The following is a 56647-nucleotide window of genomic DNA, read 5'->3' as shown; positions in this document are numbered from 1 at the left end:
GCTTGGTGTAGGTGTCCTGGTCCAGCCCGGCGTCGGTGGCCAGGATCAGGTCGGGTTTCAGGGATGCGATCTTGTCGATCATCAACCCGTCAGTGAGGTTGAGCACCTCGGGGGTGGCGGCACCGAGCCGCTGCGTGGCCCACGGCCAGGTGGCGAAGGGGAAGCCGCCGTACCACTCGGTGACCGCGATCGGGATGACGCCGAGCGCCAGCAGATAGTCGTGTTCGGTGTAGCCGGCGCTGACGATGCGCTGCGGCGGTGCCTTGACCTCGGTCTTACCGAATGCGTGCTTGATGACGACGGCACCGTTGGGCTCCGGTGCGGAGGCTGAGTCGTCCGAGCAGGCGGCCAGCGCGGTCCCCGCGGCGAGGGCGGCACCGGCAGCAAGGAACCCGCGGCGGGTCAGTATCGCGGGCTGCACATATCGAGAGTAGCTGCGATCAGTGTTCGCGGGGGCTTCGCAGTTTCACGACAACCGCGGTGTCCGGGTCATTAAGGTCGTCTTCGACCGTGAGCTGGTGAAGCGAGAGTTGATGAAGTCCTATGACGCGGGGCCGTCCGCCCGTCCCGTTCTTGACGAGACGATCGGCCAGAACTTCGAGCGCACCGCCACCATGTACCCGGAGATCGAGGCCCTCGTTGACGTGGCCGGAGACCGCCGGTGGACTTATCGCGAGCTCGACGAGGAGGTCAATCGCGTTGCGCGCGGGTTGATGTCATTGGGGGTTGTTCGCGGCGATCGGGTCGGAATCTGGGCACCCAACTGCGCGGAATGGGTGTTGACGCAGTACGCCACCGCGAAGATCGGTGCCATCCTGGTCAACATCAACCCCGCCTACCGCATGCATGAGCTTGCGTACGCACTCAATCAGTCCGGGGTCCGGACCCTTATCTCGGCGACGGCCTTCAAATCTTCGGACTATGCGGCGATGGTTGAGCAGGTGCGTCCACAGGTGCCGTCGCTGCGTGAGGTGGTGTTCATCGGTACCGCGGACTGGGTGCAGCTGGTCGGGGGCGCGGAACAGATTCCCGTCGAGCGGTTGCGTGCCGCGATGGCGGAGCTGTCCAACATCGACCCCATCAACATCCAGTACACCTCGGGTACAACGGGTTACCCCAAGGGTGCGACCCTCTCGCATCGCAACATCCTCAACAACGGGTTCTTTGTCACGGATCTGATCAACCTTGCACCCGGTGATCGCCTCTGCGTTCCGGTGCCGTTCTATCACTGTTTCGGGATGGTGATGGGAAACCTGGGATGCACCACGCACGGAGCCACCATGGTTATCCCGGCACCCGGATTCGACCCGGCGGCAACCTTGGAGGCCATCGAGCGCGAGGCTTGCGTCGGTGTCTATGGCGTGCCGACGATGTTCATCGCGATGTTGGAGCACGCCGACTTTCCCCGCCGGGACCTGTCCTCATTGCGCACCGGGATCATGGCCGGATCGGTCTGCCCCATTGAGGTCATGCGCCGCTGCGTCGACGAGATGCATATGACCGAGGTCGCCATCGCCTACGGCATGACCGAAACCTCGCCGGTGTCATGCCAAACGCTCATCGACGACGATATGGAGCGGCGCACCGCAACAGTGGGGCGCCCGCACCCACATGTCGAGGTCAAGATCGTCGACCCCGATACCGGTGCCGTGGTAGATCGCGGCAGCCCCGGCGAGTTGTGCACGCGGGGTTACTCGGTGATGCTCGGTTACTGGAATGAGCCGGACAAGACCCGCGAGGTGCTCGTCGACGGATGGATGCACACCGGCGATCTCGCGGTGATGCGAGAAGACGGCTACTGCACCATCATCGGGCGCATCAAGGACATGGTCATCCGCGGCGGCGAGAATGTGTACCCGCGCGAGATCGAAGAGTTTCTCCTGTTGCATCCCGATATCGAAGACGTCCAGGTGATCGGGGTTCCTGACGAGAAGTACGGTGAGGAACTCTGTGCCTGGATTCGCATGAGAAGCGGGCGGAAGCCTCTCAATGCGGATTCGGTGCGTGCGTATGCGAGTGGCCGTCTCGCGCATTACAAGATTCCCCGCTATATACAGATCGTGGAGAGTTTCCCGATGACCGTGACGGGGAAGGTACGCAAGATTGAGATGCGCGAACGAACCGTTGAGCTACTCGGACTGAGTGAGACGGCGACGTGAGCGAGAGTACGTACACCCGGTTTGTCGAGTACGCGTCGGCACACTACGGCGCACCGAACGGCGACTACTCCGAGGTGTGGCGTTGGTCCGTCGAGGCCATCCCGCAGTTCTGGCGAGCGTTGTGGGAGTTCTATGGCGTCAGCGGCACGGGGCTGCGGGACGGTGATGGCGGCATCCTGCCTGAATCCGTGATGCCTGGAGCGCAATGGTTTCCGGGTGTACAGCTCAACTATGTCGACCAGGTCCTCCGGCATGCCGGCAGGCCGGGGCCGGCCATCGTGGGTGTTGACGAGACGGGGCACCGTACCGAGATCAGCTGGAAAGAGCTTCCACAACGGATCGGCGCGGTGGCCGCTGAACTACGCCGCCTGGGCGTGCGGCGGGGCGATTGCGTCGCCGCCTACCTCCCGGATATCCCCGAAGCGATGATCGCCTTTCTTGCGACCGCCGCCCTTGGGGCGGTGTGGTCGGGTTGCGGCCAGGACTACGCCCCAGAGGGTGCGGCCGCTCGTCTGGGCCAGCTGAATCCCGCGGTGTTGTTCGCCAGTGCGGGATATCAGTACAACGGGCGTTGGGTCGACAAACGCGCCGACATCGAGGAGCTTCGTCGGCTACTCCCGGGCAACCCGCCGGTGATACTCGAGTTGCCCACGGGTGCAGCAGAACCGACCACTGAGCCGGTGCCGTTCGACCATCAACTGTGGGTGCTCTTTAGCTCCGGGACCACGGGTAAGCCCAAGGGTATCGTGCACGGTCACGGCGGGGTGATTCTCGAGCATTTGAAAGTAGTTGGCCTGCATGGTGATATCGGACCGGGCGATGTCTTCTATTGGCAGACGGCGCTGTCCTGGATGATGTGGAACTACCGGCTGGGTGGACTGTTGGTGGGGGCGACCGTCATGTGCTTCAGTGGCCACCCGATGTTCCCGGATGCCGGACGGCTATGGGAACTGATCGAGGCTGAGAAGGTCACCTACTTCGGAACCAGTCCGGGGCATCTGCAGGCCTGTCGCAAGGCTGAGACCACACCGGCGTCCACGCACGATTTGCGTCGGCTGAGAACTGTCGGCAGCAGCGGGTCACCACTGTCACCTGAGCTCTTCCATTGGGCCGGTACATATATTGGCTCGGATGTGGCGGTGTCCTCGTTATCGGGCGGGACCGATGTCTGCACTGCTTTCGCCGGTGGCACCACGGGCGTCCCGCCCCGGCCGGGTGAGCTTTCCGTGCGGTACTTGGGGACGGATCTGCACAGTTGGTCGCGGGAGCGTCGCGCGCTTGTCGACGAGGTCGGTGAGATGGTGATCCTGAGCCCGATGCCGTCCATGCCGGTCGCGTTCTGGCAAGACGAAGACGGGTCACGGTACCGGGCAGCATATTTCGAGCATGAATGGGCCGACGGATTGGCGCCGGGCGTGTGGCGGCATGGCGACTGGGTGACGGTTACCGGTCGCGGCTCGTTGGTGATCCACGGCCGCAGCGACGCCACGCTTAACCGCAACGGCATCAGGATGGGTTCGGCCGATATCTACGAGGTTGTCGAATCCCTGGACGAGATTGCCGAGGCATTCGTGCTGGGGGTAGATGGACCCGACGGTGCCTACTGGATGCCGCTATTCGTCACTCTCGCACCAGGAACCCGTTTCGATGCGGAACTCGCGGGCAAGATCGCGCAGCAGATCCGAAAGCGGCTGTCACCCCGGCATGTTCCCGACGAGGTGATCGAGGCGCCCGGGATACCGCATACCCGCACCGGCAAGAAGCTTGAGGTGCCGATCTGCGGTGTGCTCGCGGGGCGTACCGACGTGTCGCTGGATCCGCGGTCAGTCGATGCTCCCGAGCTCATCGATTGGTACCGTGACCGGGGGCGCGAACACCGCTGGTAGTCCTCGCACCGTCGGTGTCTTATCGACGGCCCACCAACCGTCGCGCCGCCTCCGCGGCAGCGGCCCGGCGATCCGCGACACTGTCGGCACGCGGCTGTTCACCGACAATCCGGTCGATACCAAACCCGCTCGCCGCCATCGAGTAGGCGATATCGATGAGCATCATGAGCAGACTCATGGGGTCCCACGCCGGGTCGATGATCCCGGCCTGCTGCCCCTGGCGGATGGCATCGAGCTTCGCCTGAAAGATGTGGCGCAGCACGTGGTCGCCGAACATCCCGTCGGGGGCTTCCAACTCGATCCAGCGCTGCAATCGTGCGCCCTGCGGGTCGGCGACGATATTGTCGAATAGTCCCGCGACGTAGCCCGGCACGTCCTCGGCGCGCAGCGGAACCTTATACGGCGCGTCATTAATCCATTGAGCCACAACAGCTTCGAAGAGCTGTTCCTTGCTCTCAAAGTAGCTGTACAGTCGCTCCTTGCTCGCCTTCGCGTTGGTGGCAATCCGGTTCAGCCGAGCGCCGGCGAAGCCGTACTCGGTGAACTCGGTCTTGGCCGCGGCCATGATTCTGTCGTGCGTGGCCTGCCCGGCCGCCCGCATGGCGCTCACCAGATCAGCACCGGTTTGATCGCGCTACCGGATCGTGCGTCCGCGACGGCGCGATCGATATCGCGCGCCGCGTAGGTGCTGATAAGCGATTCCATGGGGAAGCGACCCTGCGCGTGCATCTGCAGCAGTTCCGGAATGAACTCCTTTGGGTTGGCGTCCCCTTCGATGCACCCACGAATCGTCTTGCCGCCGAGCATCAGATCGTTGAGGTCGATTGTCCCGGGCGCAGCGCCCAGTCCCACCAGAACCAGTACCCCGCGTTGCCGCAGCAGGCCGAGCGCGGTGGCGATGACGCCGGGGTTGGCGGTCGTGTCGAGTGCATGGGTGGCACCGCGTGCCACCTCGGCCACGTCTTCGGCTGTCGGGTCGAGGGTGTGGGTTGCACCGAGCTCGGCGGCCTTGGCGCGGCGGGAGGCCACCGGGTCTACGGCGATGATCGTCTCGACACCGAGCGCGTGCGCGGCCATCACCGCGGCAAGGCCCACGCCACCTGCGCCGAATACGACCAGGCGTGAGTCCGAGCTGGGTGCAAGAACATTCAGCACCGCACCGGCACCCGTCTGGAATCCGCACCCGAGCGGTGCGGCGACGGCGAGGTCGGTCGACGGGTCTACGACGACGACGTTGTCGTCGGCGGCGAGGGCGTACTGGGCGAAGCTGGATTGGCCGAAAAAGGAACCGAAGAGCGGGGCCCCCTTCTGAGACAACGTCGATGAACCGTCTGCCCGCGTACCCGATAGGTTGAGCCGGGCGGAGCGCGAACAGTACGCACGTTCGCCTGCGGCGCATTGCCGACAGTGCCCGCAGCTGCGGTAACTGAGCACCACCCGATCGCCCGGTTGGATTCCGTCTACCTGGTCGCCAACCGCCTCAACGATGCCAGCGCCTTCGTGACCGAGCACGGCGGGGCCGCGAACCTGGGACTTGAAGGCCAGGTCGGTGTGGCACAGGCCGGTGGCGTGAATTTTGACCAGCACCTCGTCGGGGCGCGGCTCGTCCAGTTCCAGCTCTTCCAGGATGAAGGGAGAATCCGGCGAATGACTCAGGGCTGCAGTGATCTTCACCGGTCGCGTTCGAGGATGAAGTAGAGGTAGCTGCCGCTGGCGCGCTGGCGCTTGCCGTTCATGATGCCCATTAGGGTGTTCTCGTCGACCCGCTTGAAGTGATCGAAGACGGGCTGCCCGTCATACACCATCGTGGCGGTGAGCTCGGAGCGGAACTCGATATCCCATAGTGTCGCGCCACCGAGACTTAACTCGTTGTTGGAGAAGAGGTTTCCATCCTCGCCATAACAGACGATGGGCTCGACATCGTTGATGGATTTGAAGATCTTGCCGTACCAGCGCGCGGCCTCCAACTGACCATTCATCTTGTGCCCGGTGTGGAACTCGTCGCCCTTCCAATTGCCGAGCATCTCCTCGAGACGGACGGTATCGAGGGCCGCCCAGATTTCGTCGAGGTCAGCCGGGCTGACGTCTCGCTGGTCACGAAGTTCGGCGAAGCGGGTGCGGGCCTTCTCGGCGTCCATGATTTCTCCCAAGTCAGTTGGTTCGGGAACGACGCTAATACCGAACCAAATGGTTCGGCAAGGGCGGATTTCACTCAGTTGACCAGCAGCGAGATCCCCAGCGCGATCATCACGAGCGCAATACCGGCGTCCAGCACCCGCCAGGTTCCGGGGCGCTCGAACAACCCGGCGAGATGCCGTGCGCCATAGCCGAGTCCGACAAACCAGATGACGCTCGCGGTCAATGCGCCCGCACCGAACAGCCAGCGCGCGTCCTGGTGTGTATTGGCGATCGACCCGAGGAGCACCACGGTGTCGAGGTAGACATGCGGGTTCAGGAAGGTGATTGCCAACGCGGTGAGAACCGCGGCGCCCAGCCGCGAGGGATTGGACTCCGCGGGGACCAGGGTTCCCGGGCGCAGCGCGCGCCGGGCCGCGATGAGCCCGTAGCCGATGAGAAATGCCGCTCCGCCCATTGTGGCCACGGTGAGCAGGCTCGGGTTCGCGGTGATGAGCCCGCCTAAACCGCCGATCCCGGCGGCGATAAGCAGGAAGTCTCCGGTGATGCAGACCGCGACGACCGGCAGCACATGCTCACTGCGGATCCCTTGGCGGAGCACGAACGCGTTCTGGGCGCCGATGGCGGCGATGAGGGACATTCCAGTGAGGAATCCGAGGAAGAGGACGGTCATCTCTGTGACGTTAGGTCCACTGTAAAATGTAGTACAGCTAATTATTCTTACTCTGGATTAGAATTACTAATGTGAGTCTGGATTCGCAACAGCTGGTGGCCTTCGCCGCCGTCATCGAAGAGGGCAGCTTCGATGCCGCTGCGCGGAGGCTCGTCATCACCCCCTCGGCGGTGAGCCAGCGCGTCAAGGCGTTGGAGCAAGCGGTGGGCCAGGTACTCGTTCGTCGGGAAAGGCCCTGTGTGACAACCGACGCGGGTGCCTCGCTGATGAGGCTGGCGGCTCAGGTCAGCACTCTGGAACGTGAGGCACTGCAGGAGATGGGCGCCGATGGCGCCCCGATACGCGTTGCAGTCGCGGTGAACGCCGATTCGTTCGGGACCTGGATGGGCCCGGTGTTGGCACGGGTTCCCGACGGCGTGCTGATCGATATTCGTATCGAGGACCAGGACCACTCGGCAGAGCTGCTGCGCGCAGGGGTCGTCATGGCGGCGGTGACCACCGAGCCGAAACCCATTGCGGGGTGCCGTTCCGAGGCGCTGGGCGCCATGCGCTACTTCGGGATGGCATCGCCGGCTTATGTGGAGCGGTATCTACCGGGCGGGCTGGTCGAGGCAGGGATAGACCGGGTGCGGCAAGCACCGTTGATCAGGTGGGACCGCCGTGATGCTCTCCAGGATCAGTTCCTGCGCAAGCTGTTTCGCCGGGATGTCACCGTCCCGGAGCACTATGTGCCCACGACGGGCGGAAACACCGAGGCGCTGCGGGTCGGATTGGGCTGGGGAATGATGCCCGAACAGCTGAGCCGCGATGGGCTCGTCGACGTGGCCCCGGGCCGGTATCTCGACGTGCCGCTGTACTGGCAGCATTGGAAATTCGAGTCGGTGACGCTGACCGCGATCACTGCGGCGGTACGCAAGGCGGCGGCCGTTCTGCGAGGTTCTTGAGACAGGGGCGTGCCGGTGTTTGAGAGCTGAGCCGGATTACGGCTGCGCTGGTGCGCGGGGGGATATCTCGATGGCGAACGATGCCTGCTGACGCCGGGTTATCCAAACACCGAATTGGCTCAATGGCCCCAACAGCCAGTACTTGCGGTTGACGATCTTGCGGACCCGCGGGGTGTCTTCGAAGTTAAGGATCCGCGCGGTGCCCGCGACCATTGGAGAGTCAGCGGTGAGCTTCCCGCGAACATCGCACGGCTGCAAGGTCACGTCCGCATTCCGGCGGATGCGTTTGACCTTGTATGCGGAGACCTCTGAGAAGAAGTAGAGCTTGCCCTCGGCGGGGGCAATCCAGACCGGGGCAGAAACTGGGCTGCCGTCCTTGCGATAGCTCGTCAACGACACATAGCTGGCTCGGCCGACCACATCCCAATCCGGTGAATTCGCCGTCACAGCGCGGCCGCCCCGGACTGACGTTTCGGCATGGTGTCGGTCATTGTTGTCTCCCTTGCTCTTAGCGCCGATGCTAGGTGGCATGGCGGGGGAGCGCTCGTCAACGTGGGTTCTCCGAGGCTAACTCTCGTTCACGGGTGGGGCTGAGAGCCCCAGGGCGAGTAGTCGGCGATCAATTCCTCCTGCGCGGGCCGTTGCGCCTCGGGGACGTGGACCAGATTGATCCGTACCCGATACCAGACCGAGCTCGGACCACGCATGCCGTCGAGCAGGATGTCCTGTGGCTCAAGGTATTTCTCGATATCGGGGTACCGGCTGTTCCACAGCACGATCGTGGCCTCGGCTTCCGGACGGGTCTTCGTGCGGGCGATCTCGATCAAGGGCATCGTCGACTGACGCTGCCCATCCCGCGTTGCGCCCTTGGGTGCCTTTTCGGCCGGACCCAGCTCCGTGGCCAACTCAAGCAGCTGATCCAGCGTGCCGGTGGCAGCTTCCCTCTCCAAGTCCATGCCTCGCCACGGGTCGCCGATAGCGGCGAACCTCTCCCGGACCGTGGGCATCGTGAAGGATTCGGGACGGCAGCCCGCGACCTCGTCCCAGCGCAGCGGCGTCGACACCCGGGCGTCCGGAGTCGCACGCACCGAGTAGGCGGAGGCCACCGTGCGATCCTTCGCGTTCTGGTTGAAGTCGACGAACACTCCGTGGCGTTCCTCCTTCCACCACCGGCTGGTCGCCAGCTCCGGGGCGCGGCGCTCCACCTCGCGAGCCACCGTCTCGGCGGCCAGCCGCAGCTCCCGGAACGTCCATCGCGGTGCGACGGGCGCATAGATGTGAAAACCCCGGGAGCCGGATGTCTTGGGCCACGCGGTCAGTCCGTGGTCCTCCAGGACTCCCCGGACCACGAACGCGACATCGAGGATCTGGCTCCACGGCACCCCGGGAACCGGATCGAGGTCGATGCGCAGCTCATCGGGATGTTCCAGATCCTCGGCGCGCACCGGGTGCGGATTGAGATCCACACACCCGAGGTTGACCACCCAGGCCAGGGAGGCCGCGTCGGTGACGACAGCTTCCCTGGCGGAGGTCCCGCGCGCGTAGTGCAGTTCTGCGGAGGCGATCCAGTCCGGCCGCTTCTCGGGTACGCGCTTCTGGAACACGGCCTCCTGCGAGATGCCCTTGACGAATCGCTTCAGGATCATCGGGCGGTCGCGCACCCCACGCAGCGCGCCCTCAGCGACATCCAAGTAGTACTGGACCAGGTCGAGCTTGGTGATCCCCGAATCGGGAAAGACCATCTTGTCGGGGTGCGTGATAGTGACATCACGCCCTGCGACCTGCAGCACCACCTCCGACATGGCGTCATCGTAGGGCTGCAGACCGATTTTCCCGGGGTAGTTGGTGCCGTGCCCTCGACCGACCGGTTGGCCGTGACGCTGAGAGCGAGGTCACATAGGCTGTCGAACATGTCGATCACCGCCGAACGGCCGCTCTTCTCGAAGCTCCAGAATCTCGCGAAGCGCGGGGGTGCTGAGCTGCACTATCTCCGCAAGGTCATCGAGGCCGGGATGCTCAAGCTGGACCCGCCGAATGTGCTCGCCGCGATTGGCCGCGATCTCTACCGGTTCGGCGAGATCGGTGCTGTGCCGTCATTTGCCGCGCACCGTAGCCCCACCCAGACCGCGATAGTCGACGACGAGGGCTCCATCACCTACGCCGAACTGAACGACAGCATCAATGCACTCGCGCACGGGCTGATCCGCCTGGGCATCAAGGGCGGCGACGGGGTCGCGATCCTGGCGCGTAACCATCGCTGGTTCATCATCGCCAACTACGCCGCACACCGCGCCGGCGCCCGCGTCATCCTGCTCAACACCGACTTCTCCGGCCCGCAGACCAAAGAGGTTGCCGACCGTGAGGGCGCCCGCCTGCTCATCTACGACGCGGAGTACACCGATTTCCTGGATGGGTACAGCCCGGAGCTGGGCCGGCTGACGGCGCTGTCCACCAACCCGGAGAACCCTGACCAGGTCGCCTCCGATGACGAGACCGTCGAGTCCGTCATCAAGCGCAACAGCACGACGCCTGCGCCGCGTCCCGCGAAGTACTCGTCCTTGGTGATCCTTACCAGCGGCACCACCGGCACTCCAAAGGGTGCGCCGCGAAAGTTGGCACTCACGCTGGCGCCCGTCGGTGGCATGTTCTCGCATGTTCCGTTCCGCTCGGGCGAGATCACGTCGGTGCCCGCACCCATGTTCCATGCGCTCGGCTATCTGCATCAGAGCCTTGCGCTATCGCTGGGCTGCACCCTCATCCTGCATCGGAAGTTCAAGCCGGAGAACGTGCTTGCCGATATCGAGAAGTATCGAGTAACCGCGATCGTGGTGGTGCCCGTGATGTTGAACAGGCTGCTCAACGCCCTCGACGAGGCCGAGACCAAGCCCGACTTGTCCTCTCTGCGTATCGCTTTCGTATCGGGCTCGCAGCTGGGCGGCGAACTTGCCAGCCGTGCCCTGGACACCCTGGGACCGGTGATCTACAACCTGTACGGTTCCACCGAGGTGGCGTTCGCCACCATCGCGCGCCCGCAGGACCTCGCCATCAACCCGGCCACGGTGGGGCCCGTGGTCAAGGGCGCCACCGTGAAGATTCTTGACGACGACGGAAAGCCGGTTCCGCAGGGAACTATCGGCCGCATCTTCGTTGGCAATGCCATCCCCTTTGAGGGATACACGGGCGGTGGCCATAAGCAGATCATCGACGGGCTCATGTCCAGCGGTGACGTCGGCTACTTCGACGAGCACGGGCTGCTGTATGTCTCCGGGCGCGATGACGAAATGATCGTCTCCGGCGGCGAGAACGTGTTCCCCGCCGAGATCGAGGACCTGATCAGCGGGCACCCGGATGTCGTCGAGGCCACCGCGCTCGGAGTCGACGACCCCGACTGGGGAGCGCGGTTGCGCGCCTTCGTGGTGCGCCACCCGGAGTCGACGGTAGACGCAGATGCCATCCGCGCCTATGTCCGCGACAACCTGGCCCGGTACAAGGTGCCGCGCGATGTCGTCTTCTTGGATATCTTGCCGCGCAACCCTTCCGGGAAAATTCTCAAGCGCCAGCTGCGCGAACTGGAGGTGTAGCAAATGTCTCGGGAACACGACATCGTTCTGTACGGGGCGACGGGTTACGTCGGGAAGTTGACCGCGCTCTACCTGGCCGGACGGGTCGAGGCCACCGGGGCGCGCATCGCGCTGGCCGGTCGAAACACCGAAAAGCTTGCCGCGGTGCGTGATGCGTGTGGTCCCGCGGCACGAGACTGGCCGCTGATCGAGGCCGACACGACGAGGCCCGCGACGTTAGCGGCAATGGCGGCGTCCACCCAGGTGGTCGTCACCACCGTCGGGCCGTACACGAAGTACGGGCTGCCGCTGGTGGCGGCCTGCGCGGAGGCGGGAACCGACTACGCGGACCTCACCGGTGAGGTCAACTTCATCCGGGAGAGCATCGACGTCTACGGCAAGCAGGCTGCCGACACCGGCGCCAGGATCGTGCATTGCTGCGGATTCGATTCCATCCCATCGGATCTGAGCGTGTACGCGCTGTACCGGCAGGCTCAGGAAGACGGCACCGGCGAGCTGCTTGAGACAACTTATGTGCTGAGCAAGTTCCGCGGCGGTATCAGTGGTGGTACGGCTGCATCGATGGTCGAGGTCATGGAGGCAAGCGCCGAAGACCCGGAGGTGCGCCGCAACTCTCAGGACCCGTACTCGCTGAGCCCGGACCGCCCCGCCGAGCCCGAATTGGGGCGCCAGCGTGAATTCCAAACACTCCGTGGCGAATCCATCGCGCCGGAGTTGAAGGGCAAATGGCTGGGTGCCTTCTTCATGGGACCGGTCAATACTCGGATCGTGCGGCGTAGTAACGCGCTACTGGACTGGGGCTATGGCACCCGCATGCGGTACCGGGAGGCAATGAGCCTGGGTAGTTCGGTGGTCGCTCCGGTTGCCGCGGCGGCCGTAACAGGTTTTCTGACGATGGGTTTCGGGTTGGGAACGCGGATGCCGATGCCGAAGTTCATTGCCCAGCGCCTGCTGCCGAAGCCGGGCTCCGGTCCCAGCGAGCGCACCCGGGACAAGGGTCACTACCGCGTCGAGACCTACACCACGACAACCGAGGGTGTGCGGTATCGAGCGGTGATCGCACAGGAAGGCGATCCCGGGTACAAGGCAACCGCGGTACTGCTCGGTGAGAGTGCCTTGACCCTGGCGCTCGATCGCAGCGAATTGCCGGACCGGTTAGGGGTTTTGACGCCTGCGGCCGCTATGGGCGACCCGCTGCTGAAACGGCTCCGCGTGGCGTCGGGTGTGACGGTCGAAGTCGACCGACTCTAAATCGCAGCCTCGCCGGCGCCAACGGCACCGACTCCGGTCCCCATCGCTTCGAGCACGGTGACAATCTCGTTGACCACCTCGCCGGCACGTTCATTGGGCAGCATATGGCCCGAACCGGGATACGTGCGCAGCTCCTTGGTATCAAGCATGGCCGCGATAGTGCGGGAATCACCTGCCGGAGTGAGGAAATCGCGTGCGCCCGCAAGTACCGCGACGGGCTTGCCGCGGTACGTGTACAGACCCTCGGTCAGGTCTTCGTGAAGCACCATGCTCTCGGCGGCGTCTTTGTAGCTTCGCGGGGTGCCCGAGCGGATCTGGTCCCATACCCGGCTCACGTCATAGGGTCGTGGGTCACGCCCGAACACCAGTGTCGAGATGATGGGGCGCATCAGGTAGCCCTGCTTGAGGAACCACCCCTGCGCCACGACACCGAGGACCACCGCCTTGACGACCTCGAATACCGGCGGGACCACTCGGAGTTGGTGTAGCAGCCGCCCTGCCGAGGTGGCGACGAATATCGCACCGGAAACACGTTGCGCCACGAGGTCGGGATGATGCTCTCCGAGACCCATCATCGTCATGCCACCCATCGAGTGACCGACGATCAGGATCTGTCCCGTGGGAATCTCGGTGTTGATGAAGTCGGCGACATCCGTGGACAGTTGGGGAACGTTCACGGTGCCTTCGGGCGCGGGATCCGACTTACCGTGACCGCGATGGTCGATCCCGATGATGCGCAGCTCCGGGTTGCGTTCGTGCAGCGGCCCGGCGACGTCGTCCCAGGCTTCCCGATTCTGAGTCCAGCCGTGTAGGAACAGAACTGTTACTGGGGATGAGCCGCTTGCGCGAAGGCCATCGTGTCCCGCCGCACGATTTGCGGTGTCGGAGAAACCGATCCGGGTGCCATCGGAGGTGCTGAAGAAATCCTCGTGCGCACGCCAGGCGGTTTCGGTAGCGGAGTTACGGGTCACGCGGCAGTCCTAACAGTCGCTCGGCAATGATGTTCAGCTGCACTTCGGAGGTGCCGCCATAGATGGTGGTGGCGCGGCTGGCCAGAAGATAGTCGGCCCACCGTCCGGGTTCCTGCGAGGAATCGCCGATGGCACCGTCCTGTCCGAAGTGATTCACCACGAATTCGGCGTAGCCCTGTCCGGTGCGCATGCCCAGCAGCTTGGAGACAGCGGCCGAAGGCATGGGGTCACCGCCGGCGAGGGTCAGGAGTGTGGAGCGCAGGTTCAGCAGCCTCACCCCGTGTCCTTCGGCGATGAGCTGCCCCGCCCGGTCACGCGCGACCTCGCTGAGCTCGTGCTCACCGACGAACTTCACCAGATCATCCAGGCTCGCCAGGAACGGCAGATCGGAACTGCCGATCGAAACCCGTTCCGCCGTAAGGGTGTTACGGCTGACCTCCCAGCCACGGTCCACCTCGCCGACAACCAGCTCATCGGGCACGAACACATCGTCGATGAAGACCTCGTTGAACAGCGCGCCACCGGTCATCTCGCGCAGCGGCCGTACGGTGACGCCCTCGCTCTTCATGTCTATGAGGAAGTAGGTGATGCCATTGTGTTTAGGGGCGCTTGGGTCCGTCCTGGCCAGGCAGGCGCCCCAGTCGGCGAACTGGGCCACCGAGGTCCAAATCTTCTGGCCGGTGAGACGCCAGCCGCCGTCCACCTTGACCGCCTTGGTGGACAGAGCCGCGAGGTCCGACCCGGCACCGGGCTCGGAAAACAGTTGGCACCAGATCATTTCGCCGCGGAAAGTGGGAGGCAGGAACCGCTCCTTCTGCTCCTCGGTGCCGTACGCGACGATGGATGGCACCAGCCAGGTGGCGATGCCCAACTGGGGCCGGCGCACCTTTCCAGTGAGGAATTCCTGCGAGATGATGACCTGCTCGATGGGCGAGGCGGCCCGTCCCCACGGCACGGGCAGGTACGGCAGCACCCATCCGCCTTCGGCGATGGCCGCGTTGCGCTTGCCGGACGGGATCTCCTTCAGACCGGCGACCTCGGCACGAATCTCTTCGCGTAGGGCCTCGGTTTCCGGTGCCAGGTCGATATCAACCTTGCGCAGTCCGTGCTCGAGGGCCGTGCGAACCACACCCGCCGGTGCGCCGCCGGAACGGCCAAGGGCCGCAATGAGACCCAGTGCCCTGCGGTAGTAGATGTGGGCATCGTGCTCCCAGGTGTAGCCGATACCGCCGTGCACCTGGATGCAGTCCTGAGCGCACTGCTGGGCCGCCGCCGGGGCGAGTGTCGCTGCCACTGACGCCGCGAACTCCACCACCCCGGGTGTTTCGTCGGCGTCATCGAGAGCGCGGGAGGCATCCCACACGGCCGCGGTGGCGCGCTCGGTGAGGGCCGCCATGGTGGCGCACTTGTGCTTGATGCCCTGGAACTGCCCGATGGGTCGGCCGAATTGTTCACGCACCTTTGCGTATTCGGATGCGATATCGGTCGCCCAGCGGGCGACACCGACGGCCTCGGCGGACACAATCGTGGAGATGATGCTGGTGGCGCGAGCGTCGGTGAGGTTGGCCAGTACGCGATCGGCGGGAACCTGCGCCCCGGCCGCCGTCACATGCGCGACCGGTCGCAGCGGATCGACGCTCTGCTGCGGGTCGAGGGTGACGTCATCGGCGCTCAGGACCACCCACACGCGATCGGTGCCGACAGAGACTGGAGCCACCACGTAGGCCGCCGATACCGCCGATGGCACCGAGCGTGCCTGTCCATCGATGGTGAGACCGTCGCCGGAAGGCGTTCCGGTGAACAACGAGCCTGCGGAGAAGGTGGCGATGGATGCGCCCGAGGCCATATCGTTGAGTAGCGGATGGTTGGCATCGTGGGCGCTGATGAGGGCGCTGGCTATCACCGAGGGAACGAACGGTCCGGGTACGGCGCCTCGTCCGAACTCTGCCACCACAATCGCCAACTCGAGCGCGCCAAATCCTTGGCCACCAACAGACTCGGCGAGGTGAACAGACGTAAGACCCTGATCGGCGGCGGCCTTCCAGAACGGGGGCGGCCACGGCAGCGGCGTCTCAAGCGTCTCGTGGAGAAGTTCGGAGGGCACAACACGTTCGACGAACGCATGTGCGGAATCCGCGAGTGCTACATGCTCACTGTTGATGGCGATCGGCATCGAATCGATTCCTTACTCTTTGTCGAACTATTCGGAGCTGGGCTCGCTATGGCCGGCGCGGTCTTCGTAGGCCTTGCGGGCCTCCGAGCCGTGCGCGGCGAGCATGAAGTTCTCGATGCCGAGCTTGCGGGTCAGGAACTTACCGGTACTGCGCGGCAGCACCGACAGGGTCCGGTACATGCCGCCGAACGTCTTGGGCACGAACACGGGAAAGGTGCCCTTGCGAACAGCCTTGACGACGGCATTAGCAATATCTTCCGGCTCAACGGTTTTCAGCAGCCAATGCTTGTCCAGGCCGGAGATCAGTTCGGTATTGACCATCCCGGGCATCACGCACACCACTGAGATTCCGTCCGGCTCGTACTCGAGGCTCAAGGTCTCGCTGAGGCCGACTACGGCATGTTTGGTTGCACAGTAGGTCGCCAACCCGGGGAAACCTGCCTTGCCCGCTGCCGAGGCGAGGTTGACGATCGCGCCGCCTCCGCGCGGTTTCATCCGTGTGATGGCGAGTTGGCTGCCCCACATGACGCCGCGCACGTTGATATCGAGCTGGCGCTGGATGGAGTCGAGTGACTCCTCGTCGAACGGGGTGATCGGCATGATGCCCGCGTTGTTGACGATCACGTCGACGGGCCCGATAGTGGCTGCGACGGTGTCGAAGAAGGCCTCGAAGCTGCCGTGATCGGTGACGTCGAGCGGAAGGCCGATCGCACCGTTTCCGATCTCGGCAGCGGTGTTCTCACACAGCTTCTTGTCGATATCGCCGATCGCCACCTTTGCGCCTTCGGCGGCGAAAGCCGTGGCTATGGCCCGGCCGATTCCGCGCGCTCCGCCGGTGACGGCGACGACCTTGCCCGCGAGTTGCACGGCTGTTCCCATTCGTCCTCCCACGCCATTGTGGTTTCGTTGTACGAATCTTCTTTACGAATACTGCCTAGTGTAAATCTTAGGGCGCTAGCCTAGCGCACGCGGTCAGCTAGCGGCATCCCCTCATGTATACGCCGGCAGTTGTCGATCGCATGGTTGAGGTAGCGCGTCATGGTGTCGGCGGTGAACCAGGTGACATGCGGCGTGAGCACCACATTGGGCAGTGCCAGCAACGGGTTCTGCGATGAAACAGGTTCTTGTGCAAAGACATCCAACCCGGCTGCGGCAAGTGGGCCGTATTGCAGGGCGTTGACCAGTGCCACCTCGTCGACGATAGCGCCGCGGGAGGTGTTCACCAAGACCGATCCGGGTTTCATCCGGGCGAGGGCCGCGGTGTCGAGCAGACCGGTGGTCTCCGTGGTCAGCGGCAGATGCAGCGAGACGATATCGCTGCTGGTCAGCAGGTCATCCATGCCGCGCCAGCCGGTACTACCGTCGTAGCCGGTGCTGGTGTGCAGCACGTCGGCTCCTATGGCCCGCAGGATCCGTTCCAGGGTCTTGGCGATATTGCCGTAGCCAACCAATCCGACTGTGCAGGAACCGATATCGCGCACGGTGTCGCCGAGCGATTGATCGGTGGGCCAACCCCGCCCGGCCCGGGTTTCCCGGTCCAGCCGCGGCAGCTGCCGCAGCGCCGCCAGCATCAGCAGGAGGGTGCCCTCGGCGACCGATGGGGCGTTGGCCCCGGGCATATTCGCGACGGCAACTCCCTGTGCGGTCGCGGTGTCCAGTGCGATGGTGTTTACCCCGGCGCCGAACTTATGGATCAGCCGCAGCCGTTCACCCTTCGCGATGTCGTCGGCGGACAGTGGACGGAGCACATGCCATAGCACCTCGGAGTGCGGCAGCTCGGCGTAGAAGGCGTCGTCGTCATCCTCGGCGCAGAAATGTACGTCGAGCCAATCGGCATGCGGTGCAAGCTGTTCGCGGACCCTGGGACCGCCCGGAAAATGGGCGAGAACTCTCAGCCCCACCGCTTGCTTGCCCACTCTGTGATGGTATCGGCCTGCTCCTGGCGAGCGCCCGGGTTCTGGAAGTAGTGGTCGGCGTCGATGGAGGCCTGGGACTTGTCGGTCGAGCCCAGGGCGTCGTAGATGCGTTGGGCGTCCGACGGGAAGACTCCGGTATCGCCATCGGCGTTGATGACGAGCGCCGGGACGCTGACATCGGCCAGATGTGGTTCCGCGCGGGTCTGGGCATGAGAAAGGCTCCACATACCGAGCCAGTTCTTCAGCGTGGTGGCGCAACCGATTCCGAATGTCGAGCGGTTGGCCTTCACGGGCACTCCCGCGTAGCACAGGTTGGCCGGGCGCTTCGTGGGCTCCAGCGTGGGATCGACCATGCGCGGGTCGGCCCAGGTGCGGTGCACGGTGAAGGCGCTGTCGCTGAACCCGGCCGCACGCACTCGCTCCAACTCCTCGAGAGCCCAGGCGGTGATCCGGTGATTGCGTGCCACCTGTGCCTCGCGGTAGGCGGCGACGAATTCGGGGGAGTAGGCCGGCCCGTTCTGCTCGTTGAACAGATCGAGTGCCGGGTCGGTGGAGGCCGGATCGCTCTCATCGATCACCGAGGCGTCCATCCAGTCGGTCAGGACATCGGGACGGCCGAGGTGTGCGGCGCTGGCGACATAGCCCGCAGCTGCGGGCAGGCTGTCGAGACCTTCGGCCGGACGCATGCCCGCCAGTGGCGTCACCTTGGGAGCCACCGCTTGCGACTGGTATGCAGACATCAGCGATCCGCCACCCGAATTGCCCAGCAGCAAGACGGTTTCCACACCGGCCTGCTCCTGCAGCCAGCGGACGCCCACGCCGATGTCGACCAGCGCGTGGTCGAGCAGGAAGTGACTTTCGAATCCGCGAAATCGGGTATTCCAGCCCAGGAATCCGTACCCATGGCGGGCCAGGTATTCAGCGATGTAGTGCTCGGAGAAATCGATCTGATAGTGGGTGGCGATGAAGGCAATTTTGGGCTTGGTCCCGGCCGCCCGGTGGTACAGACCCTGGCACGGATGCCCGCCGGCGCCGTTGCGCCCGGCGGTTGGCGAGGGCAACCCGATGAACTCTCGCTCGACGGTCAATTCGGTGGGCATTCAGCAGACCTCCTTGGAATAGATGGCGCGGTAACAGATTCCGGCCAGGGTGTCGATGCAGGCATCGTCGTCGACGTTGGCGGCATTGCCCTGACTGAGCTGGTGGTAGGCGAACTGGTTCATCATCGAGACGATCGCGGTGGCCATGAGGTGCGAATCGTTGCCGGGGCTGTAGCCGTCGCGCTGTGCGCGCTTGATGGTGGTGGTGAGGAAATCGATGGGTTCGGAACATATTTGGCTCCAGAACTCGGCGAATTCGGCATTGATCATGGCCAGCTGCGACACGCTGATCATCTCGGCCAGCTGGTGGCGCCAGGTGAGCCAGTGCGCCGTGGCGATGTCACGTGCGCGCTGTTTATCAGTCTGCGCCCGTGGCTCCGCTACCAGCGAAGACACCCGCTGCTGAGCCTCGGTACGAAATCGCATGGCCCACTGCGCGACCATCGCTTCTTTGGAGTCGTAATAGTTGTAGAACGATGCCGTGGATCGGCCGGCCTCCGAGGCGATATCGGCGACGGTGGCGGCGAGGATTCCCTTGCGGGCAATGACAGTTCGTGCGGCCTCGTCGATGGCGGCCTGCGTTTGACGGCCTCGTGCGGTGGGCTGGACCGGTTGAGTCACGCAGCGCCTCCACTTCATTCGGCGAGCAGACGCTTAGTGCACAGGGATCGCTGGATATGTGTGCATTACGTGTCTGCTCGGCAGGGTATTGACCCGTTTCTGAATCTGATGTTAGATTCAGGTCAGCGTAAAACGCAAGGCGATCATGTGGTCGGATCAAGGAGGCTCCCCATGACGATGATCAAACCCAACAACCCCAACTCCGAATTCGAGTTCGGTGGTTTCAACCATGTGGCGCTTGTGTGTTCGGATATGGCGCGCACCGTGGACTTCTACACCAACGTGCTGGGCATGCCGCTCATCAAGTCGCTCGACCTGCCCATGGGACAGGGGCAGCATTTCTTCTTAGATGCCGGCGGTGGCGACAGTCTGGCCTTCTTCTGGTTCAAAGACGCACCGGATGGAATTCCGGGGATATCGGCCCCCGCAGCCATTCCGGGAATCGGTGACATCGTGAGCGCGGTCAGCTCCATGAACCATATCTCGCTGCACGTTCCTGCCGAGAAGTTCGACGAGTACCGCGTCAAGCTCAAGGCCAAGGGCGTCCGGGTGGGGCCTATCCTCAACCACGACGAGAGCGAGTTCCAGGTCTCGAGGGAGCTGCACCCGGGCGTGTACGTGCGGTCGTTCTACTTCCTCGATCCGGACGGCATCACACTTGAGTTTGCGTGCTGGACAAAGGAGTTCACCGCCGCGGATATAGGTGTTGCGCCGAAGACGGCCGCGGAGCGCACCCCGCGGGAAATCGCTAACGCCTGATCGGTTCCAGGAGTCGGGTGAGTATTTCGGCGAGTTCTTCTGTGCCCAGGTTCAGCTGGCCGGATACCCAGGCGGCCAGCGTCTGCCCGACGCCGCCGACCGCGAAATAGGCTGCAGCGCGCATTGATTCGTCGTTGGCGAGCTGATAAGTCTTGTTCAGGTGTTGGCCGGAGAGGGTCGCGAACAGCTGCTCGGCGGCGCTGCGACGCTGTGCGATAACCGAATTAGCCGAATTGCTGCCGAAGAGTAGGCGGCCTATCCGAGGGTCCTCGGCGATGGCGTGCACGATATTGGCGATACCTGCCGCAGTCTTCCCGCGTAACGGCGCGGCGTCTACGGCCTTTTGTGTTGAGGTGGCGACCTGGCCGATCACACCGTCGTACACCTGCGCAGTCAGTTCGTCGAGGTCGGTGAAATTCTCATAGAAGTACCGCGCCACCACACCTGCCTGCTTGCACACGCCGCGGACCGTCAGGTTCGGTGCGGGACCGGACGTGAGCAGGTCAAGGCTGGCCTCCAAGAGTCGGTTCCGGCGCTCGGCCCGGCGATCTGGAGCCTCCACGCCCCCGTACACCCGCGATGACGTCACCCATACATCTTGACAGCCGGACACACTCTGGACGATATTTGAGAACAAGCGTTCGCAGATATAAGGGGTCAACGATGACGATCGAACGGGCACTGGACATAGGCGAGCAGGCTGTTGGCGATGGCGGACCTGGCTCGCGTACCCGTCGCAACGAGCCGGTGCCACCGGTCGCGCGTCTCTCGCCGTGGTGGTCCTGGCGGCGTCAGCCCACGATGGTCGACAACATGATGGGGTTGGCCCTGTTGGCGGGTCCGGCCAACGTCATCATGCAGTTGGCGCGCCCCGGCGTGGGGTATGGCGTGGTCGACAGCAAGGTCGAGAGCGGCCGTGCCGATCTGCATCCCGTCAAGCGAGCCCGCACCACCTTCACCTATCTGGCGGTCGCGACGATGGGCTCCCCCGAGCAGAAGGCCGCATTCCGGAAGGCGACCAACCGGTCACACGCGCAGGTGCGTTCGGCCCCCGAAGACGCGGTGCAATACAACGCCTTCGACCCCGACCTGCAGAAGTGGGTCGCGATCTGCCTCTATAAGGGATTCGTCGACGTGTACGAGGCATTCGTGGGTCCGATGACGGCTGATATGGCCGAGCGGTGTTTAAAGGATGGCGCCGTCATGGGAACCACGCTGCAGATGCCCCTGGCGATGTGGCCGAAGTCGTGCGAGGAGTACGACACGTATTGGGAGCAGTCGTTGGACCTCGTTCACATCGACGATCACGTGCGCCCGTATCTGTACCGGATCGCGTCGGCGGCAGTCGCGGTGCCGCCTTTCTTGCGTCGGCCAGTGGGTGCCTTCTCGCGACTCATGACGACGGGATTCCTTCCGCAGAAGTTCCGGGACGAGATGCGGCTGCCCTGGAGCCCGTCGCACGAGCGAACCTTCGGGGCCATCATCGCGGTCCTGGCGATGATAAATCGTCTGCTGCCCAACGCGCTGCGGCGTTTCCCGTTCAACGCCCTGATGATCGATCTCAACTGGAGAATTCGCACCGGCCGCGACCTCGTGTGAAACGCTATTGAGCTAACAAGCGTATCCAGTTAGCGCTGCGGCGCGGAACACATCGGACCGCTAACCGTGTGGTTATAGCCGTTACCAGATCTATTTGGAATCCCCGTCTGCTCGCGAGCAAACCTGCCAGTCATGATCGGGCATCCGACGGACGTTCTGGACAGACCGCTGCGTGCTGGCAAACATGTTGCACAGCGGTCAAGATTAAGTCAGCTTTCTCATTGCTGGGGCATGACTCCGTAGCTCCGGTGCGAGCTAAGTATGTACTTGATGAACTTTTTGTTGACATGACAGAGTTTTGTATTTGCCCAGTTCAAAGCGCTTGCTACCGTGATATGACCTTCCTGAAATAAGTACCAGCTGCACATTTACCATTGAGCCTCGTGAGCTCAATCACAATTGCCCCCCTTCGTGGGTGAGATGTTGCCCGGGGGCGATTCTCTGGATACATTTCGTTCCGAACGAAATCTGGTAACGGGCGTTTACCCCTGTGGTGCCGCCACCGGCTCAAGTCGTTTGCGCGATGGTTGTCATTGCAGGGCTGTGCGGAATCTTCCGCACCCGATGCTCCATGACGAGCTGCTTGATTTTGCTGTTGGGATTTGTTCTGAGAGGACACGCTCGTGGTCGCGGTGAACGAAGGCTCGCCTGCGCCTACTCGGCTCAGGGGCCGCGTGGGCAGCGTGCGCCGGCCGCGCCGATCGCAAGCGTCAGTCGGCCACGTCTCGGCGGGGCATCGCGCGGCGCATTGGGGAGACCGTTACACCCGCTGGCTGCTGACCACGGACACCCTGATCGTCGCGATTGCCGGCTGGACCTGGATTGAGCTGCGCAACGCCACCAACCCGATGACTCCCGCCGAGCTGTGGATCAGGATCGGGTTCTTTTGCTACTGGGCACTGTTACTGGGCGTGTACCGCAGCAGGGACCCGTACCTCATGGGCAGCGGTGGCGAGGAATACCAGCGGGTGCTGCGCGCGACATTCCATATGTTCGGCCTGTTCACCATCGTCAGCGTGCTGTTCAAATTCAACGTCTCGCGTTTCGCGATGGGGATGTCCCTCATCGTCGGAATCGTCTTCCTGTTGCTCAACCGGAAGCTCAGTCGCAGTTGGCTTAATCGGCAGCGCGCCCGCGGCAAGCAGATCTTCAAGGTCGTGGTGCTCGGCGGTGACGCCGCAGCGCTCAACCTGGCCGAGAACTTCGGGCGCGACACCGCGCTCGGGTACCGCGTCGTCGGCGTGTGCGTCCCCGGGTATCTCGGCGCGCCGGGCCAGAACATCGAGGTCGTCGACCGGGTGATTCCCATCCTGGGTTCGGAGGACCGCATCGTCGCAGCGGTGATGGAGGCAGGCGCGGATACCGTGGCGGTCACCGCCACCGAACAGCTCGGTCCGGAGAAGATGCGCGAGCTCGCCTGGCGCCTCAGTGAGATCGGGGTCAACCTGCTGGTGTCACCCGGCGTGTTCGACGTCGACCAGCCGCGGGTTAGGGTGCGTCCGGCTGGGTCGATGCCGCTGATTCATCTCGCAGAGCCCCAGTACGAGGGTGCTTCTCGGCTACACAAGGTTCTCTTCGACCGGCTCGGCGCCCTGCTGCTCATCATTGGATTCAGTCCCATTCTGCTGGCCTGCGCCCTTGCGGTGAAGCTGGAGTCGCGCGGACCGGTGTTTTACACGGCCGAGCGCATCGGCGTGCGATCCAACCCCTTCCGCATGATCAAGTTCCGGTCCATGGTGGCCGGCGCGGATCAGATGGTCGCTACGCTGATGACCCAAAATGACGGCGCCGGACCGCTTTTCAAGATGCGTGAGGATCCGCGGGTCACCCTGGTGGGCCGGTTCTTGCGCCGCACCAGCCTCGATGAACTGCCCCAGCTGTTCAATGTGCTGCGCGGTGAGATGAGCCTGGTGGGCCCGCGGCCGCCACTGCGCCGCGAGGTGGAGGAGTACACCGACGTCATCAAGCGTCGCCTGCTGGTCAAGCCCGGTATGACCGGTCTGTGGCAGGTCAGCGGACGGTCGGACCTGCCGTGGGATGAGGCGGTGCGTCTGGATCTGTCGTACGTCGAGAACTGGTCCATGGTGTCCGACGTGTCGATCTTGTGGCGCACATTCCGTGCGGTGGCGCGCAGCGACGGGGCCTACTAGCTCGTCATCGCTGCGCCCATGCATGTCAAGCTGGTTGTCACACTCGGGGAGTACGCTCGCGGCCATGCGCACCGATCGGGACACCTGGGACATCAACACAAGCGTCGGCTCGACCGCCCTATTCGTGGCGGCCAGTCGGGCGCTTGAGGCCACGAAACCTGCTCCTCTGGCGGTCGACCAGTACGCGGAGGTGTTCTGCCGTGCCGCGGGCGGGGAATGGTCCGACCTCGTCGCGGGCGGCGTGCCCGAACATCCGTTGCGTTCCGAGGAATTCGGGCAGTATTTCGTGAGCTTCCAAGGGGCTCGCACACGTTACTTCGACGCGTACTTCGGTAGGGCGATTGCGGCGGGGGTAAAGCAAGTGGTGATCCTGGCCTCGGGGCTGGACTCGCGGGCCTACCGGCTCGACTGGGCTCCGGAGACGACGATCTTCGAGCTCGACCAGCCGCTGGTGCATCAGTTCAAACGCGAGGTGCTCGCGGAGCACGGCGTCGACGCCAAGGCGACCCGTCAGGAGATCTCTGTTGACCTCCGCGAAGACTGGGGTAAAGCGCTACAGGACAAGGGCTTCGATCCATCGGCGCCTTCGGCGTGGATTGTTGAAGGACTGCTGATCTACCTGCCTGCAGACGCTCAGGAACGACTCTTCGAGTCCATCGACGAGCTCGCGGCTCCGGGTAGCTTCGTGGGCATCGAGCAGATGACGACCTACGCTGACGTGGTCTTCGACATGCTGGTGGCGGGTGCCAACGAAAATGGCGACCAGGCGAATTCGGATTTCTTCTCCCTGATCTACAACGAGCAGCGCAGTGAGGCCAGAACCTGGTTCCATTGCCATGGTTGGGATTCGGAACGAACCGAGCTGTTGGACTTCCTTCAGCAGTCCGGACGTGCGCTGCCACCGCCGACCGAGGGCGCCTGGTACATGTTCAACTCGATAAGTCTGGTATCGGCCGTCAAGGGCTAGGTGTTCAGATACCGGCCCAGGAAGTCGGTCATGTGATGCAGGTAGTCGCCCTGATTCACATGCAGTAGGTGATTTCCGGGGAACCAGTGCAGCGCACAGCGATCCCAGTGTTCCCACAGCATTTCGGCTTGCTCCGGGGGCGCTAGGCGATCGCCCAGCCCGGTGATGATCAGACGTCGCTCCTTGGGCACCACCGGCTGATAGGTGAGCGGTGACGAGTAGGACAGCGCTCCGTTGAGCTGGTCCTGATCCAGGTGACCGAGTTTGGTGGCGAGCTTGATCATGGGTTCCGCCGGAATCCAGCTATGCAGCAGTGATTTCACGTCCACCACGGGGACATTGGGAATGGTGACATCGATTCGGGGCTCGACGGTAGAGATCAAGCCGGTGGTATAACCGCCGAGGGACAACCCGGTGAGTCCGATCTTCTCAACTCCGGTGCCGCGCAGGTAGTTCACGAATATCCGGAAGTCGTGCACGGCCTGGCACATTGATTCGGAGAAGCCGGTGAACCCGTGGCTGAAGTATCCGGCCCCGCTGAACGGCGAAAACTTCTCGGCACGCCGTCCATGAAAAGGTAAGGTGTACAACAGAACATCGTATCCATTGCGGAAGAACCAGGGCAACGCGAAGAACACCCCGTTCAGCAGATACGGTGACCCGAAGAACCCATGGATCACGCACAGGGTGGGGCGTGGCCCGTCGTCATGCCGCCAGTGCTGGGCGCGGGCAATACTATTGTGCGGGAAGCGTTTCCAATAGTCGCCCAGGGCGGGGTTGCGCGCCTGGTAGGGGCTCTCGAAATCCAGGTTCTCGACGGTGCCCTTCGCGAATGCTTGTGCCACCGGGCCTGCGGGGCGGGAGAAGACCACAGGCGTGGACTCCGGTGCCGGGAAGGACAGATTGGCATCGCCCATGGCGGCGAGCTCGCCGTAAAACGCCAGATTATCGCGCTCGCGGGCCACGAACTCCCGGTCGAGGACGATGCTCGGGGCCACGACTCCGATGACCGACAGCGCGCCGACGGTGCGTAGGGCGATATCGGTGAGTGCGGAGGCTTCGGTCAGTGCGCGTTCCCGCAGGGTCAAGTCACCGGGGCGGGGCAGCCGGGGACTCGCTGTCGGCGCTGGCCGCGGGGTGATCCGTGGCCGTCCCACAGGTTCCGATAGCTCCGCTGTCATGAGTGTCCCTCCGGCACGGTGCTAGCCACGCTGCTAGCTCATAGCGAATGCTAGGCCACGGCAAAGGATGTCACCACAGATACCGCCATCGGCATGGCGAATCCGGGGAAGCCTGGAGACGATGCCCGGACTTCACACAAGGAGTAGCTGCCGACGGTTCACGGGCAGCACAAATAACGTTTACGTTTCGTCTAGTTTCGACAATAAAACTTGTGTAGTCAACCCCTTGTGTTGGCCCAGTGGCGGGTTCAGAGTGAAGGTATGTCCGAAGCATGGATTGAGGGTTGTCCAGTCCAGCGGATCATGTTCCGCGACGGATTGGTAATCAGCATGGGTGACTACAACGAGGTGGTTGTCGGCGTGCCGATGTGGCTAACGCTGCCCCCGGCAGGGAGGTGGCCACGGGAAATCGTCTGCGTCGATCCGAAGGCAGTCCTGGATGAGGAGCGTCCGCTCTTCAACATCTCGGGTTCTACATGTACCGAGGCCAGGTGGAACGACCAGGGTGACCTGCACATGGAGTTCTCCGACGACCATGTGATCGACGTGCCGCATGACGACTTCGACACGGCGTGGGAGATCTACGGCAAGTACCACGGGTACGTGGCCAGCCTGCCGCGCGGCAAGGTCCGGGTGGTACGCCACGATGTGCCGGAGGAAGCCGGGGCTTAACCGGTTTCTCCCCGATCGAACCCGATGGCGGGTTGGTTCGTGGTTACTGCGTGAGACTTCTCGCGGTGGCATATGCGTCAGCGGTACTCGCGACGGCCGTAGGAGTGAATGCTCCGCCGGGGCCGTCCGTGCGCAGCGCGCGGTTCGACGTCGATCTCACCGCGGCGTCGGTGCAGCCTGCGCCCGGCGCATTGATTACCCAGTTCTTGGCCAACCAGGTGCAGAACTGCTCGCTGATCTGTCCCTTCGTCGTCCAAGGTGCCGTCCAGGTGCCGACGGCGGTGCTGCTGTCGCCGGGGACATTCGTGACCCAGCTGCAGTCCGGACAGCCGCTGTTGCAGGCGCTCGGATTGACGGGCGCGACGGTGAGCGGCGCGGCCAACGATGTGTGGACCGGGCTCATCCGCACCGATCTGGATCAGGTGGTGCCGCGTACACAGTTCGGTACCGAGGTGATCGCGGTGGGGCTCGTGCGGATCGGTGAGGCGGCGCTCACCCAGCCCGGCCAGCTCCCGCAGGTTCTGACGCAGGCGCGCTCAGATCTCTTTGACGCGTTGACCAACCCGCCGGGGCCGGAGTCGGTGCCCGTCGTACACACGCCGTTGGAGGCGGCCGCGGTGCGCGGCACTGAGGTCTTTTGGGCGGTGGCGTTTCATTCGACAGAACAGCTCACGCTCGTCGTGACGCGGGTGCCCAATGCATTTCTCACGACGTTGGGCAGCACGGGAAGTATTGCGACGGCGGTGCAGGCGACGGGGGAGGCGGTGGCGACAACGGTCGCGGAATCGGTCGCGCCGATCCGTGAAGCGCTGACCAAGCCCATCCCGATCACGCCGCGAGCGGCCGCCACGACAACGGAAGCCAAAGAAGCCACCCCGCAGACGAAAACGCCCACAGTGCGGCCCGGCCTAAAGCCGAAGCAGCAGACGATGTTGACGAAGGCGCCGGCCGTGACGTCGAAACCCGAGCCTGGGATGTCCACGACGACCAAACAGCCGAACGTGATGCGCGGGCTGGGCGGGGCAATCAGGAAGGTGCTGGGAGACGTCTCGGGGAAGAAGCCGAGCGTCCCGGATAAACCCGCGAAGAAACCTACGGGCGACTAAACCCCACGTTCGACCAGTTGGCCTCCTAGCGATCTCCAACCGACGGTCCAATCAATTTCCAACGGCGCTGCGCAAGATCGGTTTGTGTCAGCGGCGTGGGCGTCGCTGCGCGCCATGGTGATCCGGGCCGGAGAACCATCGCTCAGTACAGGAAGGGCCGTTATGACCACCTCAGTCGCACGCACCCTGCTCGTATCGGGTATCGCAGCCGGGCTGCTCGCCGGTCTGCCTGGTTGTTCCTTCTCCATCGGTTCGGGAGATGTCAAGAAGTCAGATGTGGTCGGCCAGATCACGGCCAAGATGACCGACGCCGACGGCAACAAGCCCGAAACGGTGACGTGCCCCGACGCGCTGAAAGCAGAAGTGGGGGCGCAGACCAACTGCCAGATGAAGGTCAAGGACAAGCCCTACAACGTCAACGTGACGGTCACCCAGATCAAGGGTGACAGCGTCAATTTCGACATGGTCGAGACCCTCGACAAGGCTGCGGTCGCTTCGGGCATCAGCGACCAGATCACGCAGCAGTTCCATAAGCCCGATTCGGTGACATGCCCCGACAACCTGAAGGGCGCCAAGGGCGCGACGCTGCGGTGCGAGATCAAGGACGACGGGCAGGCCTATGGCGTGACCGTGACGGTCACCGATGTCCAGGGCGGGGACGTTCTCTACGACTTCAAGGTCGACGAGCAGCCTAAATAGTTGTCCGACAAAGTCATTCGATCACCCAGGGAGCATGAGATGCGAATGGTTGGAGTGATGTACAGGACGCTCGCGGTGGTTTCGGCCGTTGCGGTGGCGAGCGCCGGATGCACGAAACCGGTGGCGGAGGTATCTGGAACCACCTCGCCGACGCCGACCGTGCAGATCCACGGTGATGCGTCGACGCCGGTGAATAAGATCGCACTCCAGGCGATCTCGGATCTTCAGCAGTTCTGGGGCGATGAGTTCCCGAAGCTCTATGGTCGCGACTACACACCCGTCAAGGGTGGCTTCTTCGCCGTTGCGCCGTCCTCGGGTGACCTGCCCCCGTGCGCGGCCACGGCCGCGGATATCGCCGGAAACGCTTTCTACTGCCCCAAGGCCGACGATGTCGCATGGGACGCCGAGGGATTGCTTCCCGATCTGCGTAAGCGATTCGGGGATTTCGTCATACCTGTGGTTCTCGCGCACGAATGGGGGCACGCGGTACAGGCGCGCGCCGACTTCGAAGGTGCCACGGTGACCAGGGAGATACAGGCCGACTGCTTCGCCGGGGCCTGGGCGGCGCACGCGAAAGCCGATACCTTCAAGCCCACCGAGAGCGAACTGGATAAGGCATTGGCCGGGTTTCTGTTTTTGCGCGATGAACCCGGCACCGAGAAAGCCGATCCGAGCGCGCACGGGAGCGGATTTGACCGAGTGAATTCGTTCCGCACCGGATTCGATAAAGGGACTCAGGCGTGCAAGGGCTATCGCAACGGTGATCCTGTGGTGGTGGAGGTTCCGTTCCGGAACGTCGCCGATGCGGCCGCCGGAGGGAACGCTCCGTACGAGGACATCATCGTGGGCGTGCCGGCAGACCTCGAGGACTATTGGTCGCAGGTCTACCCGAAACTGACGGGGGAGCAGTGGATTCCGCTGCAGCCGATGCGCGCATTCGATCCGTCGCAGGCGCCTCCATGCGGCAGTGGGTCAACAGCCGGCTACGTACTGTTCTACTGTGTCCCGGAGGATTACGTCGGGTTTGACGCTACCGGGTTCATGCCCCAAATATACAGTCAGGGAGGTGATTTCGCGGTCGCTACACTCGTCGCGACGCAGTACGGGCTGGCCGTGCTCGCTCGGATGAAGCAGGACTCCTCGGACAAGAAGGTGTCGCTGCGCGCGGACTGCCTCGCCGGGGCATGGACTGCCAGCATTCTGTTGGAGGACCGTCCGGGGAGCATGTACCACCTGTCTCCGGGCGACCTGGACAAGGCGGTATCGGCGTTACTCCTCTTCCGCGGCGCCGGAGACGTTGAACGGCAGGGGCAGGGTTCCGATCGTATCGATGCGTACCGCGACGGTGTCTACAACGGCGTCAAGAGCTGTCTGATGCACTGATCGGGCATTAACAGGAGTCACACAGGTAACCCACGGCTGTGATCTTGTGTGAATTCAAGATCAACTTGCCCCACCAACCGCCTGACCTCGGAGTATCGTCTCAGCGCGTGAGAACAGTCGCCGATAGTCAGGGTTGATGGTCGAGTACCTCCTGTCGGGTGGGATCGAAGCCCACGTCGACAGTTGTGTCGCGTCACTCGGGGGGCCGAAACAGCGATGCGTGCTGGCTGCGCTCCTGGCTAACCACGGCACCGTCGTGAGCATCGACAGATTGGTCGACGCTATCTGGGCAGACGATCCACCCGCAAAATCCGTTGCCTCCCTTCGCTCTTACGTTGCAAATCTACGCCGGGTGCTTACCTCGGCCACGGAGCTCGATGGTCCCCGCTTTGAATCGCGGCAGCACGGTTACCAACTCAACTTGTTGGCCGGCGACACCCTGGACCTGCACAGGTTCGAGCAGCTGGTCAACGACGGACGCGGCGCCCTGATCAGGGGTGAGGCGCAGCCGGCAGCGGAAACCCTTGGGACGGCGCTGACGCTGTGGCGGGGAGATCCGTTCGGCGAGTTCACTCACCACGATTTCGCGCAGGCCGACACCCAGCGATATGTGGCGCTGCGCACCACCGCTATCGAGGCGCGGTTCGACGCGGTGTTGCAGGTCGGAGACGGCGGGGCCTGCATTCCCGAGATCGAGGAGGCCCTTGCGGAGGAGCCGTTGCACGAGCGGCTGTGGGGGCACCTCATGCTGGCGCTGTACCGGACGGGACGCACCACTGAGGCAATCCGTGCGTTCGACCGGGCGCGGATCATCCTCGAACAGGAGATCGGAACGCGGCCGGGAGAGGGACTGCAGACCCTCTACCGCCAGATATCCCGCGACGCTCCCGAACTCAAACTGAATCTGGCCGGACGCCGGATGATTACGACGACCGGTCGACGCCCCGGAAAGCGGGAGACACTGGTCGGGCGGGACTCGGAGCTGTCTGCCATTGCCGACGCGGTGGACCGAGCGCGAGCCGGATCGGGAGGGCTGGTTCTGCTCGCCGGGGAAAGCGGTATCGGGAAGACGTCACTGGCGCAGGCTGTTTCGGAGCAGGCCCGTGTCGACGGGTTGGCCACGGCATGGGCCACTCATCCGATGGGGATACGACTGCCGGTGCTATGGACCTGGATCCAGATTCTCCGCCAGCTGGGCCGTGCGCTCGGGCCTTCGGCCCGGGAGGCGGTGGTGCGTGCGGTGCCGGGTGTCGTCGACGCGCTCGTGCCCGAGTGGAACGGCACGGACGCACCGGCTCCACAAGCGCGGGCCGCCGCCACCGGCTTCCCGCTGGTGGAAGGTCTCGTGACGGCAATGAGCGAATTATCCTCTGCCCAAACACTTCTTCTGGTCCTCGACGATGTGCAGCGGGCAGATCCGGCGTCGTGCAACGCGTTGATCCTGTTGCAGGAGCAGCTGCCGTGGCTACCCATCCAGGTAATCGGAAACTGGACCTACTTCGGCAGCGACCGCCCGGTGAACCGGCATTCTTTCGAGCGGGTTGTGCGGACCAGTGCGACCACCACCATCCATCTCGACGGGGTGGACCTCGATGCAACCGTCGACCTCGTCGAAAGCCTCACCGGCTCGGTGCCCTCGACGGTGAACGCGAACCTGATCTGGGAGCACACCGGCGGAAATCCGCTTTACATCACGGAGTTCGTCCGTGTTCTCGATGCCAAGACCCGTTCCCAGAGCACCTTGGTGCCCGACGGCGTGACGGTGCCGGATGCCATCTCGGCCGCGGTCGGCCGACGGCTGTCGGTTCTCGACGGTGCCTGCCGCCACACGCTTTCGGCGGCAGCCGTGGTGGGCCCGGTATTCGATGTGGCGGCCCTGTCCGACATCGTCGATCTGCCGGTGTCGGTAGTGCAGCGGCGTCTGCGCCCCGCCTACGAGACGGGACTGCTCGACGAGATGCCGGGTAACCCCGGCGTGTTCCGCTTCAGCCACGGCCTTGTGCGGGATGCGGTGCTGGCGCATATGCCGGGCACAGATCGCATGGGCGTACACGCCGCCACTGCCCGGAGCCAGTCTGCGGGCATCGTCACCATGGCCTACGAGGAAGCCATCGCCACGGCCGATCATGCCTGGCGCGCCGGGGTTGAGATCAACCCGCACACCGCGTTGGAAATCCACGAGAGTGCGGTGCAGCGCGCGCTGGATCGGTCCGCGTACGAGGATGTCTCCGTTCTCTGTGAACACGCCATAGCTATCTGCCGACGCTTGCCGCCCAAGCCGGAACTACTGGGGCGGCAGGCCACGCTGTGGCTGCACCTCGCCGGGGCGCGTGGTATCCGGGAGGGACATTCCAGCGAGTCGGCCGTGGACGCCGTGCAGCGCGCCTTCGAGCTCGGGGGCGCCAGCAGTGGTCGGAACTTCTACGGAGCCTTCGTGTTACAGATCATGATGCTGTGCGCACGCGGACGCTTGGACGAGGCCCAGGTTATGGCCAAGGGGCTCGATGACGAACACGCGGCGACCGGTGATTCGGATATCGGCGAGGCGAGTCACTTTGTGCGCGTGATGATTCACGGCCTGCGCGGCGAGTTTGAGGATGCGCTGTCCGCAGCCAAGAGCATGTTCGCGATGTTCCCCGCGCCCGTGACTGTCGCCGACCCGATGCACTTCCTGCATCCACGGGCGTACTGCCTCGTCGCGGTCGCCGAGGCCAACCGTGGCGACCGGGAGGCCGCGCGGCGAAACTGCCACCTGAGCCTCGACCTCGCGCGGTCGCGGGGCGATGTGTTCAATGTGCTTGCCGCCAAACTCACTCTGGTCGAGGTGGATGCCATTCTCGGGATCCACGATGGCATCGCGGGCGAGGCCGATGTCGTCTACAACGAGATGACCGCCGCCGGGGCGCATCAGTGGGCCGCATGTGCCCGGTTGGTGAGTCTGTGGGCGCGCACCCTGACCACGGGCGAGGATGTGGTGGCCGAGGCTTTCGAAGCGCTGGATGCCATCTCCTATGACGGCAGCACCGTCATGATGCCGTTCTGGTTGTGCCTGATGGCCGATATTGAGAAGCGGCACAACCGCATCCAGCACGCACGTGACCTCCTCTCCCGCGCGCACTCGATTGCGCGGGCCACCGGCGAGCATGCTTGGGACGATCACATCTCGCGGCGGTTGGCCGTTTAGCTTTCACCCGTGATCGGTAATCGTCAGGGGGTGACGGTGATCGACTTATCGATGGCGCTCATGGCCGTGAACAGGGCCTCGCTCTGTTCCTCGTTGCTGGTGGCGTTCATCTGCAAGATGTACAGCGCGCCGTTGCTTGTTATCAGCACGGTCTCCTGGCCGGAGGCGGCCTTGATCTGGTCCAAGTTGTAGGAACCCGCGATCCGATAGGCGGGATATCCCGATACCTCGGCGGATCCGTCGCCGACGGGCACGAATTCGGGGAGATTCTTCATCTCACCGCCGGCCAATGCCAGCAGCTGCTGGGGGTCGACATTGCCCTCGAGCCGGGACAAGATCGCGATGATGTTGGGCGTGTAGTTGGCACCCTGTGCCTCCGGGCCCGTGTACACGATCGCGCCATAGGCATAGTCCGGTGTGTCAGGCCCGGCACTGACCCAGCCGTCCGGGAACTGGATATCGACCTGCGGTGCACCCGGATCGCCTTGGTGGATAAGTGTTTCGGTGATGCGCTGATCCTTGATGTAGTCGGCGATGGTGTAGTTCGCCGCACCGGCCTTGCTCTGCAGATTGCGCGGTGACAACTTGCTCTTGTCCGGCTGGGCCACCGCGGAGGTAGTAGTGGACGAGGACGAGCTCTTCGATGACGACGACGTCGCCGAGTTGTCCTTGGAACCGCCGCCACACGCGGCGAGCGTGACGGACAGACACAGTGCCGCGAGTGCAAGGGCTACCGGGGGGCGCTCCGTACGCATGGTGTTCTCCTGATCTGACCTGCGGACGCCGCGCGCGTCCAGGGAAAGCCACCATAAGAAGGGGTGATTGGAAATCGGTTGGATCCCGTCTGGGCGCCGTATGCAGGCATTCAATGGATCTCCAACGTGGGCACTTAGCGTCAATGACATGACTGCCTTTGAACCCACCGGATCCGCGGGTATTGAGCCTGTCTCGACAGCCTCCGAGCAGACGTCCGCGCAGACCGAGGACGCGGCCACCGCACAGAAGCCCGCCGGCAAATGGATTCTCGAGGCCATGCGGCCCGGGTTCCTGATTTCGATGGCCGAGGGGCAACCGGTGGGGATCAAGCAGTTCGCTCAGTTCTGCCTGATTTTGATCTATCCGGGCTGGCTCTTCGCGTTGATGATCATGCTGCCCATCTACTGGGCGGGATATGGCGTGCTGTGGGTGCTGTTCTGGCCGGTGCGCGCCTGGGTCAAACACAAAAACCCCGAGGAGTACGAAGCCACCATGAGGAAGTACCGGAAGTAGTGGAGCCGATGACGGGAATCGAACCCGCGTATTCAGCTTGGGAAGCTACCGTCCTCTAGCATCCGCGCTGGTCTGTTAAAGTGTTACGTACCAAGCTAATTGGGACTTGCATAATGCGCGCAGATACACACAAGTGTGCGGTGTGTCGCGGGCGTTTATGCGGGGAAAGTACGGGGTTAACCATGGCCTGTGCGCGCATCGCGAAGAGCGACAACTTCCGCCTCCAGCTTCTGTAGAGCCTCGTACATCGCGACGAAAACAGTCGGACCGGTCGGCTCGTATCGCTGAGCCATATCCCACACCTCTGCCGAAATCGGAAGGTGATCAGGCCGAGGAGCCCCAAACTTGCTCATGCCCGTTACCGTTACCGTTACCGTTACCGGCTGCCGCAGCTGTAGCCGACGGTTTGGACGAAGGTTCGCATCTCGAATGCGATCCCCGAAGTTGGACATCTGAAACCTGTCTGCAGGCCCGGGCCCAGTGGCAGCATTCCTCACATGACCATCGAGGACCTATGGACGAAATGGTGGGCGGCACAGTCTGAAGGCCAACGCGCACAGCTCAAGCGCATAGCGGACCAAGACAGGCCAGATGCCGCCGCGATGCAGACCGTCCTCGACGCCAAGCCACCAATCGGCCTGGTCGGATCCAAGTGGGAAACTGAGCCCGACCTCACCTGGTCGATCTCACCCACGCTGCGGATATTTATCCAGGCGCAGCCGTAAGTGACGAACCCCCAACGGCCTCACCTCCCCGCGCTACCTGGAAGGCGGCGTATACATCATTGAACGGGGTCTGGCGAATGCGTTCCGATGTCCCCGCAGGGCAGGGTGTTTAGTTGTCGAGAGTTGCTCGGAAATCCCAGCGCTGACCGTGAGGTTGTCTGACGTCTACCAGGGCCGATGGAAGAGTGGGGCTCCTGTGGCTAACTCGTTGTCTGGGGTTTTATCGACATGGCAACCATATTTATGTCATGATACGGCGACGTACGCGAGGAGCGTCGACGAAAAGGGGCTGTTGCATTCATGGTCATGAAGGATCGTTGGACGATGCCAGCAGGTTTGCGGCGGGCGTCGGCGGTGGTGGCGATTGTCGCGTTGGCTGTTGGTGGAGCGAAGGTTGTCGATGACCACACCGTCCCCGGTAGTGGATTCTCGGCGGTGGCGACTGTAGCGGCCGACCCAACGGGGCCGCCCGGACCCACCGGCGGTCCCGGCATGGACGGGGGCCAGCAGTTCCAGCCGCCGCAAATGCCCAGCTCCATGCCCGATTATCAGGGGGGCAACAACCAGCCGCCGCTCAATCAGGACAACGGCGTCAGTATTTACAACAGCGGCGCTCCGCAAGCCGGACAACAAGCTCCAGGCCAGCAGGGTGGGCAGCAGCCTCAGCAGGGGCAGCAGCCTCAGCAGGGGCAGCAGCCGCAGCATGGAAGTCAGATCCCTGACTACCAGACCGCTACTCCCTACACGCAGGGCCCCGGTCAAGCGAACCCTAATTACCAAGCGCCGCAACAGGGCAGCCAGCCTCAGCAGGGGCAGCAGCCGCAACAGCAGCAGCCGAACCAGCAGCAACCGCAGAACAAGCAGGACGATACGACCCAGCAGTTGGACCAAAAGAAGCAACAATGCCAGGCCGCTGCCGTCAAGTTGGCTACCACCGCGGCTACTACCGTCCCGAGTATTGGGGGTGGCGGAGGCCGCAGCCCGATCTGGTGGTTTGAACCGGCGCTTGACCCGGCACCAACCCCGACACCGCCTTGTCCTCAGGGCTGCGACCAAACGGGCCAGAAGCCGCCTCTGCAAGACCAAATCGACAAACTGCAGAAACAGTTTGAGGATATGGCTCGGCAACGTGCCGAGGACGCCAAGAAGATCGCCGATTTGCAAAATCAGGTGGCTGAATCAAATAAGAAGATCGCCGATTTGGAAGATCAGATTGCTAATCCAAAATGCTCGGTAGGACAATGGATGAGCAGCATATTTGGTACGATAGGCGGGGTCGGTACAGTGATCCTCGGCGCTGTTACAGCAGAAGCGGGTATCGGTGTTGCTCTTATTGGATTTGGTGCGTTGTCAGCAGCTGGCAACGCTGTCCAGTTGTCGGAATGTGTTAAAAATGGGTAACGGCGTTGATTGGACTATGAAATGAGTGTTCCACTACTTATTGGCGCAGTATTTCTAGGTATCGCGGCGTTAGGTCTTCTGCTTAGGCTATTCCTAAGCCGCACGGGACGATTGGTGGCTCCGACGTCGATTGTTCCCGTCGTGGGGCTGTTTGTTTTCGCGACAATCCTGGCTGCAGCTGCGATAATAGACCGCACCATGGGTTCTGGTGATTTGACTATTCTCAATGCAGTGAGTGCGGCTGTTGTGGCGACATTGGCAGTTCTTTTACTGCGAAAGAGGGCACGCGCAAATGCGGCCATCCAGGATGAACCGAAATGAACTGGCGTAAGTCGACATCGATCAGATCTTGCGTCGCGTTGGTAACCTTGAGTCTAAGTTTGGTCGCATGTGGTGGTAGCTCTAAAACAACCGAGGCTACCGCAGAACCAATAGATAGCCACGTAGATTTTGCTCAGATTCCCGGGCAGTTTCCGCAACAAAGTCCCGGCATCCCGGGTGCTGCGATCGCCCCTATTGGTGCGTGTGTGAGCTTTGAAGGGCCTAGCAGCAACGCCACCTTGAAAGTTGTTGATTGCGGGTCGCCTGATAATGGCTACAAGGTGATTCAGCGGGTAACTACCCCGGACCAGTGCCCCGCTGATGTCGCGCAGAAGTTCTACATGAACCCAGATGAAGGGCAATTCACAGCCTGCCTCGACTACGCGTGGAGTAGCGCGGATTGTTTGAGTATCGGCAAGGTGACCGCTGTTCGTGCCAAGTGTGATGATTCGTCCAAGCCGAACCGGGAGAAGCCGCTCAAGGTCATCTTGAACGCCACCACGAACGCGGGGTGCGGTCCTACGGGTGGTTTTCCACATGCGGTGCGTAAGTTCACGGTATGTACGGAGACGCAGCGCTAGCTGTCGGCTGCTGATGGGCAGATCGTGGACGTCTGAAGAACTCGCGGTTGCACTGGATGTGTCGTTGTCGCGGCGGGAAGCGGCGGAGCGGCTGGGGCGTACTGAGGCGGCGGTGAAGTGGGCGCGGCTGCAGTACGGCGCTGGTAAGGCTGTGGAGCGTCAGAAGCGGGCACGGTGGTCGGCGCAGGAGATCGCGGTGGCTCTGGATATGTCACTGACGCAGGCGCAGGCTGCCGCGAAGTTGGGGCGGTCGGTATCGTCGGTGAAGGGGATTCGCAGTTCCCACAAGGGGTCTCGTCGTGGTGAGACAGGGGATGCGGCCAGGAAGGGCCAGGCGTGGACCGTCGAGGAATTGGCTATCGCCGCTGATCCTGGTATCGATGTGCGCGAAGCGGCGCGGCGGCTGGGTCGCACAGTGGCGGCGGTGCGTCGGCAGCGCGTTCTGACCGGGGTACGGCAGCGACCTATGCCCGGGGATGCACACGGCACGGTGAACGGCCACGAAATGTGGGGATGTCGATGTGGCCGTTGTGAAGCCGCGTATCGGCAGTGGCATCAGCAATGGCGTGAGCAGATGCCGGATGAGTTTCGGGCTAATGCTGCTGCAGGTCAGGCGCGTTGGAAGGCCCGCAATCCTGAGAAGGTGTGCCGGCATCGCCGCGAGCAGGCGGAGAACAAGGTGCTGTTGACCATGCCTGCGGCGCATCAGCATAAGCAGCCGTGGCGTGTCGAGGAGATCGAGATCGCGTTGGACATGTCGTTGACGGCGGTTCAGACCGCGCTGCGATTAGGGCGCACCGCCCACGCGGTCCAAAACGCGCGCACGGCTTTCGCGGACCCGGCCCGCCGGCCTGCGGTGCGGCGCTGGACCGATGATGAGTTGCAGTTCGCCCGAGACGACTCATTGAGCGACCGTCAGGTCGCCGAACGTACTGGCCGCACGATCACCGCTGTCGCACGCAAACGCGCGTACATAGCGCAGCTGGCTTCCGCGGCCACGTAGCAAGGTCAGCTGCACTCTGAATGTCCTCGCTGCGAGCGTCGTATTCAGCGAGGTCGGCGGGCTATTGATTGCCGAATCGGACGAGGAGCCCGCGATATACAGGTGGTGCCAGGCTCGTTCTGGGAGGATCGTGCGATGGCTGACGTCACCGTCGCTAGCGCGTTAATCACCGGTATCCCCGCAATGCTCACCGCGATAGTGGGCGTTGGCGGTGTTCTGCTTACTCAGAAGCGGGCCGACGCAAGGCAGGAACGGATCGCGACTTCAAACAGGGAGTTCGAACGCGAGACCAAGCTTGTTGAGCGGCGTCGGGAAGCTGGGGCAGACTTGCTTATCGCGGTGTGGGCTCTTGCCTCGCGGAGCATCGATCTTGTCCCTGAGGGGGCGGGCTTCAAGGACCTGACCCCGGAGGAAATTGCACCTGTTCACCGGGCCATATCGATGGTTCGAATGGTCTGCGACGAGCCGGGCCGCAAGGCCGCCGATGCGGTTTTCGAATCATTGATCGCTCATGTCGGGGTCTTCACCCAGGAGTCTTGGGAGGCGATCGGTACCGCGGAGGATGCTCTGGTTGCTGCGATCAATGTTGAGGCCAGCGAGGGTTGAGCCCACGGAGTAGCGGGTGCCCATGGTTCAGTACGCATCCGCTCGGGCCGCGAATCCCAATCCTGCGCGGTGCACGCGGGAAGGACTTTCGCTGCCTCGACGTCTCGCTACCGTCGTTACAGCCTACGGTATCTGACCTTTGCAAACGCATAGTTCGGATGTCAGTGCAGTTGACATATGGGGAACGAAAGCCGTTGTGGGGCTGTTGAATATCCCCAAATTGGCCATGCCGGAAAATATCAGGATCCGTACACGGCGGATTTCACAGAGCTATACGACGTAGCGGAGAGGCCCGGGGAGGGGGTGGTGGCCTGGGGTGCGCATCCAGCCCAGATTTTTAACTCACTAAACTATAAGTGAGCTTCTGCCAGGAAGAATGCTTGTCAAACCTGTCGTACCTAGTTACCGTTTCCTTCATGACAAACAAAGAAACCAATAGCGACGATGAACACATCGACGTCCTGATCACCGGGATCCGGCGCAACCGCGCCACAATCACCCGCCGCCGTACATCGGTCAAGCAGGCGCAGGATCACCAGAAGGTATTCATCCGCGAGGCCCTTGAGATGGGCGTGCCTCCGAAGCGCCTGGCACGTGAAAGTGGCCTCACCATGGGACGTATCTCCCAGATCCGCAACGAAGGTGGCCGCCCGGTCAGCATGTTCGACCTCACGTAATCCTGCGATTGTGACGACGCGCCGTGGCGGCCTCCTGCTGCGCCTTGCGGGCATTGCAAGGCGGGCAGGCTGACTGGAGGTTGGCCGGGTCGAGCTCTGCGCCGCCGGCCGCAGTGTTGACGATGTGATCAACCTGCGTGGCTCGGTCCGTGCAGTGCGGTCCGGTGATCTGGCACTGGTAGCTGTCACGCTTGAGGACTTGTCGGCGTATGCGCTTCCAGGCAGCTGTACCCGTGACTTCGCCACTCTTAGTGCGCGTGCCTGCCCACGCAACCGTGTGCTCGGGGCAGTACTTGGTGAACCGGATCAGGTTGGCGCAGTTGCCGTTGTCTCCGGGGCAGCGGCGCGGGGCTTTGGGCATTAGAAGTGGTGGGGTTTTCTATCGCGGCCCGTAGAGCTCGAACGCTGCGGATGCGGATAAGAACATGATGGCGATGCCCTGGGTAACCAAACTGAAGCCCACGAGACGCGCCTTAATGCCGTTGTTCTTGCGCAACGTCGTGATCGTCTGTACTTGCCAGTGAACCCAGTTCCTTGCCGCGTCGTCTGCTGTGAGGCCCCATTCTTCGTCGTCGTCCGTCAGCTTCCCAAGGTATTCGCGGTCGATGACCATGTATTTGAAGCCATATGTCTGAACTGCGATCGCGACGCTCGCGGAAATGACGAACGCCACCAACGCGGCGATCAAAGCTGCACGGGCACAGTGCCCCGAGAAGAGTCGATCCTTCCCCATGACGATCACGAGCAAGCCAAATACGAGCGCCGATACCGAAGCGCTCGACGCTACGAGCGTTGCGCCCTTGGCTTCGAGAGTCTTCTTTCGATCGAACTCGGCGGCCAGCAGGGTCGAGACCATGCCTTGATAGATCTGCCCAGCTTCCGAAACTGGTCGCGAATTAGGTCTATTTGCCTCGTCCGCGGTCCTGGCCACCGTCTTTGCGGTCTCGACCGCTGCCCTGGCTGCCTTTAACATTCTCCCCAGTACCGCGCGGCTTCCACCCAGGTTTGTCGGTCTGGACCTTCGGCGCTGGTTCAGAAGAGTTCCCGCCTCGGCTCTTATCGTTGGGCACCGGAAGATGATCGCACTAGGCAGTGACATTACGGACCGGATTCTTTGAGATGGAGAAGAGCGGCACGGTGCAGGTCGGCGCTGGCCGGTTGTCTGTCGGATCGTGGCGTCGCCTTGCCCTGCCCGATGCATTTCAGGGTTTGACACCGTGCCGCCGTGGTTTACCAGTGCCGTGGTGTGTTCCACAGGTCAGCTGCTGCGGGGGCCGTTGCGGTGTCGGGGACCGTGGCCGCATGAGCGAGGCTGCGGCGCTCGTGTTCCTCGCTGGCGAGTAGGTCGGTGATCTGGCGGGGTGTGGGGCACCAGATTCCGGTGTCGTTGCGGATGAACCAGAGCAGCTTCTCGACGGGGTCGGTGGGCCAGGGTGTGTCGCCGAATTGGTCGATGCGCTCGGTGCTGGTGTGCCCGCGCCAGCCGGGGGCGGCCGCGGACAGGTTGCGGTGGTAGTAGAGGCGGGCCTCGGGGTCGGTGATGCGCTGGTTCTCGTCCCCGCATGCGGCCCGGTCGAAATGGACAGTGTCGCAGCGGTACACGGTGCGCTGGGCGTCGCGGAGTATGTCGTAGTCGCGGCGCGCGTCGGACAGGGTCTTCCAGTGTTTGGAGGTGCCATGGTCGATCGCGTCGGCGGCGCAGCCCACCTCATCCCCGAGATGTCCGGCGGCCACGGTGGCGCGGTCGATGAGGTCGTGGAGCTGGTTGGCGAGTTGTTCAATCAGCGCGGTGCTGCACTGCTCGATGTGCTGCCAGGCTTGTTGCAGGGCACCGAATTCGACCTCGCCGAGCAGTGTGATCTGCGCGGCCGAGTCGGTGCCGTAGCGGCGGCGTGCGACCTCGCCGTCGATCCATTCGGGGGTGATCTGCTCGGGAGCGGTCGGCAGCGCTGGGGTCTGCGCCTCGGTTCTCTGGGCGATCTCGACGGCCAGTGCCGCGGCGCGTTCGGCGGTGGCGGTGGCCACCAGGTACTCGGGGATATCGGCGAGCATCGTGTTCAGGTACGGGTTATGCCGGGACCTCACCGCGACCGGATGGTTGCGGCTACGGAACGGCACACCCGTTGTCTCAGGGGATGTCTCGGGCAGGCGGGTGCTCATCAGGTGGGGTCCTTGTCTAGTCGGTGATGTAGCCGCGTCGGCGGGCTTCAGCTAGCCCTTCGTTGGCTTTGCGGGGCCGGAATTTCTCGGGGTTGCCGGGGTTTTCGTTGGCCAGCGGCACGCTTGACGTCGGGGCGGCGGGCCGTACTCGTTTGACCAGCGCCTCCCAGTCGGTGTCGGGCATCGCGCGCAGGTGCGCTTCGAAGGCCTCGGATAGATCGGGCATCAGGTTCTCCTAGTCGGTGGCGAAGATCGCGGTGGCTTCACGTGCGAGTGGGCGGATGATGCGGGTAGGGGCGGGTGTCGGGTCGGTGCGCATGCGGCGATCGGCCCACAGTTCCTCGAGCTGCTGCATGGTCGGCACCCATGGACGCGCCGCGCTTGTGGCCAGCCAGACCAACTGCTCGATCGGGTCCGCCGGCCACGGTCGGCGCTCCGGTGGCGGGCCTTGCACGCGGATGATTCCCGTCTGGGGTCCGCGCCAGCCGGGTAACACGTCATCGAGGTTGGCCAGCACCAGATCTGAGGCCAGCTCGTCAGGGATGTACTGCGAGACCGCGTTACCGAGGAGGAGTGGATCGCCGATGCGGTACATGAGTGTGTGTTGGCCGTCGCGGATGCGGTCGTATGCCTGGCGCAGCGGCGTGAGCTGCTGCCAGGAATCAGCGGCCCCGGCCGCGATGGCTTCGGTCGCTGTACGGGCGTCGACGAGACGGTCGGTGATGTCGGCAGTCTCGGCCATGACCGAATTGAGCTCGTGGGCAAGCGCAGCGAAGAGCGTATCGGCGTGTGCGTGCGGAAAGTTGGATAGCGCCATGTTGCACTGCTGGACTTGTCCGGCGAGCGCGTCGACCTGTTCTTGCCAGAGGCGCCGTGCATGCGCGGACTCGTTGACTTCGGCGAGCCAGCCACCGATGTCGTCGGTGGCCTCGTGGGGTGGACTCGGTGCGGCGGGTGGGATCAAGGAGATTTGATGGGCAATCAGCTTGGCGCGCAGTGCCACTAGACGCGCATGGTCGGGGATCCGGTGCAGTGCGGCGGCCAGGTATTCGTTATCGGGAAGGAACGGTGTGCTGGCCAGAAGCGGTGTAGTCATCGCTGTCCCTCCCCGGTGCCGAAGCGGCGCTTGGCGGCTGCCTTGCCGTCAGCTCCCGGACCGCCGGCACGGGAATCTTCGGGTGCGCGTACCTCGGCCACGAGCGCCGACCACTCCTGCTCACTCAGGCTCGATAGGTGTTGTTTGAACGCGTCGGCGATGTCTGCCATCGTCTCTTCCTTTCGCATATTCACGGACGGTTGAGGCTTGGAAAGCCCATCGGCCGCAGATCTTTTGACCGTCCAAGTCGGCGGCGACGCGTTGCAGCTGTCGCGGCGAGATGCCGAGCAGTCGGGCGGCCTGGACGCTGCCGATCAGATCTTCTGACTCCAATAGTGTTGGATCACTGCCGGTTTCATGTCCTGCATCGGACACCAGTGCAGCTAGGTTCAGATGCCCGGCAAGACGAGCCATCCATAAGGGGACTGGGATACCCGCCCGTGCGCGCCGGTCGATCAACTCATTGCAGCAATACAGCGCGCCTTGGACCTCATCTCCGGACAGATTCATGATCGCCGCTAGCCCGCGTGCGTCACTCACGCCGTCTTCCCCTTTGTTTGCTGTTGGCGGGCAGCCCGGTGCTGTGCTGGCGTGGAGAATGATCCGTCCGAGTGAGTGCCGTCGTGGGCAACGCGTAGTGCTATCCGATTTTTCTCGGCTTTCGCGTGGGCGTCAGTGGGCCGGTCCGTCGACGCGTCGGGTGCGGGGGCACCGTCGCACTCATCGCACAGAGCGGCAGTAGCGGCCGCCGGGAGCTGAACGTAGCAACGCTCACAAGTGGTGGGGCGCGGCGGTTTCACGGTCTCCTCTGGGGTTGGGGTCGGATTTGAGATCGCACCCTCGGGATGCGTGCCTGATTCCGGTGAACTGGCGTTTTCCAGTCGGGTGATATTGCCGGAGTGGTCATGGTTGACCGCCGTGGTCAACGTCTCTGAGCTGGGCTTTTCATGGTTGACCAACGTGGTCATGGTTGACCAGACGGTGATTCTGCGACCGTTGTACTCGTATTCCCGCGACGACACCTTCTGATCGGACGACAGCAACGCTGTCGCCTGGTCGAACAGGTCCCGTTTCTCCCGAGTTCCCAAGCGCGCCTTGAGCTTGCCCTCAGGCTGTTCTCCATCGCGTTCCAGCATCCTCACAATGCTGCGCTTGACGGTCTCCAGACGGCTCGCGTCGTAGAAGTCCTCACCGACCGCCCGTGCAACAGCCCGGTCTCGGACCTTTGCCCGCTGGGCAGCCTTGGCCTGTTCAACTACCCAATCGCGGGTGGCATTCGATACCGCCATCACGGCCCCGGAGAGTTCCCAGTCCAGTTCGGAGACCGCGGATCGGTGGTGCAGGATCGCCAGGGTCGCTGCCACCTTGAGCCGAGTCAGTAGGGCATGTCCGTCGAGAGCGTTGGCATCGCCGCGTTGGCGGGCCAGGTGGGCTGTGATGACGCTCTGCCGGATCTCGGGTGGGCCGTAGATGATCTCGACCACGCCGTCGCTGTCCGGGCCCCACAACGGCAGCCGCGTGTTCAGCGACTCCGGGTCGGCGGGTGCGTCGGCGGGCATGGAGGGGTCGGTGGTCGGGAACCACAGGAACCGTTGTGGTGTGCCGCCGGTGGTGTCATCGAGGATCACCCCGCAGTGTCCGGGCTGCGCACCCACCGACAGGCAGCAACGGTAGGTGTGGGCCTGCACCACACGGCTGGTGGCCTTGGAGGCGTTGGATTGTCCGATCTGCTCGCCCATGGCCAGACTCTTGAGCTGTGCCAGCAGGATCGAACCCTGGCGTGATGCGAGCCCGGCCAAGGTGTCGATCTCGGGGACGTTCAGGATCGCGCGCGTGGTTGGCGGATCGGAGTTCTCATCCTCCTTATCGGGGCGTTTGAACGTGGCAGCCAGCCCTTCCCCGGAACCGATCGGCTGCTCCATGATGTCCGCCGGCCAGGCCAGGCGGGCCACCTTGTCCGAGATGCCCTTGCCGCCACCGGAAGCCGATACGAACGCGGCCATGAGGTTGAGGCTGGCGCGTCCGCCGATCAATCCGGGCAGCTGCACGCGTGGCTCTGTGGTGGCCGCGACCCGCAGCAGGACCGCACCGAACACCGCCCAGGGTGCGGCATACCGGGCCCGCGCCCACTGATGAATCGTCTGCAGTTCTGTCGTCGCGGTGAAGAACTCGTCGTTGTTCAAGATGCCCTCTTCCGGGGGATGTAGTTCGGGCCGCGACCGGCAAGGGTTGCATTTGAAATGCGACCCCAATCGATCGCAGCGGCAATAGCTTTCGATGCCTCAGATGAGGCGAGCTGACCAAGCTCGATACGGAGCACGTGATGCTCACCAGCGACGGCCAGGGCCAACAGCTTGGCCGGATCACCATCAGCTAATGCGCACCATGCTGGAGAGCCAGCGGCGGGTAAGTGATTGGCCTGCGCCACAAGCGCTTCGAGGAATACGTGAGTGGGCCACCAGGACACCTCACGGGACGCGGGCGAGTACCCCGGCATGACTGCCGGGGCCTCCTGCCTCTTCTTCTCGGTCAATGGCCACCGCCAAGATCACGGGCGGCCTCGGTAGCGGCTCTGCGCAGCCCTATCCGAAGATCGACACCTAACCGCTCGGTGACATCCAGGGTCGGCGCCAGAACATGTCTGACCGTCAACGACAGCGCCGCCGCGCACAGATAGCCGTAGTAGTCCGGGTTGTGGGCAGCGACCCATTTAGCGGCTACTCGGTCGGTGGCGTCGTTATCGCCCGCTGTAACTGCCAGCTCGTACATCAGCAGCGTGGCATCTAATGTCAGCTGGTCGAAATCGATGTGACCAAGGGGCTGACCATCATCACCGATGATGAACCCCGACGAAGGCGTCTCGTTCACCACGGGGCCTCCAAGGACCGATGCGCCGTGCCGTCGCCCTTGGGCCTGCCCACCAGCCTGCCGAGCCCGTCGAGGCCGTAATCGAGGGTGGCGTGGTTGATCTCGGCCTCAATGTTCTCCTCGCCGCTCTGGCATGCCGGGCAGATCAAACCGGTGATGTACCCGGACTCGACAACGATGTTCCAGGCGTGCCCCTGCACAGAATCGGGATTCCGCAGACGCCGATCACAACGCATGCACCTGTTGCGCCTAGCCATTGCGCACCCCCGCGTGGAAGTGGCACGGATCGCCCGGTTTGGTGACGCGTTTCAGGCATCGGCGGCCCAGAGTGGTTGGGCGGCAGCACCGCCCCGCCACCATGTTGACGAGGTACTGCAGGGTCGGCGAGAGCTTCCCAAGCTGCTCATGTGCTGGCGTCACCTCCCACCCAGGGGTGCACTTATCAGGAGTGTTCGGATCGCCGTCGATCAGCCACATGTCCTCGTAGCCGCCGTCTCGCACTGTGATGGTGGCGTAGTAGTGACCTCCGCCAACATCATGGAGGGGAGCTGATCGTTTCCGGTCGGGAAGTGCGCTCATCGCACACCGCCAGGGGCTACCGACGAACGAGGCATAGCAGGTAAAATCATTGAAGAACGTCCTCTCGCTTAACGGGTAGATGGGTGTTCAGAACTGCTCCAGCCCGGTGCTCGAACACCGGATCCAGCTGGAGCAGTTCGCATTTCGGGCGTGTGGTCATCATTGATCAGGCCAAGGTCGGCATGTTCTTCTTGCGGATAGATCCGCATCAGGCGACGGCTTCGAGCTTTGCGATGTAGTCCGTGATCTGACGATCGGTGCTGAATCTGCGACCCAAGACCTTCACGGAGCCAAGCTGGCCGGTGTCCCAGAGCTTGAAGACCGAGCTTCGGCTGATCCCGCCGAGCTGCTGGCCGGTGGCCTTCCAATCGTGCATAGTTCCTCCCAGTTCGTGGTAATCACGCGCAGTATGCGGCGATGCACGTAGAATTACCACATGCCTAGGATTACCGCAAGGGTTCGCCTACGATGCGTAGTTATGACGACAGATCCCAAGGATTGGGCCCGCGAGCTCGTGGCCCGTGTGGCTAAAACCGTGAAAGCGCTGCGCGACGAGCAGGGCCTTACGGCGGCGGAATTGTCCGATAGGACGGCCATTGGTAAGCCGATAAGCAGGGCAGTCATCTCCGATCTGGAGACGGGTCGTAAGCAGACGCTTGACATCAGCGAATTGTTAACCCTCGCGGCAGCGCTCGGCGTTCCCCCGGCCTCATTGCTATTCCCGGATGATGCGAGCGCGGAAGTTCTGCCCGGTAAGTCCATGCCGGGGCTAGAAGGGTACGGGTGGTTCATCGGCGCCAAGGGGAATGCACCCGATGGTGTCGCTACTGATGAATCGATGCTTATTCCGTTGCGTCTCTTTGGAATTACCGAGAAAATCGATGAGCGTCAGAGCATGCTCTATCAGCTGGGCCGCGAACCAGACGTAGAAGTGCTAAACGACGAGACTGCAGCGATCGAGCGAGCCCTTGAGTACTTCCAGAAGGATTACGGACTTCTGCTCGACTATTGGCAGCGAAAGTCCGGCGAGCAGCAAGAGAATGCCTAGACAACGGCTCGCCCCCGGCGAGCACGGCAAGGTCACGTGTACTCGACGCGAGGGGAAGCATTATGCGACAACATATCTGCGCCTGCTGACCGGTAAGCGCGTGGAGCGGGAGGCGAGCGGCAGGTCTGCGGAGGAGGCGCGTCGTAACCTGCGTGCCCGCATTACTGCGGAGCTTGCGACCGGTTCCGGTACTGGGTCCGTCAACGGCCGGACGACACTTGATGACCTGTTCGGGGTGTGGATACCGGCCAAGATCGCCGAGGACGGGATCGGGGAGCGGACGCAAACGCTATACCGGGATGCCTGGCGTCTACACGGTAAGGGCCAGCTTGGGGAGCTGCGTATCACCGAGTTGACCACCAGTCGCGCCGATGCACATATCAAGTCGCTGCCACAGTCGCCCGGTATCTACATGCGGGTCATCTTGGTGGGCATGTACAACCTGGCCGCGCGATTCGACGTCGTGAAGCACAACCCGATACGCGAAACCAGGACCCCGAAGGTGGAACGCGAGAAGGCCCGAGCCTTGACCACGATGGAACTGGAACGGGTGCGGCAGGCGGTCAAGGCGTTCTGTGAGTACAAGGGGCCCGGGCCTCGCCGCGGTGTGATGCTGTCCGCGTTCGTGGAGCTGCTTGCGGCCACCGGTGACCGCCCCGGGGAGGTGCTGGCGATCGACTGGGATGAAGTGGATTTGCTCGCGGATCCGCCGACCGTTACCGCATCCGGCACGATTCAAGATGCCGGCCGGATTGCTGGTAAGCCGCTACATCGGCAGGACTGGCGCAAGGGTCGTGCACCGGCTCACACGGTCACGCTGCCGAAGTTCGGGGCAGAGGTGCTTACTCAGCTGTACGCGATCACGGGGCCGTCGGGGACGGTGCTCAAGAACCGCAACGGCGGGTTGTTGAGCTTGTCGAACATTCGGTCGTCGCTGCGTGAAGCGCTTGAGCCTTATCCAGATTTGAAGTGGGTGACGCCGCATAGCTTCCGGCGTTCCGTCGGCACCGTCGTTCGCGACGAGCTCGGTATTGATGCCGCGCAGCAGCAGCTCGGACACTTGCAGCGGGAGACGACGGAGCGGCATTACGCGCAGCGGCGGAACGTCGGGCCGGATGTTCGCGCGGCGCTGGACGAATGGGCTGGTCAGGGCAACAAGTAGACGAATGTACGGGGAAAGTACGGATTTTTGGGGACGCACGGTTAGCTGGCTAACTCCAGTAGTGCATTGACCTGCGTGTCTGGAGCCGATGACGGGAATCGAACCCGCGTATTCAGCTTGGGAAGCTGATGTTCTGCCATTGAACTACATCGGCGGTGCCTCGCCGGGGAACTCTACCGGATCACGGGACTGGCGTTCGCGGTCCTGGCCGTTGTGGGCTCACGGGCGCTACTGGGTCAGCAGTCTTGTTTCTATCGCGGCTATTCCGCCCGCGATGTAGGCAGTCGCCAGCTCGGCGGCATGCGTGGCACTGAGCCCGTCGACAAGGATGCCCTGACGCGCCGCTTCCAGACCGCTCGCAACAGCCATCGCCGCCACTGTTCGCGTCGGTAGCGCCGGTACTGCGCCGCGGCGACGGACTGCGTCATCGACGATCTGGGCGATTCGATCGATGAAGCGGTCGAGCATCGACCGCATCGATGCGGCCGCCGGGTTCCCGGCCTCCGAGGTGCCGGCCAAGATGCGAAAGCTGGTGGGATTGTCTGCGACGTAGCTCATTCCGGCATCCAGTGCCGTCTTCACCCACGCGTCGACGTCGCCGTCCGGCAGATTCTCGTACACCGCGAACAGGTGATTCTGAATGGCCTCGGCCTCGCGTTGGAAGACCAGTGAATACATCGCCTCCTTCGACCCGAAATGTGCGTACAACGTCGGCTTTGTGGTCGACGCACGGCTGGCGATCTCGGCCATGCTCGCTGCCTGGTAACCATGTTCGGCAAATACGTCACGGGCGCCGTCCAGCAGCTCGTCATCAGACGGCCTGCGATGGGTGGGTGGCATCGTCACAGGATGGCATGAATGACTTCGGCGATCCGGCACCTGTGAGCAGTCTTGACGCGACATCTCATCGGCTTTACTCTCGGGTAAAGCTGATGTGGCAGGACCGCCGAAGTTCCTTCGTCAATCGATTGGGTCAGTAGATGACATCCGAGCCCGAATTCTCTGCCGATCTGCCGGAGATCAAACCCAGGGCCCCTCGTGAGCTATTGGTAGATAACAGATTCCGCTTGTTGGGCAAGGTCTTCGGTGCGCTCTTCGGCAACCGGCCGGCCGGCGGTGGGGCCTTGGCGGTCTATCACCGGGGTGAGAAGGTTGTGGATCTCTGGGCGGGCACCAGCGACAAGGACGGCACCCGTCCGTGGTTGCCGGAGACGTCCGGCGTCATCTATTCGGCATCCAAAGGGCTCTCATCCCTTGTCATCCACCGTCTCGCCGACCGCGGCCTGATCGACTATGACGCCCCGGTAGCGCAGTTCTGGCCCGAGTTCGGCGCCAACGGCAAACGCGCCGTGACGGTACGTGCTGTTCTCAACCACACGGCCGGACTATCGCAGATAGTCGGAATAGCCGACAGCCTCGACGAGGAACTCGATCACCGTCTGATGGAGGAGCGTCTGGCCGCGGCACCCCTGGACCGCTTGGCCGGAAAACCGGCCTATCACGCGCTGACCATCGGCTGGCTGCTCGCCGGTCTGGCACGAGCGGTTACCGGGCAAGATATGCGGGACCTCTATGCGCAAGAACTGGCTGCGCCATTGGGCCTTGCCGAACTGCACCTGGGTCGCCCACCGGGGCCACAAGCCATCCCGCTGGCGCAATTCGTGGATCCGATAGGCGGTTTTACCAGGGTTTTCTCCGAACGCTGGCTCGCTCGTGCCGTGCGCGGCCCCGGTTTCGTGAGATCACTGGCGAGCAGTTTCTACGCCGGTCCCGGTATGTCCCAGACGATTGTGGACGCCGACTCCGTAGCCCTCGATGCGCAGATGCCCGCTGTCAACGCCGTGGCATCAGCCGAGTCGCTGGCCAAGCTTTACGCGGCAGTGGCAGGCGACGGCAGTGTGGATGGCGCGCGGCTGCTTTCGCCGTCCGCGGTGGCCTCGTTCACACGAAAGCCAAGCCTTCGCGTCGATGGCGTGTTACACGTTCCGATGATGTGGCACATGGGATTTCACTCGATGCCGCTACCGCTGCTGTCGAGTGGTTTCGGTCATGTGGGACTGAACGGGTGCTTCGGGTGGGCAGATCCCACGCGTGAGTTGTCAATCGCGCTGGTGCACAACCGATTGCCGTCGACCGTACTTTTCGACCTACTCGCGTTCCTTTGGCTCGTTCCGCTCGCGGCGCGAGCCGTACCGCGACGGTGAGATCTGGGACGGACAGGCAATCAGGAAGTGCGCTTGACCAGGGCGCCGGCGATGAGTCGGGCGAGCATGGTTTCCAGGTCGGTGTCGAAGTTCAAATGGATATCCGCCAGTGCGGGATCGGCCTCAATGGCGGCGATGGCGCTGGCTGATGGTCGCGCATACATCCACAGCGCGGAGCTCGTGACCAGGATGGACAGGGACACACTCTGGGCATCTTCACCGAGCTCGGGGATGTAGCTGTGGATGGCCTCAGTGAGTGAGGTGATGCTGTCGCGGGCGGATCGCCGGAAACACAGCAGCGTCTCGTCCGCGACATTCTGCTCCAGTACGCCCGGCTGAGCGGTCATCAAGTCGCACAGCACCGCATGCTGCCGCAGCGACTGGCTGAGCAGGATGGCCACGTGGTCGGCCCTCTCCTGCGCGGTACCGGAGTGCGTGTCGTGAGAGAGCTCCGCCACAATTTCGGTCACCCAGCACCGCAGTGCGGCATCGAGCAATTCCAGCAATACGGCCTCGCGAGACTCGAAGTACCGCACCATTGCAGACTTTGCCAGGCCGGTGCGGCGGCTCAGCTCATTCAGGCTGATCTGGCTGACCGGCATGTCGCTGAGCATCGACGATGCGGTTTCCAGGATGGCTTGCCGGCGGATCTCGCGCTGCTCCTCACTGCGCGCGCGCCGGAAGGTCATGGCCCGATGTTAGTGCGCCGCCGGTCACCTCATAGTGAACCGCCGGTCTATTAACGTGGTACGGTTCCCGCCGTAATAGACCGGCGGTACACAATGTTGTGTCGCCGGTTGTTCGGTAGTGGCCTCATCGGCAGGTGCAGAAGGGGATGCGCGGGTGTATCGACTGTTGAAGCGGTTCTGGATTCCGCTACTGCTGGTGGTCGTTGTCGGGATCGGCGGATACGCGATCGCGCAGATCCGTAGCTCCATAAATCCCCCTCCTCGCAAACCGGGCGAGGGATCGGGCATCACCGCGAACTTCAACCCGAAGCACATCACCTATGAGGTCATCGGGTCGGGCGGCACTGCGAACCTCAATTACCTCGATGAGAACGGGCAACCCCATCTCGTTGAGAATGCTTCACTTCCTTGGTCTTTCACGATCGTGACAACAATGCCATCCATGTCGGCCAACATCGTCGCGCAAGGCGATCTCAACGTCAGCGGTCTTGGGTGCCGCGTGACGGTCGACGGGGGCGTGCGTGACGACCGATCCAGTACCGACAAGGTCAAACCGTTCATCTACTGCTTGGTGAAATCCGTATGAGCAACGTGCACGCGAAGCCGCACCGGCCGTTTGTCGGCCACATGATCCGGATATTTTCGTTGCCGATCATCTTGTTCTGGGTCGGCCTGGCGGTCATCCTGGGCACGGTCACGCCGTCACTCAACGAAGTGGCAGCCACCAGGTCCGTGCCGCTGAGCCCGCAAAACTCGGAGTCGTACCAGGGGATGCTGAACATCGGCAAGGTGTTTCAGCAGTACGACTCGGACTCTTCGGCGATGGTCGTCCTGGAAGGCGACGACAAGCTCGGCGATGCCGCGCACAAGTACTACGACGACATCGTTGCCAAGCTCAAGGCCGATCACGAGCACGTGCAGAACGTCCAGGACTTCTGGAGTGATCCGTTGACCGCGGCGGGCTCGCAGAGTGTGGACGGTAAAGCCGCCTATGTGCAGATCTTCCTCAATGGATCACAGGGCACCAGTGCCAGTTACGAGTCTGTCGCAGCGGTGCGCGAGATCGTCAGCTCGGTGCCCGCGCCGCAGGGCATCAAGGCTCATATCGCCGGCACCTCCGTGCTGAACGCCGACACCCAGGTTGCCGGTCACCAAAGCATGGCGACGATGGAATTGGTGTCGGTGGGCGTGATCATCGTGATGATCCTGTTTATCTACCGCTCCATCGTCACGATGCTTATATCCATGGTCATCATTGGCCTGGAACTGTTTGCTGCACAAGGTGTTACGGCTACTGCCGGATATCTGAACATTATCGGTCTGACCCCCTATGCCGTGAGCATGGTGACGATGCTGGCGCTGGCTGCCGGTACCGACTACGTGATCTTCCTATTCGGCCGCTATCACGAGGAAAGGTCAAAGGGGCGCAGTCGCGAAGACGCGTATTACATTGCTTACCATGGCGTCTCGCACGTCATTCTGGGATCCGGCCTGACCATTGTCGGCGCGTGCATGTGCCTGAGCATGACTACGCTCCCGTACTTCCAGAGCATGGCCTTGCCGTGTGCGATCTCGGTTCTGGTGATCGTTGTCGCGGCGCTGACGCTGGCGCCCGCCGTCCTGACGGTGGCCTCGAAGTTCGGGCTTCTCGAACCCAGGGGCAAGCTCTCCACCACGGGTTGGCGCAAGGTCGGTACCTCGGTAGTGCGCTGGCCCGTTCCCATTATCTTGGTGACCAGCATGATTGCGATCATCGGCTTCATCAGCCTGATGACCTACGTGCCGCAGTACAACGATCAGAAGTTCACGCCCGCCGATATGCCGGCCAACCGCGCGATGGATGTCGCCGATCGCCACTTCTCTCAGGCCCGTATGAACCCGGAACTGTTGATGCTGGAGGCCGACCACGACCTACGCACCCCGGCAGACATGCTCGTCATCGACAGGGTGGCCAAGGGCCTCGTCCATATGCGCGGTATCGAACGGGTGCAGACGATCACCCGTCCGCTGGGCGCGCCGATTGAACACAGCTCGATCCCGTTCCTGCTCGGTGCTCAGAATGCGGGCACGCTGCAGACAGCAAAGTTCAACAACGACAGCTCTGCCCAGATGCTTGAGCAGGCCGACGAGCTGAGCAAGACCCTCGCCAGCATGGAGCGGATGTACAGCCTCATGCAGGAGCTCACGGGCACCATGCACAGCATGGTGGGCCGGACTCACGAGATGGAGGCAACCATCCAGCAGATGCGTGACAATTTGGCCAATTTCGATGATTTCTTCCGGCCGCTGCGCAACTACCTCTATTGGGAGAAGCATTGCTTTGATATCCCGATCTGCCAGTCGCTGCGGTCGATCTTTGATGTTTTGGACAGTGTTGACGTGCTCGCCGACCAAATGCGCGGTCTTGTCGCCGATATGGATCACATGGATCAGCTGATGCCCCAGATGCTGCCGGTTCTGAGAACGACCATTGATTCGATGGGCAGGATGCGCGATTTCATGATCGCCATGCATAGCACTCAGGCCGGCACTCAGGCCCAACAACAAGAATTGGCCAAGGGCTCCACGGAAATTGGCCTCTACTTCGACCAGGCCAAGAACGACGACTTCTTCTATCTACCGCCGGACGTGTTTACCAACCCGGACTTCAAACGCGGGCTCAAGATGTTCGTATCACCGGACGGCAAGGCAGTCCGATTCATCATCACCCACCAGGGCGACCCGGCGTCGGTCGAAGGCATTGAACACGTCCGTGACATCAAAGGTGTTGTCGCCGACGCGGTGAAGGGCACACCTCTGGCCAATGCGAAGGTTTCACTGGCCGGCACCGCATCGATGTATGCCGACATGCAGGACGGCGTGACCGTCGACCTAGCGATCGCGATCCTCGCATCGATGATCCTGATCTTCGTGATCATGGTGCTGATCACGCGCAGTGTGGTGGCCGCCTTGGTGATCGTTGGCACCGTTGCCGCATCCCTGGGTACGGCCTGTGGTCTGTCAGTGCTGTTGTGGCAGGACATCCTTGGGCTGGGTGTGCAGTGGATCGTGATCCCATTGTCGATGGTGATCCTGCTGGCCGTGGGTTCGGACTACAACCTGTTGGTGGTTTCGCGACTCAAAGAGGAAATCCACGCCGGGCTCAACACCGGCATGATTCGCGGCATGGGCGCCACCGGCCGCGTCGTGACCGCCGCCGGACTGGTTTTCGCGTTCACCATGATGTCGATGATCGTCAGTGACTTGCGGGTGGTCGGTCAGCTCGGCATGACCATCGGTATCGGCCTGATTGTCGACACACTGATCGTGCGGGCTTTCATGACGCCGGCCATCGCCGCGGCACTAGGGCGCTGGTTCTGGTGGCCGATCAACACCTTCGAGATCGTTCGGCGTGGCCGCGACGTTCAGTCACAGGAACCGACGACGGCACCGCTTCCTGTGGCGGATGCGGGACCACACTCGCAGCACACCCCCTGAAAAGTCTTGGGCTGCAGAGAGGAAATTCTCAGCCTGACCTCAGTGGATGCAGGCACTCTGACAGTGCGTACCAGAGGCGGACAGTGCCCTGACTGCATCTTGAGGAAGAAGGAACTATCCATGAACTACCAGCCTGGGCATCCGCCGTACGGAAACGAATTCCCATTGGGGCAGCACGGCTATCGGCAGATACACGGTGCATCGCCTGATACCCGGACACGCTACGCCTATGGCGAGACATTCCCGGACCGTGCCGAACTGGCTCCGAACCCCCTGCGCCGGAAACGTCTTCGCGCCATGGGGTTGACTTGCGGCGCCGTTGTGGTGGCCATCGCCGCCAGCGCCACCACGGCCGTCGTCGTGGTGAACCGCTCCGGGCACCCCGCCCCCGTAGCGCAGGTATCGAGCCCAGGAGTCCCCGGAAAGCCATCACTGCCAACGGGTTCAATACTTGGACAACCGGGCGGCACGCCTGCGGGCAACTCGGTCGAAGAGGTCTCGGCCAAGGTGTTGCCCAGTGTGGTGCAACTCAAGGTCCAAAGTGGGCAGCAGGGCGAGGAGGGGTCCGGCATAGTCCTGAGCGCCGACGGGTTGATCCTGACCAACAATCACGTCGTGGCCGCAGCCATGTCGGGTAGCGGCGATCTGGCGCCCTCGGCTCCCGCGCCCCGCGGGCCGCGCTCTAACCTTCCGCCCGGCATCCTTCCCGGCGAACAGCTGCCCGGCGGTTACCGGGACGGGTACGACGGCCAGGAACCGGATGGCTCCGATGGGCCCAACACCCGGCCTTCTGTCCGCTCTAGTAACGGCGTCAAGGCGACGGTGACCCTCGCCGACGGCCGTACGGTGCCGTTCACCGTGGTCGGCGCCGATCCCGCCGATGACATCGCGGTGGTCCGTGCCCAGGGCGTTTCCGACCTCACCCCGATCACCATCGGTTCGTCGAAAGACCTGAAGGTCGGACAGAACGTTGTCGCCATCGGCTCGCCCCTGGGTCTGCAGGGGACGGTGACAACCGGCATCATCAGCTCACTCCGTCGCCCGGTCGCTACCGGTGATGAGCAGAGCGGCCAACATTCGGTGATGAGTGCCATCCAAACGGATGCGGCTATCAACCCCGGCAACTCCGGCGGCGCGCTCGTCGACATGAACGGTGCGCTCATCGGTGTGAACTCGGCGATTGCTTCGCTGTCCGGGGGTCAGGACTCGCAGGGCGGCGGCCAGGCCGGCTCGATTGGCCTGGGCTTCGCCATCCCGGTAGATCAGGCGAAGCGCATCGCGGACGAACTGGTTTCCACCGGGACTGTGCGGCAGGCCTCGCTGGGCGTGCAGCTCGGCTCCGACCAGAACACACCTGGCGCGCTCGTGGCAGGAGTTATCCGCGGCAGCGCGGCGGCAACAGCCGGCCTGCCCAAGGGTGCCGTGATCACCAAGGTCGACGATCAGGTCATCGACGGCCCCGACGCTCTGGTGGCCGCGGTTCGCTCCAAGGCTCCAGGGGACAACATGACGCTCGTCTACGACGACCCATCGGGAGCGTCGCGGACGGTCCAGGTGACCCTGGGGCAGTCGGAAACGTAACGGTCGCTGACGACTCAGTCCCGCGCGAAGGCGGCCTGCGCGTCCGCGTCGTCAGTGAGGCGGACTCATGGCACCGGCGGGATTCCGTG

The 56647-nt window shown here is 63.1% G+C and carries 58 protein-coding genes and 1 tRNA gene (1 of these 59 cut by a window edge); 27 read left to right on the top strand and 32 right to left on the bottom strand.

Annotated features, from left to right (window positions below; genetic code table 11):
• Positions 1-409, bottom strand: the 5' portion of a protein-coding gene (locus tag AB0H22_RS06675; RefSeq protein ID WP_358146120.1) for an ABC transporter substrate-binding protein. It extends 566 nt beyond the left edge of the window; 409 of the gene's 975 nt are visible here — the first part of the coding sequence; it begins with the start codon at positions 407-409; the stop codon falls past the left edge of the window.
• Between the two features lie 124 nt (positions 410-533).
• Here AB0H22_RS06675 and AB0H22_RS06670 point away from each other — a divergent pair, with 124 nt between their 5' ends.
• Positions 534-2159: an AMP-binding protein gene (locus AB0H22_RS06670; protein ID WP_358146118.1), complete on the top strand. Its 1626-nt coding sequence runs from the start codon at positions 534-536 to the stop codon at positions 2157-2159.
• On the top strand, positions 2156-4045 hold the full coding sequence (locus AB0H22_RS06665; RefSeq protein WP_358145624.1) for an acetoacetate--CoA ligase: 1890 nt from the start codon (positions 2156-2158) through the stop codon (positions 4043-4045). Before AB0H22_RS06670 ends, AB0H22_RS06665 begins: the two co-directional genes overlap by 4 nt.
• Positions 4046-4064: 19 nt before the next feature.
• On the opposite strand, the gene AB0H22_RS06660 is transcribed toward AB0H22_RS06665, so the two are convergent.
• From AB0H22_RS06660 to AB0H22_RS06645, 4 genes are all read right to left on the bottom strand, one after another.
• Positions 4065-4610, bottom strand: coding sequence for a TetR family transcriptional regulator (locus tag AB0H22_RS06660; RefSeq protein WP_358146116.1), 546 nt, complete (start codon positions 4608-4610; stop codon positions 4065-4067).
• A gap of 41 nt (positions 4611-4651) precedes the next feature.
• Positions 4652-5719 carry an NAD(P)-dependent alcohol dehydrogenase gene (locus AB0H22_RS06655; protein ID WP_180749198.1) on the bottom strand — a complete coding sequence of 356 codons (1068 nt, stop codon included), beginning with the start codon at positions 5717-5719 and terminating at the stop codon, positions 4652-4654.
• The gene (locus AB0H22_RS06650) at positions 5716-6183 is read right to left on the bottom strand and encodes a DUF4334 domain-containing protein (protein ID WP_180749197.1); all 468 of its coding nucleotides are present in this window, start codon (positions 6181-6183) and stop codon (positions 5716-5718) included. The genes AB0H22_RS06655 and AB0H22_RS06650 overlap by 4 nt, the downstream gene beginning before the upstream one ends.
• 74 nt (positions 6184-6257) lie before the next feature.
• Positions 6258-6854, bottom strand: a complete 597-nt coding sequence (locus tag AB0H22_RS06645) for a LysE/ArgO family amino acid transporter (protein ID WP_180749196.1) — start codon at positions 6852-6854, stop codon at positions 6258-6260.
• A 71-nt stretch (positions 6855-6925) separates the two neighbouring features.
• Here AB0H22_RS06645 and AB0H22_RS06640 point away from each other — a divergent pair, with 71 nt between their 5' ends.
• The gene (locus AB0H22_RS06640) at positions 6926-7798 is read left to right on the top strand and encodes a LysR family transcriptional regulator ArgP (RefSeq protein WP_358145621.1); all 873 of its coding nucleotides are present in this window, start codon (positions 6926-6928) and stop codon (positions 7796-7798) included.
• Positions 7799-7834: 36 nt separating this feature from the next.
• Here AB0H22_RS06640 and AB0H22_RS06635 read toward each other — a convergent pair whose 3' ends face one another.
• The gene (locus AB0H22_RS06635; RefSeq protein WP_358145619.1) at positions 7835-8245 is read right to left on the bottom strand and encodes a PPOX class F420-dependent oxidoreductase; all 411 of its coding nucleotides are present in this window, start codon (positions 8243-8245) and stop codon (positions 7835-7837) included.
• A gap of 131 nt (positions 8246-8376) precedes the next feature.
• Entirely contained in the window at positions 8377-9588 is a 1212-nt protein-coding gene (ligD, locus tag AB0H22_RS06630; protein WP_358146114.1) for a non-homologous end-joining DNA ligase, read from the bottom strand.
• A gap of 120 nt (positions 9589-9708) precedes the next feature.
• Between ligD and fadD2 the strand changes: the two genes are divergently transcribed.
• Together fadD2 and AB0H22_RS06620 are read left to right on the top strand one after the other, a co-directional pair.
• Positions 9709-11379: a long-chain-fatty-acid--CoA ligase FadD2 gene (gene fadD2, locus AB0H22_RS06625; protein ID WP_358145617.1), complete on the top strand. Its 1671-nt coding sequence runs from the start codon at positions 9709-9711 to the stop codon at positions 11377-11379.
• Positions 11380-11382: 3 nt separating this feature from the next.
• Positions 11383-12630 carry a saccharopine dehydrogenase NADP-binding domain-containing protein gene (locus AB0H22_RS06620; protein WP_358145615.1) on the top strand — a complete coding sequence of 416 codons (1248 nt, stop codon included), beginning with the start codon at positions 11383-11385 and terminating at the stop codon, positions 12628-12630.
• Here the strand turns inward: AB0H22_RS06620 and AB0H22_RS06615 are convergent.
• The 6 genes from AB0H22_RS06615 to AB0H22_RS06590 all read right to left on the bottom strand — a co-directional run bounded on the left by AB0H22_RS06615 (position 12627) and on the right by AB0H22_RS06590 (position 19411).
• The gene (locus tag AB0H22_RS06615; RefSeq protein ID WP_358145613.1) at positions 12627-13601 is read right to left on the bottom strand and encodes an alpha/beta hydrolase; all 975 of its coding nucleotides are present in this window, start codon (positions 13599-13601) and stop codon (positions 12627-12629) included. The two genes, AB0H22_RS06620 and AB0H22_RS06615, sit on opposite strands and share 4 nt — an antisense overlap.
• Entirely contained in the window at positions 13591-15774 is a 2184-nt protein-coding gene (locus AB0H22_RS06610; protein ID WP_358145611.1) for an acyl-CoA dehydrogenase, read from the bottom strand. The genes AB0H22_RS06615 and AB0H22_RS06610 overlap by 11 nt, the downstream gene beginning before the upstream one ends.
• A gap of 27 nt (positions 15775-15801) precedes the next feature.
• Positions 15802-16653 (bottom strand): SDR family oxidoreductase, encoded by an 852-nt coding sequence (locus AB0H22_RS06605; protein WP_180749189.1) that lies wholly within the window; start codon positions 16651-16653, stop codon positions 15802-15804.
• Positions 16654-16733: 80 nt separating this feature from the next.
• The gene (locus tag AB0H22_RS06600) at positions 16734-17690 is read right to left on the bottom strand and encodes a 2-hydroxyacid dehydrogenase (RefSeq protein ID WP_358145609.1); all 957 of its coding nucleotides are present in this window, start codon (positions 17688-17690) and stop codon (positions 16734-16736) included.
• Positions 17666-18790, bottom strand: coding sequence for an alpha/beta hydrolase (locus tag AB0H22_RS06595; RefSeq protein WP_358145607.1), 1125 nt, complete (start codon positions 18788-18790; stop codon positions 17666-17668). The genes AB0H22_RS06600 and AB0H22_RS06595 overlap by 25 nt, the downstream gene beginning before the upstream one ends.
• Positions 18791-19411, bottom strand: a complete 621-nt coding sequence (locus AB0H22_RS06590) for a TetR/AcrR family transcriptional regulator (RefSeq protein WP_358145605.1) — start codon at positions 19409-19411, stop codon at positions 18791-18793.
• A 177-nt stretch (positions 19412-19588) separates the two neighbouring features.
• Here AB0H22_RS06590 and AB0H22_RS06585 point away from each other — a divergent pair, with 177 nt between their 5' ends.
• Positions 19589-20170: a VOC family protein gene (locus AB0H22_RS06585; RefSeq protein ID WP_180749769.1), complete on the top strand. Its 582-nt coding sequence runs from the start codon at positions 19589-19591 to the stop codon at positions 20168-20170.
• Here the strand turns inward: AB0H22_RS06585 and AB0H22_RS06580 are convergent.
• Complete coding sequence (locus AB0H22_RS06580) at positions 20160-20759, bottom strand: TetR/AcrR family transcriptional regulator (protein ID WP_358145603.1); 600 nt, start codon at positions 20757-20759, stop codon at positions 20160-20162. The genes AB0H22_RS06585 and AB0H22_RS06580 overlap by 11 nt on opposite strands.
• Before the next feature lie 74 nt (positions 20760-20833).
• Between AB0H22_RS06580 and AB0H22_RS06575 the strand changes: the two genes are divergently transcribed.
• From AB0H22_RS06575 to AB0H22_RS06565, 3 genes are all read left to right on the top strand, one after another.
• The gene (locus tag AB0H22_RS06575; RefSeq protein ID WP_358145601.1) at positions 20834-21769 is read left to right on the top strand and encodes an oxygenase MpaB family protein; all 936 of its coding nucleotides are present in this window, start codon (positions 20834-20836) and stop codon (positions 21767-21769) included.
• 623 nt (positions 21770-22392) lie between these two features.
• Positions 22393-23919: a sugar transferase gene (locus AB0H22_RS06570; protein WP_358145599.1), complete on the top strand. Its 1527-nt coding sequence runs from the start codon at positions 22393-22395 to the stop codon at positions 23917-23919.
• A 64-nt stretch (positions 23920-23983) separates the two neighbouring features.
• Positions 23984-24886, top strand: a complete 903-nt coding sequence (locus AB0H22_RS06565; RefSeq protein ID WP_180749184.1) for a class I SAM-dependent methyltransferase — start codon at positions 23984-23986, stop codon at positions 24884-24886.
• Here the strand turns inward: AB0H22_RS06565 and AB0H22_RS06560 are convergent.
• Positions 24883-26067, bottom strand: coding sequence for a prolyl oligopeptidase family serine peptidase (locus AB0H22_RS06560; protein ID WP_358145596.1), 1185 nt, complete (start codon positions 26065-26067; stop codon positions 24883-24885). The genes AB0H22_RS06565 and AB0H22_RS06560 overlap by 4 nt on opposite strands.
• Positions 26068-26328: 261 nt before the next feature.
• Here AB0H22_RS06560 and AB0H22_RS06555 point away from each other — a divergent pair, with 261 nt between their 5' ends.
• The 5 genes from AB0H22_RS06555 (at position 26329) to AB0H22_RS06535 (ending at position 33111) form a co-directional block, all read left to right on the top strand.
• Positions 26329-26739: a DUF6188 family protein gene (locus tag AB0H22_RS06555; RefSeq protein WP_180749182.1), complete on the top strand. Its 411-nt coding sequence runs from the start codon at positions 26329-26331 to the stop codon at positions 26737-26739.
• A 104-nt stretch (positions 26740-26843) separates the two neighbouring features.
• On the top strand, positions 26844-27845 hold the full coding sequence (locus AB0H22_RS06550; RefSeq protein WP_358146111.1) for a hypothetical protein: 1002 nt from the start codon (positions 26844-26846) through the stop codon (positions 27843-27845).
• A gap of 162 nt (positions 27846-28007) precedes the next feature.
• Positions 28008-28544 (top strand): DUF4333 domain-containing protein, encoded by a 537-nt coding sequence (locus AB0H22_RS06545; RefSeq protein ID WP_358145594.1) that lies wholly within the window; start codon positions 28008-28010, stop codon positions 28542-28544.
• Positions 28545-28583: 39 nt separating this feature from the next.
• Positions 28584-29927, top strand: coding sequence for a neutral zinc metallopeptidase (locus tag AB0H22_RS06540; RefSeq protein ID WP_255485620.1), 1344 nt, complete (start codon positions 28584-28586; stop codon positions 29925-29927).
• Between the two features lie 136 nt (positions 29928-30063).
• Positions 30064-33111: a BTAD domain-containing putative transcriptional regulator gene (locus AB0H22_RS06535; RefSeq protein ID WP_358145592.1), complete on the top strand. Its 3048-nt coding sequence runs from the start codon at positions 30064-30066 to the stop codon at positions 33109-33111.
• Positions 33112-33134: 23 nt separating this feature from the next.
• Here the strand turns inward: AB0H22_RS06535 and AB0H22_RS06530 are convergent, their stop codons facing one another.
• Positions 33135-33866 carry an LpqN/LpqT family lipoprotein gene (locus AB0H22_RS06530; RefSeq protein ID WP_358145590.1) on the bottom strand — a complete coding sequence of 244 codons (732 nt, stop codon included), beginning with the start codon at positions 33864-33866 and terminating at the stop codon, positions 33135-33137.
• 148 nt (positions 33867-34014) lie between these two features.
• Here AB0H22_RS06530 and AB0H22_RS06525 point away from each other — a divergent pair, with 148 nt between their 5' ends.
• Entirely contained in the window at positions 34015-34380 is a 366-nt protein-coding gene (locus tag AB0H22_RS06525; RefSeq protein WP_358145588.1) for a hypothetical protein, read from the top strand.
• Between the two features lie 176 nt (positions 34381-34556).
• Here the strand turns inward: AB0H22_RS06525 and AB0H22_RS06520 are convergent, their stop codons facing one another.
• Positions 34557-34733 (bottom strand): hypothetical protein, encoded by a 177-nt coding sequence (locus tag AB0H22_RS06520; protein ID WP_358145586.1) that lies wholly within the window; start codon positions 34731-34733, stop codon positions 34557-34559.
• A gap of 144 nt (positions 34734-34877) precedes the next feature.
• Between AB0H22_RS06520 and AB0H22_RS06515 the strand changes: the two genes are divergently transcribed.
• The 6 genes from AB0H22_RS06515 to AB0H22_RS06490 all read left to right on the top strand — a co-directional run bounded on the left by AB0H22_RS06515 (position 34878) and on the right by AB0H22_RS06490 (position 39694).
• Positions 34878-35105: a hypothetical protein gene (locus AB0H22_RS06515; RefSeq protein WP_358145584.1), complete on the top strand. Its 228-nt coding sequence runs from the start codon at positions 34878-34880 to the stop codon at positions 35103-35105.
• Between the two features lie 300 nt (positions 35106-35405).
• Entirely contained in the window at positions 35406-36506 is a 1101-nt protein-coding gene (locus tag AB0H22_RS06510) for a hypothetical protein (protein WP_358145582.1), read from the top strand.
• Between the two features lie 527 nt (positions 36507-37033).
• Positions 37034-37408 carry a hypothetical protein gene (locus AB0H22_RS06505; RefSeq protein WP_358145580.1) on the top strand — a complete coding sequence of 125 codons (375 nt, stop codon included), beginning with the start codon at positions 37034-37036 and terminating at the stop codon, positions 37406-37408.
• Positions 37409-37421: 13 nt separating this feature from the next.
• Positions 37422-38411 (top strand): hypothetical protein, encoded by a 990-nt coding sequence (locus tag AB0H22_RS06500; protein WP_358145578.1) that lies wholly within the window; start codon positions 37422-37424, stop codon positions 38409-38411.
• A gap of 135 nt (positions 38412-38546) precedes the next feature.
• Positions 38547-39017: a hypothetical protein gene (locus AB0H22_RS06495; RefSeq protein WP_358145576.1), complete on the top strand. Its 471-nt coding sequence runs from the start codon at positions 38547-38549 to the stop codon at positions 39015-39017.
• A 416-nt stretch (positions 39018-39433) separates the two neighbouring features.
• Positions 39434-39694 (top strand): hypothetical protein, encoded by a 261-nt coding sequence (locus AB0H22_RS06490; RefSeq protein WP_358145574.1) that lies wholly within the window; start codon positions 39434-39436, stop codon positions 39692-39694.
• Here the strand turns inward: AB0H22_RS06490 and AB0H22_RS06485 are convergent.
• From AB0H22_RS06485 to AB0H22_RS06430, 12 genes are all read right to left on the bottom strand, one after another.
• Positions 39687-40055: an HNH endonuclease signature motif containing protein gene (locus tag AB0H22_RS06485; RefSeq protein ID WP_358145572.1), complete on the bottom strand. Its 369-nt coding sequence runs from the start codon at positions 40053-40055 to the stop codon at positions 39687-39689. The genes AB0H22_RS06490 and AB0H22_RS06485 overlap by 8 nt on opposite strands.
• An 18-nt stretch (positions 40056-40073) precedes the next feature.
• Complete coding sequence (locus tag AB0H22_RS06480; protein WP_358145570.1) at positions 40074-40550, bottom strand: hypothetical protein; 477 nt, start codon at positions 40548-40550, stop codon at positions 40074-40076.
• Between the two features lie 374 nt (positions 40551-40924).
• Positions 40925-41854, bottom strand: coding sequence for a hypothetical protein (locus AB0H22_RS06475; RefSeq protein ID WP_358145568.1), 930 nt, complete (start codon positions 41852-41854; stop codon positions 40925-40927).
• A 16-nt stretch (positions 41855-41870) separates the two neighbouring features.
• Positions 41871-42080: a hypothetical protein gene (locus tag AB0H22_RS06470; RefSeq protein WP_358145566.1), complete on the bottom strand. Its 210-nt coding sequence runs from the start codon at positions 42078-42080 to the stop codon at positions 41871-41873.
• 9 nt (positions 42081-42089) lie between these two features.
• The gene (locus AB0H22_RS06465) at positions 42090-42950 is read right to left on the bottom strand and encodes a hypothetical protein (protein ID WP_358145564.1); all 861 of its coding nucleotides are present in this window, start codon (positions 42948-42950) and stop codon (positions 42090-42092) included.
• On the bottom strand, positions 42947-43120 hold the full coding sequence (locus tag AB0H22_RS06460; protein ID WP_358145562.1) for a hypothetical protein: 174 nt from the start codon (positions 43118-43120) through the stop codon (positions 42947-42949). The genes AB0H22_RS06465 and AB0H22_RS06460 overlap by 4 nt, the downstream gene beginning before the upstream one ends.
• A 366-nt stretch (positions 43121-43486) precedes the next feature.
• Complete coding sequence (locus tag AB0H22_RS06455; protein WP_358145560.1) at positions 43487-45133, bottom strand: hypothetical protein; 1647 nt, start codon at positions 45131-45133, stop codon at positions 43487-43489.
• A complete protein-coding gene (locus AB0H22_RS06450; protein WP_358145558.1) occupies positions 45130-45483 on the bottom strand; it encodes a DUF2742 domain-containing protein in 354 nt (117 codons plus the stop codon). The genes AB0H22_RS06455 and AB0H22_RS06450 overlap by 4 nt, the downstream gene beginning before the upstream one ends.
• On the bottom strand, positions 45480-45821 hold the full coding sequence (locus AB0H22_RS06445; protein ID WP_358145556.1) for a hypothetical protein: 342 nt from the start codon (positions 45819-45821) through the stop codon (positions 45480-45482). Before AB0H22_RS06445 ends, AB0H22_RS06450 begins: the two co-directional genes overlap by 4 nt.
• Positions 45815-46054 (bottom strand): hypothetical protein, encoded by a 240-nt coding sequence (locus AB0H22_RS06440; RefSeq protein ID WP_358145554.1) that lies wholly within the window; start codon positions 46052-46054, stop codon positions 45815-45817. The genes AB0H22_RS06445 and AB0H22_RS06440 overlap by 7 nt, the downstream gene beginning before the upstream one ends.
• Before the next feature lie 13 nt (positions 46055-46067).
• Positions 46068-46397 (bottom strand): hypothetical protein, encoded by a 330-nt coding sequence (locus tag AB0H22_RS06435; protein WP_358145552.1) that lies wholly within the window; start codon positions 46395-46397, stop codon positions 46068-46070.
• A gap of 208 nt (positions 46398-46605) precedes the next feature.
• Entirely contained in the window at positions 46606-46773 is a 168-nt protein-coding gene (locus tag AB0H22_RS06430; protein WP_358145550.1) for a hypothetical protein, read from the bottom strand.
• Positions 46774-46875: 102 nt separating this feature from the next.
• On the opposite strand from AB0H22_RS06430, the gene AB0H22_RS06425 reads away from it, so the two are divergent.
• On the top strand, positions 46876-47445 hold the full coding sequence (locus AB0H22_RS06425; protein ID WP_358145548.1) for a helix-turn-helix domain-containing protein: 570 nt from the start codon (positions 46876-46878) through the stop codon (positions 47443-47445).
• Positions 47438-48607, top strand: a complete 1170-nt coding sequence (locus AB0H22_RS06420) for a tyrosine-type recombinase/integrase (RefSeq protein ID WP_358145546.1) — start codon at positions 47438-47440, stop codon at positions 48605-48607. The genes AB0H22_RS06425 and AB0H22_RS06420 overlap by 8 nt, the downstream gene beginning before the upstream one ends.
• Positions 48608-48687: 80 nt before the next feature.
• Here the strand turns inward: AB0H22_RS06420 and AB0H22_RS06415 are convergent.
• Together AB0H22_RS06415 and AB0H22_RS06410 are read right to left on the bottom strand one after the other, a co-directional pair.
• Positions 48688-48761 (bottom strand) — tRNA-Gly (locus AB0H22_RS06415).
• 74 nt (positions 48762-48835) lie between these two features.
• On the bottom strand, positions 48836-49447 hold the full coding sequence (locus AB0H22_RS06410) for a TetR/AcrR family transcriptional regulator (protein ID WP_358145544.1): 612 nt from the start codon (positions 49445-49447) through the stop codon (positions 48836-48838).
• 140 nt (positions 49448-49587) lie between these two features.
• On the opposite strand from AB0H22_RS06410, the gene AB0H22_RS06405 reads away from it, so the two are divergent.
• Positions 49588-50811 carry a serine hydrolase domain-containing protein gene (locus tag AB0H22_RS06405; RefSeq protein WP_358145542.1) on the top strand — a complete coding sequence of 408 codons (1224 nt, stop codon included), beginning with the start codon at positions 49588-49590 and terminating at the stop codon, positions 50809-50811.
• A 20-nt stretch (positions 50812-50831) separates the two neighbouring features.
• Here AB0H22_RS06405 and AB0H22_RS06400 read toward each other — a convergent pair whose 3' ends face one another.
• Positions 50832-51500 (bottom strand): TetR family transcriptional regulator, encoded by a 669-nt coding sequence (locus AB0H22_RS06400; RefSeq protein WP_358145540.1) that lies wholly within the window; start codon positions 51498-51500, stop codon positions 50832-50834.
• 154 nt (positions 51501-51654) lie between these two features.
• Between AB0H22_RS06400 and AB0H22_RS06395 the strand changes: the two genes are divergently transcribed.
• The 3 genes from AB0H22_RS06395 to AB0H22_RS06385 all read left to right on the top strand — a co-directional run bounded on the left by AB0H22_RS06395 (position 51655) and on the right by AB0H22_RS06385 (position 56558).
• A complete protein-coding gene (locus AB0H22_RS06395) occupies positions 51655-52086 on the top strand; it encodes an MmpS family transport accessory protein (RefSeq protein WP_358145538.1) in 432 nt (143 codons plus the stop codon).
• Entirely contained in the window at positions 52083-54977 is a 2895-nt protein-coding gene (locus AB0H22_RS06390) for an RND family transporter (RefSeq protein WP_358145536.1), read from the top strand. Before AB0H22_RS06395 ends, AB0H22_RS06390 begins: the two co-directional genes overlap by 4 nt.
• 303 nt (positions 54978-55280) lie before the next feature.
• Positions 55281-56558, top strand: a complete 1278-nt coding sequence (locus AB0H22_RS06385; protein WP_358146109.1) for a trypsin-like peptidase domain-containing protein — start codon at positions 55281-55283, stop codon at positions 56556-56558.
• The last annotated feature ends 89 nt before the right edge of the window (positions 56559-56647 follow it).

The sequence above is a fragment of the Mycobacterium sp. NPDC050853 genome (assembly GCF_040653875.1).
Taxonomy (GTDB): Bacteria; Actinomycetota; Actinomycetes; order Mycobacteriales; family Mycobacteriaceae; genus Mycobacterium.
This window is presented reverse-complemented; position numbering and strand designations above follow the sequence as displayed.

Coding starts and splice junctions, on each gene's coding strand:
- AB0H22_RS06670 (WP_358146118.1), top strand. CDS start 534: ATGAAGTCCTATGACGCGGGGCCGTCCGCCCGTCCCGTTCTTGACGAG.
- AB0H22_RS06660 (WP_358146116.1), bottom strand. CDS start 4,610: ATGGCCGCGGCCAAGACCGAGTTCACCGAGTACGGCTTCGCCGGCGCT.
- AB0H22_RS06650 (WP_180749197.1), bottom strand. CDS start 6,183: ATGGACGCCGAGAAGGCCCGCACCCGCTTCGCCGAACTTCGTGACCAG.
- AB0H22_RS06645 (WP_180749196.1), bottom strand. CDS start 6,854: ATGACCGTCCTCTTCCTCGGATTCCTCACTGGAATGTCCCTCATCGCC.
- fadD2 (WP_358145617.1), top strand. CDS start 9,709: ATGTCGATCACCGCCGAACGGCCGCTCTTCTCGAAGCTCCAGAATCTC.
- AB0H22_RS06620 (WP_358145615.1), top strand. CDS start 11,383: ATGTCTCGGGAACACGACATCGTTCTGTACGGGGCGACGGGTTACGTC.
- AB0H22_RS06610 (WP_358145611.1), bottom strand. CDS start 15,774: ATGCCGATCGCCATCAACAGTGAGCATGTAGCACTCGCGGATTCCGCA.
- AB0H22_RS06605 (WP_180749189.1), bottom strand. CDS start 16,653: ATGGGAACAGCCGTGCAACTCGCGGGCAAGGTCGTCGCCGTCACCGGC.
- AB0H22_RS06595 (WP_358145607.1), bottom strand. CDS start 18,790: ATGCCCACCGAATTGACCGTCGAGCGAGAGTTCATCGGGTTGCCCTCG.
- AB0H22_RS06585 (WP_180749769.1), top strand. CDS start 19,589: ATGATCAAACCCAACAACCCCAACTCCGAATTCGAGTTCGGTGGTTTC.
- AB0H22_RS06575 (WP_358145601.1), top strand. CDS start 20,834: ATGACGATCGAACGGGCACTGGACATAGGCGAGCAGGCTGTTGGCGAT.
- AB0H22_RS06565 (WP_180749184.1), top strand. CDS start 23,984: ATGCGCACCGATCGGGACACCTGGGACATCAACACAAGCGTCGGCTCG.
- AB0H22_RS06560 (WP_358145596.1), bottom strand. CDS start 26,067: ATGACAGCGGAGCTATCGGAACCTGTGGGACGGCCACGGATCACCCCG.
- AB0H22_RS06555 (WP_180749182.1), top strand. CDS start 26,329: ATGTCCGAAGCATGGATTGAGGGTTGTCCAGTCCAGCGGATCATGTTC.
- AB0H22_RS06545 (WP_358145594.1), top strand. CDS start 28,008: ATGACCACCTCAGTCGCACGCACCCTGCTCGTATCGGGTATCGCAGCC.
- AB0H22_RS06540 (WP_255485620.1), top strand. CDS start 28,584: ATGCGAATGGTTGGAGTGATGTACAGGACGCTCGCGGTGGTTTCGGCC.
- AB0H22_RS06535 (WP_358145592.1), top strand. CDS start 30,064: ATGGTCGAGTACCTCCTGTCGGGTGGGATCGAAGCCCACGTCGACAGT.
- AB0H22_RS06530 (WP_358145590.1), bottom strand. CDS start 33,866: ATGCGTACGGAGCGCCCCCCGGTAGCCCTTGCACTCGCGGCACTGTGT.
- AB0H22_RS06525 (WP_358145588.1), top strand. CDS start 34,015: ATGACTGCCTTTGAACCCACCGGATCCGCGGGTATTGAGCCTGTCTCG.
- AB0H22_RS06520 (WP_358145586.1), bottom strand. CDS start 34,733: ATGAGCAAGTTTGGGGCTCCTCGGCCTGATCACCTTCCGATTTCGGCA.
- AB0H22_RS06515 (WP_358145584.1), top strand. CDS start 34,878: ATGACCATCGAGGACCTATGGACGAAATGGTGGGCGGCACAGTCTGAA.
- AB0H22_RS06510 (WP_358145582.1), top strand. CDS start 35,406: ATGGTCATGAAGGATCGTTGGACGATGCCAGCAGGTTTGCGGCGGGCG.
- AB0H22_RS06500 (WP_358145578.1), top strand. CDS start 37,422: ATGGGCAGATCGTGGACGTCTGAAGAACTCGCGGTTGCACTGGATGTG.
- AB0H22_RS06495 (WP_358145576.1), top strand. CDS start 38,547: ATGGCTGACGTCACCGTCGCTAGCGCGTTAATCACCGGTATCCCCGCA.
- AB0H22_RS06490 (WP_358145574.1), top strand. CDS start 39,434: ATGACAAACAAAGAAACCAATAGCGACGATGAACACATCGACGTCCTG.
- AB0H22_RS06485 (WP_358145572.1), bottom strand. CDS start 40,055: ATGCCCAAAGCCCCGCGCCGCTGCCCCGGAGACAACGGCAACTGCGCC.
- AB0H22_RS06480 (WP_358145570.1), bottom strand. CDS start 40,550: ATGGTCTCGACCCTGCTGGCCGCCGAGTTCGATCGAAAGAAGACTCTC.
- AB0H22_RS06475 (WP_358145568.1), bottom strand. CDS start 41,854: ATGAGCACCCGCCTGCCCGAGACATCCCCTGAGACAACGGGTGTGCCG.
- AB0H22_RS06470 (WP_358145566.1), bottom strand. CDS start 42,080: ATGCCCGATCTATCCGAGGCCTTCGAAGCGCACCTGCGCGCGATGCCC.
- AB0H22_RS06465 (WP_358145564.1), bottom strand. CDS start 42,950: ATGACTACACCGCTTCTGGCCAGCACACCGTTCCTTCCCGATAACGAA.
- AB0H22_RS06460 (WP_358145562.1), bottom strand. CDS start 43,120: ATGGCAGACATCGCCGACGCGTTCAAACAACACCTATCGAGCCTGAGT.
- AB0H22_RS06440 (WP_358145554.1), bottom strand. CDS start 46,054: ATGCGTTGTGATCGGCGTCTGCGGAATCCCGATTCTGTGCAGGGGCAC.
- AB0H22_RS06435 (WP_358145552.1), bottom strand. CDS start 46,397: ATGAGCGCACTTCCCGACCGGAAACGATCAGCTCCCCTCCATGATGTT.
- AB0H22_RS06430 (WP_358145550.1), bottom strand. CDS start 46,773: ATGCACGATTGGAAGGCCACCGGCCAGCAGCTCGGCGGGATCAGCCGA.
- AB0H22_RS06425 (WP_358145548.1), top strand. CDS start 46,876: ATGACGACAGATCCCAAGGATTGGGCCCGCGAGCTCGTGGCCCGTGTG.
- AB0H22_RS06420 (WP_358145546.1), top strand. CDS start 47,438: ATGCCTAGACAACGGCTCGCCCCCGGCGAGCACGGCAAGGTCACGTGT.
- AB0H22_RS06410 (WP_358145544.1), bottom strand. CDS start 49,447: ATGCCACCCACCCATCGCAGGCCGTCTGATGACGAGCTGCTGGACGGC.
- AB0H22_RS06405 (WP_358145542.1), top strand. CDS start 49,588: ATGACATCCGAGCCCGAATTCTCTGCCGATCTGCCGGAGATCAAACCC.
- AB0H22_RS06400 (WP_358145540.1), bottom strand. CDS start 51,500: ATGACCTTCCGGCGCGCGCGCAGTGAGGAGCAGCGCGAGATCCGCCGG.
- AB0H22_RS06390 (WP_358145536.1), top strand. CDS start 52,083: ATGAGCAACGTGCACGCGAAGCCGCACCGGCCGTTTGTCGGCCACATG.